Annotated in this window: 43 protein-coding genes (1 of these 43 running past the window's edge); 23 read left to right on the forward strand and 20 right to left on the reverse strand. The window is 46.7% G+C overall.

Features of this window, described 5'->3' with window-relative positions:
* Both SFV55_RS09810 and SFV55_RS09815 read right to left on the reverse strand, forming a co-directional pair.
* Window positions 1–652, reverse strand: a 652-nt coding sequence (locus SFV55_RS09810; RefSeq protein WP_320029317.1) for an ABC transporter ATP-binding protein, incomplete at its 3' end; no start/stop codon positions are given.
* Window positions 653–715: 63 nt separating this feature from the next.
* Window positions 716–1,888, reverse strand: coding sequence for a ribonuclease D (locus SFV55_RS09815; RefSeq protein WP_320029318.1), 1,173 nt, complete (start codon window positions 1,886–1,888; stop codon window positions 716–718).
* A 120-nt stretch (window positions 1,889–2,008) separates the two neighbouring features.
* Here SFV55_RS09815 and SFV55_RS09820 point away from each other — a divergent pair, with 120 nt between their 5' ends.
* The 3 genes from SFV55_RS09820 (at window position 2,009) to SFV55_RS09830 (ending at window position 4,762) form a co-directional block, all read left to right on the forward strand.
* Window positions 2,009–2,569, forward strand: coding sequence for an RNA polymerase sigma factor (locus SFV55_RS09820; RefSeq protein ID WP_320029319.1), 561 nt, complete (start codon window positions 2,009–2,011; stop codon window positions 2,567–2,569).
* A gap of 126 nt (window positions 2,570–2,695) precedes the next feature.
* Window positions 2,696–3,205: a hypothetical protein gene (locus SFV55_RS09825; RefSeq protein WP_320029320.1), complete on the forward strand. Its 510-nt coding sequence runs from the start codon at window positions 2,696–2,698 to the stop codon at window positions 3,203–3,205.
* Window positions 3,206–3,247: 42 nt separating this feature from the next.
* Window positions 3,248–4,762 carry an arylsulfatase gene (locus SFV55_RS09830; protein WP_320029321.1) on the forward strand — a complete coding sequence of 505 codons (1,515 nt, stop codon included), beginning with the start codon at window positions 3,248–3,250 and terminating at the stop codon, window positions 4,760–4,762.
* A 116-nt stretch (window positions 4,763–4,878) separates the two neighbouring features.
* On the opposite strand, the gene SFV55_RS09835 is transcribed toward SFV55_RS09830, so the two are convergent.
* Window positions 4,879–6,213: a dihydroorotase gene (locus SFV55_RS09835; RefSeq protein ID WP_320029322.1), complete on the reverse strand. Its 1,335-nt coding sequence runs from the start codon at window positions 6,211–6,213 to the stop codon at window positions 4,879–4,881.
* A gap of 199 nt (window positions 6,214–6,412) precedes the next feature.
* Here SFV55_RS09835 and SFV55_RS09840 point away from each other — a divergent pair, with 199 nt between their 5' ends.
* The gene (locus SFV55_RS09840) at window positions 6,413–7,570 is read left to right on the forward strand and encodes a 5-(carboxyamino)imidazole ribonucleotide synthase (protein WP_320029323.1); all 1,158 of its coding nucleotides are present in this window, start codon (window positions 6,413–6,415) and stop codon (window positions 7,568–7,570) included.
* 109 nt (window positions 7,571–7,679) lie between these two features.
* Here SFV55_RS09840 and SFV55_RS09845 read toward each other — a convergent pair whose 3' ends face one another.
* From SFV55_RS09845 to SFV55_RS09865, 5 genes are all read right to left on the reverse strand, one after another.
* Window positions 7,680–10,082 carry a penicillin acylase family protein gene (locus SFV55_RS09845; protein WP_320029324.1) on the reverse strand — a complete coding sequence of 801 codons (2,403 nt, stop codon included), beginning with the start codon at window positions 10,080–10,082 and terminating at the stop codon, window positions 7,680–7,682.
* 82 nt (window positions 10,083–10,164) lie between these two features.
* Window positions 10,165–10,593 (reverse strand): hypothetical protein, encoded by a 429-nt coding sequence (locus tag SFV55_RS09850; protein WP_320029325.1) that lies wholly within the window; start codon window positions 10,591–10,593, stop codon window positions 10,165–10,167.
* Between the two features lie 11 nt (window positions 10,594–10,604).
* Complete coding sequence (locus SFV55_RS09855; protein ID WP_320029326.1) at window positions 10,605–11,228, reverse strand: metallophosphatase domain-containing protein; 624 nt, start codon at window positions 11,226–11,228, stop codon at window positions 10,605–10,607.
* Window positions 11,229–11,234: 6 nt separating this feature from the next.
* Window positions 11,235–12,254 (reverse strand): acyl-CoA reductase, encoded by a 1,020-nt coding sequence (locus SFV55_RS09860; RefSeq protein WP_320029327.1) that lies wholly within the window; start codon window positions 12,252–12,254, stop codon window positions 11,235–11,237.
* Window positions 12,255–12,456: 202 nt separating this feature from the next.
* On the reverse strand, window positions 12,457–13,557 hold the full coding sequence (locus SFV55_RS09865) for an RluA family pseudouridine synthase (protein WP_320029328.1): 1,101 nt from the start codon (window positions 13,555–13,557) through the stop codon (window positions 12,457–12,459).
* Window positions 13,558–13,725: 168 nt separating this feature from the next.
* Here SFV55_RS09865 and SFV55_RS09870 point away from each other — a divergent pair, with 168 nt between their 5' ends.
* Window positions 13,726–14,571: a C1 family peptidase gene (locus SFV55_RS09870; protein WP_320029329.1), complete on the forward strand. Its 846-nt coding sequence runs from the start codon at window positions 13,726–13,728 to the stop codon at window positions 14,569–14,571.
* A 291-nt stretch (window positions 14,572–14,862) separates the two neighbouring features.
* Window positions 14,863–17,217: a T9SS type A sorting domain-containing protein gene (locus tag SFV55_RS09875; protein ID WP_320029330.1), complete on the forward strand. Its 2,355-nt coding sequence runs from the start codon at window positions 14,863–14,865 to the stop codon at window positions 17,215–17,217.
* Here SFV55_RS09875 and SFV55_RS09880 read toward each other — a convergent pair.
* Complete coding sequence (locus tag SFV55_RS09880; RefSeq protein WP_320029331.1) at window positions 17,207–18,328, reverse strand: AraC family transcriptional regulator; 1,122 nt, start codon at window positions 18,326–18,328, stop codon at window positions 17,207–17,209. The two genes, SFV55_RS09875 and SFV55_RS09880, sit on opposite strands and share 11 nt — an antisense overlap.
* Before the next feature lie 70 nt (window positions 18,329–18,398).
* Window positions 18,399–19,550 carry a serine hydrolase domain-containing protein gene (locus tag SFV55_RS09885; protein WP_320029332.1) on the reverse strand — a complete coding sequence of 384 codons (1,152 nt, stop codon included), beginning with the start codon at window positions 19,548–19,550 and terminating at the stop codon, window positions 18,399–18,401.
* A 118-nt stretch (window positions 19,551–19,668) separates the two neighbouring features.
* On the opposite strand from SFV55_RS09885, the gene SFV55_RS09890 reads away from it, so the two are divergent.
* The gene (locus tag SFV55_RS09890; RefSeq protein ID WP_320029333.1) at window positions 19,669–21,636 is read left to right on the forward strand and encodes a glycoside hydrolase family 97 protein; all 1,968 of its coding nucleotides are present in this window, start codon (window positions 19,669–19,671) and stop codon (window positions 21,634–21,636) included.
* A gap of 14 nt (window positions 21,637–21,650) precedes the next feature.
* Here SFV55_RS09890 and SFV55_RS09895 read toward each other — a convergent pair whose 3' ends face one another.
* The 3 genes from SFV55_RS09895 to SFV55_RS09905 all read right to left on the reverse strand — a co-directional run bounded on the left by SFV55_RS09895 (window position 21,651) and on the right by SFV55_RS09905 (window position 26,721).
* The gene (locus SFV55_RS09895; protein WP_320029334.1) at window positions 21,651–22,961 is read right to left on the reverse strand and encodes a hypothetical protein; all 1,311 of its coding nucleotides are present in this window, start codon (window positions 22,959–22,961) and stop codon (window positions 21,651–21,653) included.
* A gap of 116 nt (window positions 22,962–23,077) precedes the next feature.
* The gene (locus tag SFV55_RS09900; RefSeq protein WP_320029335.1) at window positions 23,078–26,113 is read right to left on the reverse strand and encodes an aminotransferase class III-fold pyridoxal phosphate-dependent enzyme; all 3,036 of its coding nucleotides are present in this window, start codon (window positions 26,111–26,113) and stop codon (window positions 23,078–23,080) included.
* Between the two features lie 23 nt (window positions 26,114–26,136).
* Window positions 26,137–26,721 (reverse strand): 3'-5' exonuclease, encoded by a 585-nt coding sequence (locus tag SFV55_RS09905; protein WP_320029336.1) that lies wholly within the window; start codon window positions 26,719–26,721, stop codon window positions 26,137–26,139.
* Window positions 26,722–27,125: 404 nt separating this feature from the next.
* Between SFV55_RS09905 and recQ the strand changes: the two genes are divergently transcribed.
* The 9 genes from recQ to SFV55_RS09950 all read left to right on the forward strand — a co-directional run bounded on the left by recQ (window position 27,126) and on the right by SFV55_RS09950 (window position 37,165).
* The gene (gene recQ, locus SFV55_RS09910) at window positions 27,126–28,949 is read left to right on the forward strand and encodes a DNA helicase RecQ (RefSeq protein ID WP_320029337.1); all 1,824 of its coding nucleotides are present in this window, start codon (window positions 27,126–27,128) and stop codon (window positions 28,947–28,949) included.
* A 130-nt stretch (window positions 28,950–29,079) separates the two neighbouring features.
* Window positions 29,080–30,474: an exonuclease domain-containing protein gene (locus tag SFV55_RS09915; RefSeq protein ID WP_320029338.1), complete on the forward strand. Its 1,395-nt coding sequence runs from the start codon at window positions 29,080–29,082 to the stop codon at window positions 30,472–30,474.
* A 136-nt stretch (window positions 30,475–30,610) separates the two neighbouring features.
* The gene (locus SFV55_RS09920) at window positions 30,611–31,393 is read left to right on the forward strand and encodes a polysaccharide deacetylase family protein (protein WP_320029339.1); all 783 of its coding nucleotides are present in this window, start codon (window positions 30,611–30,613) and stop codon (window positions 31,391–31,393) included.
* Window positions 31,394–31,513: 120 nt separating this feature from the next.
* A complete protein-coding gene (locus tag SFV55_RS09925; RefSeq protein ID WP_320029340.1) occupies window positions 31,514–31,948 on the forward strand; it encodes a DUF1573 domain-containing protein in 435 nt (144 codons plus the stop codon).
* Between the two features lie 421 nt (window positions 31,949–32,369).
* Window positions 32,370–34,811: a penicillin acylase family protein gene (locus SFV55_RS09930; protein ID WP_320029341.1), complete on the forward strand. Its 2,442-nt coding sequence runs from the start codon at window positions 32,370–32,372 to the stop codon at window positions 34,809–34,811.
* 32 nt (window positions 34,812–34,843) lie between these two features.
* A complete protein-coding gene (locus tag SFV55_RS09935; RefSeq protein ID WP_320029342.1) occupies window positions 34,844–35,194 on the forward strand; it encodes a hypothetical protein in 351 nt (116 codons plus the stop codon).
* A gap of 179 nt (window positions 35,195–35,373) precedes the next feature.
* The gene (locus SFV55_RS09940) at window positions 35,374–35,745 is read left to right on the forward strand and encodes a 2TM domain-containing protein (RefSeq protein WP_320029343.1); all 372 of its coding nucleotides are present in this window, start codon (window positions 35,374–35,376) and stop codon (window positions 35,743–35,745) included.
* Between the two features lie 110 nt (window positions 35,746–35,855).
* A complete protein-coding gene (locus SFV55_RS09945) occupies window positions 35,856–36,266 on the forward strand; it encodes a 2TM domain-containing protein (protein ID WP_320029344.1) in 411 nt (136 codons plus the stop codon).
* Between the two features lie 236 nt (window positions 36,267–36,502).
* Entirely contained in the window at window positions 36,503–37,165 is a 663-nt protein-coding gene (locus SFV55_RS09950) for a polyprenol monophosphomannose synthase (protein WP_413776701.1), read from the forward strand.
* Between the two features lie 116 nt (window positions 37,166–37,281).
* Here the strand turns inward: SFV55_RS09950 and dnaK are convergent, their stop codons facing one another.
* The 6 genes from dnaK to SFV55_RS09980 all read right to left on the reverse strand — a co-directional run bounded on the left by dnaK (window position 37,282) and on the right by SFV55_RS09980 (window position 45,354).
* On the reverse strand, window positions 37,282–39,198 hold the full coding sequence (dnaK, locus tag SFV55_RS09955; RefSeq protein WP_320029346.1) for a molecular chaperone DnaK: 1,917 nt from the start codon (window positions 39,196–39,198) through the stop codon (window positions 37,282–37,284).
* Window positions 39,199–39,494: 296 nt separating this feature from the next.
* Window positions 39,495–40,715 (reverse strand): pyridoxal phosphate-dependent aminotransferase, encoded by a 1,221-nt coding sequence (locus SFV55_RS09960; RefSeq protein WP_320029347.1) that lies wholly within the window; start codon window positions 40,713–40,715, stop codon window positions 39,495–39,497.
* A 188-nt stretch (window positions 40,716–40,903) separates the two neighbouring features.
* On the reverse strand, window positions 40,904–41,134 hold the full coding sequence (locus SFV55_RS09965) for a hypothetical protein (RefSeq protein ID WP_320029348.1): 231 nt from the start codon (window positions 41,132–41,134) through the stop codon (window positions 40,904–40,906).
* A gap of 2 nt (window positions 41,135–41,136) precedes the next feature.
* On the reverse strand, window positions 41,137–41,964 hold the full coding sequence (locus SFV55_RS09970) for a helix-turn-helix transcriptional regulator (RefSeq protein ID WP_320029349.1): 828 nt from the start codon (window positions 41,962–41,964) through the stop codon (window positions 41,137–41,139).
* A gap of 214 nt (window positions 41,965–42,178) precedes the next feature.
* Window positions 42,179–43,735: a CotH kinase family protein gene (locus SFV55_RS09975; RefSeq protein WP_320029350.1), complete on the reverse strand. Its 1,557-nt coding sequence runs from the start codon at window positions 43,733–43,735 to the stop codon at window positions 42,179–42,181.
* Window positions 43,736–43,737: 2 nt separating this feature from the next.
* Entirely contained in the window at window positions 43,738–45,354 is a 1,617-nt protein-coding gene (locus SFV55_RS09980) for a CotH kinase family protein (RefSeq protein ID WP_320029351.1), read from the reverse strand.
* Between the two features lie 260 nt (window positions 45,355–45,614).
* Here SFV55_RS09980 and SFV55_RS09985 point away from each other — a divergent pair, with 260 nt between their 5' ends.
* The 5 genes from SFV55_RS09985 to SFV55_RS10005 all read left to right on the forward strand — a co-directional run bounded on the left by SFV55_RS09985 (window position 45,615) and on the right by SFV55_RS10005 (window position 54,245).
* The gene (locus tag SFV55_RS09985; RefSeq protein ID WP_320029352.1) at window positions 45,615–46,559 is read left to right on the forward strand and encodes a formylglycine-generating enzyme family protein; all 945 of its coding nucleotides are present in this window, start codon (window positions 45,615–45,617) and stop codon (window positions 46,557–46,559) included.
* Between the two features lie 129 nt (window positions 46,560–46,688).
* Window positions 46,689–48,020, forward strand: a complete 1,332-nt coding sequence (locus SFV55_RS09990) for a Gfo/Idh/MocA family oxidoreductase (RefSeq protein WP_320029353.1) — start codon at window positions 46,689–46,691, stop codon at window positions 48,018–48,020.
* A 94-nt stretch (window positions 48,021–48,114) separates the two neighbouring features.
* Complete coding sequence (locus SFV55_RS09995; protein ID WP_320029354.1) at window positions 48,115–51,324, forward strand: AAA family ATPase; 3,210 nt, start codon at window positions 48,115–48,117, stop codon at window positions 51,322–51,324.
* Window positions 51,325–51,403: 79 nt separating this feature from the next.
* Window positions 51,404–53,938, forward strand: coding sequence for a DUF5686 and carboxypeptidase-like regulatory domain-containing protein (locus tag SFV55_RS10000; RefSeq protein ID WP_320029355.1), 2,535 nt, complete (start codon window positions 51,404–51,406; stop codon window positions 53,936–53,938).
* 52 nt (window positions 53,939–53,990) lie between these two features.
* Complete coding sequence (locus tag SFV55_RS10005; protein ID WP_320029356.1) at window positions 53,991–54,245, forward strand: hypothetical protein; 255 nt, start codon at window positions 53,991–53,993, stop codon at window positions 54,243–54,245.
* Window positions 54,246–54,250: 5 nt separating this feature from the next.
* Here the strand turns inward: SFV55_RS10005 and SFV55_RS10010 are convergent, their stop codons facing one another.
* Entirely contained in the window at window positions 54,251–55,267 is a 1,017-nt protein-coding gene (locus tag SFV55_RS10010) for a WYL domain-containing protein (RefSeq protein ID WP_320029357.1), read from the reverse strand.
* Between the two features lie 198 nt (window positions 55,268–55,465).
* Here SFV55_RS10010 and SFV55_RS10015 point away from each other — a divergent pair, with 198 nt between their 5' ends.
* On the forward strand, window positions 55,466–56,995 hold the full coding sequence (locus SFV55_RS10015; protein ID WP_320029358.1) for a TROVE domain-containing protein: 1,530 nt from the start codon (window positions 55,466–55,468) through the stop codon (window positions 56,993–56,995).
* A 607-nt stretch (window positions 56,996–57,602) separates the two neighbouring features.
* Window positions 57,603–57,671, forward strand: partial view of an HD domain-containing protein gene (locus SFV55_RS10020; protein WP_320029359.1) — the 5' portion only. It continues 495 nt past the right edge of the window; the window shows 69 of its 564 coding nt (coding positions 1–69); the start codon lies at window positions 57,603–57,605; its stop codon lies off the right edge, out of view.

The following is a 57,671-nucleotide window of genomic DNA, read 5'->3' on the forward strand; positions in this document are numbered from 1 at the left end:
GGCTCAAATCGTGAGAAATAAACAGGATAGCCGTATTGAATTCCTGCTGCAATTCGCGCATGAGCAGGATGATTTCCTTTTGTACCGTGGCATCCAGCGCAGTGGTGGGCTCATCCGCCAATAATAAGCTCGGGTTACAACACATGGCCATGGCAATCATGACCCGCTGCTTTTGACCCCCTGAAATTTCGTGGGGATAGGAGCGGTAAATACGTTCGGGGTCCTGAATTTTTACTTTGCCCAGCCATTCCAAACTTCGCTGACGCGCTTGCTGGGCGTTGAGGCCCAAATGAAGGCGCAGTACTTCATCAATTTGTTGGCCACAGCGTTGCAGGGGGTTCAAGGAGGTCATTGGCTCCTGAAAAATCATCCCAATCGCCTTACCACGAATCTGCTGCCAATCTTTAGCCTGGCAGTTTTGCAGTTGAAAGCTTTGTTCTTCAGTTGGTTGAAAGTGCAATTGTTGGACGCTAAGTTGGGCTTCGGTCGGTAGGAGGCCAAGTAAAGCTAGAGCAGTCATCGATTTCCCGGAGCCTGACTCACCAACAATGGCCAGGGTTTTTCCTTTTGGCAGTGCAAAAGAAAGGTCATCCACCACGGCGTTGGGGCCAAAGCGAATGGTCAGGTTTTGCACTTCCAATAAGTTCTTCATAAGGGTTTTAAATTGAACCACCTCAGGCATCTTCGGTCACCTTAGATACACACCCAATAAGTCTTAATTATCCGCAAGCCGCAATTCAATCACGTCCGGTTTGATGTCAATATGTAAGTTATCCGGTTGACTCAGCCAACGAATGAAGGTGTCCCCGAACAATTCCTTACGCCAGCCTTGAGTAAAAACCTCTTCGGCGAAGCCCGGGTCATTTTTGATTTTTTTAAACCAGTTGCGGGGCAAAGCCAGGGCATGAGAAATCCCTTTTTGCATACACTGATGGCGAATGATGAGGTATAAAAATTCGGTCAGGATTTCTTCGTTGGGGTTTTCTTCATCCTCGGTGGGCACCTGGCGCAGCAGAAACTTTTCGTCTTCGCTGATTTCCCGGATGTACAATTCATTCATCACTGGCCACAAATCGCCAGCAAATTTATCGGGAATGCGCCGGTTTTCGCGCAAACCGGCCCGTCCAGAACGCATACTGCGCACAATTTGGCTCATGAATTTACTAGGCAGCACCATTTCTTTGGAGTAGTTTTTTTCCTCTGCCGTTTTGCGCCGCCATTCGAACAAACGCAACAAAAACAGGCGTTCCCTCTTGTTCAAGGATTTCATCAAATCGCTGTTCAGCGCTTCGTGGTGGGGATCTCTGGCGTAATAAGCTTCCCGTTCCAGCGTCCGAAATTCTTCCTCTGCCCAATGTAAACGCTGATGCTTGTTAAGATCAGCTTCCTGTTTTTTCCACAAATCATACAGCGGTTCAATATCCTGAATAGCGTATTTGAGTTGATTCTGGTTAAAAGGCCGGGCTTCCCAATCCGCTACAGTAAAACTTTTATTGAGGTTGATCTTTAGTTCGGTTTCTACCAGTTTTTTAAACGCCAGGGGGTAGCGATACCCCAAAAAACCAGCCGCAATTTGAGTATCGAAGGTGTTTTTAGGAATGGTACCATGGGTGGCGTACAATAAGCGATAGTCGTTTTCACCTGCGTGAGTGATTTTGACAATTTTGGGATCCTCGATCATTTTCAAAAATGGACCCAAGTTTTTGAGTGGGAAAGGGTCTATTAAAAACAAACCGTGCTCCGTTGCCACCTGAATAAGGCACAAACGAGTGGTAAATCTTTTTTCCCCAACGAATTCCGAGTCAAAACACATCCACTCAATATTCGCGTTGATCTGACCAAAGTGTTCTAGTCCTTCCTTTGTAGTGATTAATTCAAATGCTTGCATCGACTTGTTTTTAGGGGCTCATCTTCCGCAAATATATCGATTCGAATTGGAATATTTTCCCAAAAAAGTTGTAACCTAGCAAAAGTAAAACCACGTCTAAAGATTTTGCAAACGCATTACATGGAAGAAGACCTACTTTTGGTTCAGCGCGTACTGAGGGGAGAACAGGCTGCTTTCCGCCAACTGGTGGAACAATACCAAAACTATGTCTTTACCATTGCTATGCGGGTGTTGAACTCCCGGGAAGAAGCGGAAGAAGTAGCCCAGGATGTATTTTTGAAGGTGTACAAGATGCTGGGCAGTTATCGGCAGGAATCCAAATTTAGTTCCTGGCTCTATGCCATTACTTACCGAACGGCGATTGACAATGCCCGCAAGAAAAAATTACCTTTGCAAAGCATTGAGTCCGGAAGTACAGCATTCCAGGCACCAGATGTAAATAGCAAGAGTCCGGCAGAGCTAACCCAGGACAATGACCTCAGGAATCAGGTACAGTCGGTCATCAACCGGCTAAAACCCAGTGATGCCAACATCATTACGCTGTATTACCTGCATGAACAATCGGTACAAGAAATTGCCGAAATTACGGGTTTGAGTGTGACCAATGTCAAAACAAAATTGTTTCGTTTAAGAGAGCAGTTGCGCCAGGAATTGACGGCCAGCGCTTTGGATCAACACTAAAGGGCGATAAAAAATAAGTGTTTCAATTTGTCAAAGGATTAGATAAGTAAACGGTTCATTTTAAGTTTCTTATCTAATCCTTTGACTCAGAAAAAATGAATACTTATTTTTGCCCGCTACTAAGATATGGAAAATGCACAGTCCATTTTAATCTGGAAATACCTCGATGGGGAGTGTACTCTTCAGGAAAAAGAACAAGTTCAGCAATTGCTGATTCAAGATGCCACCTTTGCCGAGGAAATGGAGCTTGCCAAAAGTTTGCAGGAAACCCTCAGAACCATGGAGCCGGAACAACCCTCCATGCGTTTTAGTGCCAACGTCAGTGAAAAATTGCCGAGTTTGTATCGCCCCGTTCACATTTCTACGGATATCCTCCCCAAAGGTTTGGTGCGCTTGTTTGGCAGTTTGGTGGGCACCGTTGCCGTTCTGTGTTTAGGGCTGTTTTTTGCAGGCCAGGGCGTGCTGGGGCAACCCGCTGTGATTGCTCAACGGGAAATCAATTTTATGGGTCATTACACTTTGAATTTAGGCGTTTTTTCCAATCCCATGGTCTTCAGTGCTTTTTTGGTTTCACTGGCAGTGTTGAGTTATTTCTTGATGGATTTTGCCTTCAAAAAATGGATTTTGAAAAAATAGAGACCATTAATAAGATGTTGCTATCTTGGAATCATTCTTACAATGAAGTTCTCAAGCAACATGATTGTCAAAAAAACTGGTCTCTTCCTCCTCTTTGCGTTGCCACTTTTGTTGGCCTATCGCCCTTCCACTCCGCTGGACTCCAAGCCCCAAAAGCCCAATATCATCTACATTTTTGCCGACGACCTCGGGTACGGCGAACTTGGGGTGTACGGTCAGGAAAAAATCAAAACACCTCACCTTGATCAATTGGCTGGTGAAGGTATCCGCTTTACCCAGCATTATTCCAGTGCACCGGTTTGTGCCCCTTCGCGCTGCATGTTGCTGACAGGCAAGCATCCAGGGCATTCTTACATCCGGGGCAATTATGAGTTGGGCGAATTCAGTGATGACATGGAAGGTGGCCAGATGCCCCTACCCGAAGGAACGGTAACCATCGGGCATATGCTCCAAAAAAACGGTTACCGTACCGGGATCATTGGCAAATGGGGGCTAGGGATGCACAATACCACCGGGAACCCCAACTTGCAAGGCTTTGATTATAGTTACGGATATCTCTGCCAAAAGCAGGCACACAACTACTACCCTACCCACCTGTGGGAAAACGGAAAATGGGACACTTTGAACAATCCGCCCATTTCGGTGCACCAACGTTTGTCAAGCACAACTCCTTTCGAATATTTCATTGGCAAAGAATATGTAGTGGACAACATGACGGCGAAGGCCTTGAAATTCATTGAGCAGGGCAAAAGCCAGCCATTTTTTCTGTACCTGGCCTTTCCTCTACCCCATTTGTCCTTGCAGGTGCCCGAAAAAGCGCTCACGCCTTACCTTGGCAAGTTTGCAGAGCAGCCCTATACAGGAGACAAAGGTTATGCCGCTCAGCGTTACCCCCTTTCGGCTTATGCAGGTATGATCTCCTACCTGGATGAACAGGTGGGCATTATCATAGCGGCCCTCAAAGCTCAGGGGCTGGATGAAAATACCCTGGTGATGTTTTCAAGTGACAATGGTGCCACTTTTGATGTAGGCGGGGTAAACGCGCCTTTTTTCAACTCAGTCCAAGGGCTGCGGGGACTAAAAATGGATGTATACGAAGGTGGAATCCGGGTGCCTTTTATCGCTCGTTGGAAAGGAAAAATTCAAGCTGGGCAAGTGAGCGACCACCTTTCGGTGCAATACGATTTGATGGCCACCCTCGCGGATTTGCTCAAACTTGAAGCGCCCAAAAATGACGGTATTTCCTATTTGCCTACGCTTTTGGGTAAAAAGGACTTGCAAAAGCAACATCCCTTTTTGTATTGGGAGTACCCTGAAAAAGGTGGGCAAATCGCAGTGCGAATCGGCAATTGGAAAGGGGTAAAAACGCAGATGAAAACCAATCCCGCCGCCAAGTGGGAATTGTATGACTTGAGTAGCGATCGGAGTGAGCAGAAGAATCGCGCCGAGGAGCTCCCACAACGGGTAAGTGATTTGGATAAGGTGGTGGCGCGGGAGCATGTGCCTTCGCACATTAAGGATTGGGAGTTCGTAAGTCCCAAGTTCAAACGCAACTAAAGTGCCTCTTAGGTGCCTTAAGTTTCTTAGGTGGTGAAAAAAGAAAAAGCCTTGCGAAGCAAGGTATTAGTTTCACCACCTAAGAAACTTAAGGCACCTAAGAGGCACATCAGTGATTAGGCGTTGAAGGTCAGGCGTTCGCCTTTCTTGTCTTCAAAAAACTGCCCATGCTGGTAAGCCAGGTGTCCACTCACTACCGTAGCCTCCACCTGCCCTTTAAAGGTATGCCCCTCAAACGGTGACCAGGCACATTTGTAGTGAAGATTGTCCTTTTGCACCGTCCATTCCTTGTTCAAATCCAGCAAAACCACATCCGCCCAGGCGCCCTCATCCAGGTAACCCCGCTGCTGTACATTGAAACATTGCGCCGGGGTGTGACACATTTTTTCCACAATTTTTTCCAGACTGATCAAGCCCTGATGGTAAAATTCCAGCATCACATTCAGGGTATGTTGCACCAATGGTACGCCAGATGGGGCCTGAAAATAGGAATTTTGCTTCTCAGTCCAGGTATGTGGAGCATGATCGGTGGCAATGATGTCGAGACGGTCGTCCAATAAAGCCGCAAGTAAAGCTTCCCGATGCCGTTTTTCTTTTACCGCCGGGTTGCACTTGATTTGGGTGCCAAATGTCACGTAATCGTCGGCACTAAAATAAAGGTGGTGTACACAAACCTCCGAGGTAACCCGCTTTTCGGCCAATGGAATGTCATTGCGGAACAAGGCCAATTCCTCCGCGGTGGAAATGTGCAGAATATGCAAACGAGTGTTGTATTTTTTAGCCAAATCAACTGCCATGCTCGAAGACTTCCAACAAGCCTCTACATCCCGGATGATGGGGTGCATGGCAATGGGTACTTCCTCGCCATAACGTTCGCGCATTTTTGCCTCATTGGCTCGGACGGTATGTTCGTCCTCACAATGAGTCGCAATCAACATGGGAACCTGAGAAAAAAGTGCCTCCAGGGTTTGGGAGTCATCTACCAACATATTGCCCGTGCTGGAGCCCATAAACACCTTGATTCCACACACATTTTTGGGATTGGTTTTGAGGACTTCTTCTAGGTTGTCGTTGGAAGCGCCCATAAAGAAGGAATAATTAGCCAGCGATTTTTGGGCAGCGATTTGGTATTTTTCTTCCAGCAATTCCTGGGTCAAAGTGGGAGGTTTGACGTTGGGCATCTCCATAAAAGAGGTAACTCCACCCGCTACTGCTGCTCGGGGTTCGGTGTACAAGTCGGCTTTATGGGTCAAACCAGGTTCCCGAAAATGTACCTGGTCATCGATGATGCCCGGCATCAGAAACTTGCCCTCTGCGACAATTTCGCGCGCACCAGCGGCTTCAATCACGCCGCCAACTTTGCTGATTTTACCATTTTCTACCAATAAATCTCCACTGATGATCTGCCCACGATTGACGACTTGGGCGTTTTTAAACAGAATTCTGGCCATGTGTGTACAGTTGTGGGAGCGAAATAAACCGATTTTGGGCAAATCGTGCGGATAATTTCAGGAAAAATGAGGTATTTCGCGGAAAAAGTTGAGGAGTTGAAAAGTTGAGGAGTTGAGTTCCCGGTCGCTGAGCGGAGTCGAAGGTCGTGGGAACTCAACTCCTCAACTTCTCAATCTCCCTCAACCCCAAGATACAACTATGAAAGAAATCCTCTCCCCCACCTTCAAAGTGGGTATACTCGGCGGCGGCCAACTCGGCAAAATGTTGGGCCAGGCAGCCTCCAACTGGCATTTGCCACTGTATTTTTTGGATGAGTCGCGAGATTTTCCGGCGGGGATTGTCGCTGCTGAATTTATAGAAGGCAACTTCAAAAATTACGAAGATGTGCTCGCCTTCGGCCAGGGTAAAGACGTGCTGACCATTGAAATTGAGCATGTCAATACTGCAGCGTTGGAGTTGTTGCAAGCCCAAGGGGTAAGTGTACATCCCCATCCAGAAGCATTGGACTTGATCAAGGACAAGGGATTACAAAAGTTATTTTATCAGGAGCACCAATTGCCCAGTTCCCATTTTGAATTGTTTGAGGATGAACACGCGGTGCGCCACGCCGTACATTCAGGTCGGTGGCAGTATCCTTTTGTACAAAAATCTCGTACCGCAGGTTACGATGGCAAGGGTGTAGCGGTGATAAAAAACGAGTCGGACTTGCAGCATAAGTTATTGCAGGGTTCCTGTTTGCTCGAAACCCTGGTCGACATCCAAAAAGAGCTGGCCGTGATTGTGGCACGCAATCCCAGTGGTGAAATCGCCGCTTTCCCGGTGGTAGAAATGGATTTTAATCCCGAAGCCAATTTGGTGGAATTCCTGATCTGCCCGGCCCGGATTGACCCGGCCATTGAGCAAGCGGCCATCGAACTCTCCAAAAAAGTCATCGAAACCTTCGGGATTTGTGGCTTGCTGGCAGTCGAATTGTTTCTCACCAAAGACAATCAAATTTTGATCAACGAAGTGGCGCCCCGCCCCCACAACAGTGGCCACCATACCATTGATAGTTGTTACACTTCCCAATTTGAGCAGCATTTGCGTGGCATCCTCAATCTGCCACTGGGCAGTACGGCTATGAAATGCCCTTCGGTGATGGTCAATTTGTTGGGGGCCGAAGGATTCAGCGGGCCAACGCGGTATGTGGGCCTGGAGGGTTGTTTGGCTTTGCCGGGAGTCAAGTTGCATTTTTATGGCAAAAGCACGACTAAACCTTTCCGCAAAATGGGGCATGCTACGGTGCTGGCGGAGAGTATTGAGGAGGCGGTAAGGGTGGCTAAGCTGGTGCAGGAGAGGTTGAGTATACAGTGTTAAATTTTTCACCACCTAAGAAACCTAAGGCACTAAAGATACACCTAAGACGATTAGGTGGAAAACTGAGTTGTCCCTTTAGTGCCTTAGGTTTCTTAGTTGGTGAAAAAAATCAAGGTACCAATTTCAACTTATTGAACTGCACCGACTCAATCTTCCCCTTCGAATAAAACAGTGGAAAGTACTGATCGTTCGCCCACATCTCGAACAAATTGCGGTAATGCGGATGATCAGGATTACCCGATTGCCCCGGCGTATTCGTCGCCAAGCAATAATCCCAATTCCCGGTATCTACCACCAATCGAAAACTAGCTCCATGAGTCTGGTTGAAATTTCCCGAAGTAGCTCCAACTGTTTGGGAGCTTCCACCTCTGGATAGTGGGCCATGATCCAGTTTTTTGCGCAATTCCGGAGCGGCAGCACTACTCAAAGGATGGCGGATTAGCACATGTTTGTATTGCTCTTGTCCGTATTTCCATTGACTGCGCCCTTGCCCGGCCAGGCGAGTCTCCAAATTGCGCACGGCAGCCCCGAGGGCTTTGGTCAGAAAAGTATTCCGATCTTGTACTGGGTTCTTTCCAAATTTTCCGTCAGGCAGCATCAAAAACTCCAATGTGCGATAAACAGGCATTGTCACCAGGGTGCGGGCCTTCTCCGGCAGAAGCATTTTTTCCAATTGGCTGCGCAATTCCCTTTCCCAGGCATCGTACAGCGTTGCCGCGATGGAATTTTTTTCCAACTTAAAATCCCATTGCAACAATTGTTGGCGCGCCCATTCTGAGCTGGTATCCGCACAAGGCAAATTGCGCAACAAAGGCACCAGATTCCGCGCAGGAATGGACAAATAATCCGTTTGCAGGTTCATAAAATCCTGTAAGGTATGCCTCCGCCCTGTACCCAACACCTCCGCACAACGATCGCCCCGATAAGGATCAGACCACTTATACCCTATCGCTTCCCAATGCTGATAACCATTGGGGGTGACATTTTCATTGGCGGTAGCCCAAAATCCCTGTTCAGGATTCAACACATTGGGGCGTTCTAAAATCGGCAAATAGCCATCCCATTCGTAGCGCCCATCCCCAGGTACCGGCACCAAACCGCTGTGCTGCCGACGAATTGGGGAAATGCCCACCGCCTGCCAGCCAATATTGCCAGCCCGATCGGCCCAAATCATGTTTTCAGCAGGAATATGACTGAATCGACATGCCTGTCGAAATTCTTCCCAATTTTTGGCCTGGCCCATGCGCAAACTGGCCAAATACGGCGCGCCTCCTACCTCCAGCCAGGCGCAACGAACAGCACAAGCCGTTTTAAGGTTCCGATCTTCGTGAACCACGGGGCCGTGATGGGTGTATTTGTGTTCCACAATCACGGGAGCGCGGCCCTTGACCCGGATGGTGTCTTTAATGATGCGCATGCTCCGCCACTCGGTCCCAACTTTGTACAAGTTGGGATTGTTGGGGTGGGTTTCGTATACGTATAAATCTTCGGCATCGGTTGCATAAATGGTGAGTCCCCAGGCTCCGTATTCATTGTGGCCGATCGATACGCCGGGAATCACTGGCTCACCTCCCCCAATCACATTCCAGCCTGGTCCCACCAGGTGTGTCATGTAGCGCAAGGAAGGTGTAGAAATGGCCCGGTGGGGGTCATTTGCCAACATGGGGAAACCACTTTGGGTCAATTTGCCACTGACAATCCAGTTGTTGCTACCCACATTGGCGCTGCGATCAGCCTGAGCCGTTAGGTATTCCTGAGTTTCGAGGGCCGCCAGATTGGCGTAATTCTGTGGGTTGGGGTTGCGAATTGCCCCGATTAAATCTTCGGGTTTGAACCTGAGGGGTTCCCGGAAAGCTTTGTACAAGTGGAGAACATCCTGCTGGAAAAGTGCCACCGGGATTTTGGGGTCAAGGTGCAAATCGGGTTCCTTGGGGTGAAACCACTGTAGTTCTTTCAATTTGTCAGCACCAAGAAGGGCAATAGCCCGGGCATTGTTTAATTCATCACTGACATTTTCCAACAACCCCTGGTGGCGGGAGATGACGATTTCGGGTGTCCATAAGCCCGGTTTGATGCCCAGTAGCTTGAACTCCAGAGGCAACAAGTCCGGTTTGGCCTGGGTTTGTGCAATCCAGGCATTTACTCCTGCCACAAATGCAGTGATGATTTGTTTTCCCCGGGGGTGGTAATGGGCCATTTCCTGCTCCATATCCCCTCGAAAGCGGAAGAGCCGGGCACCCCGGTCGCGGTCTAGTTCACGTTCGCCCAAAATTTCAGCGACAGTTCCTGTGGCTTGCCTGCGCCAGATTTCAAACTGAAACGTACGGTCGCGGGCAGCATAAAAACCCTGGGCAAAGAATAAATCATGCTCGGTTAGGGCATAAATATGGGGAACACCCCATTGATCCGTGATGATTTCCACGGCCTGGTCCAGTTGAGGAAGTTTGAGTTGTTCCTGGGCCTGAATGTTGGTAAGGGCTAAAAGAAGGAGGAGAAAAATGCTGTGTTTCATGTGGCTAACTTTGAGTACTAATCCTCGGTAAGTATAGCCAAAAAAGCAGAAAAATCAAGTAAAACAGGCTTAAAGCAAGTGATTATTTTTTCTTACCATGACCATTTCCTGGATGTACAGCTTTGGTTGGATGTACTTTGACCGGAGCGGAGGCGTCGGCCACCGCATACTTTGGTCTAAAACGGATTTGGTGTTCGCTATTGTAAATTTGTGGGTTGTCGATGTCAATGTCCAATTCAAATTTGGAGGCATTGAGCAGGTTGATATTGCCCAACCGAGCAGGTAAATCCACTGTAACGGTCCATTTGCCTGCCTGAAAATGGATGTAAACCCTCTTTTCGATGTCAAAATAAAAGTTGTACTCGGGGAAATACACATGCCTGGTTTTGGCGCGAAAGCCATGTGCGGGTGCCCAAGGTGGTGGCCCCTGGCCATTACTTTTGCTTTGAGCAGCTATTTCAGTACTCAAAACCAGGCTTACAAGGGCACATAGGAGTAGTTTATAGATCATATGTTTACTTTTTATACATCAAAAACGACAGGATCGTGTGCTATGGTGTACCGCAGGTCCAAAATACTTGCATTGATGTATAAGGTTTCACCGACCTGCCGAGTTCCATAAGCTTCGTGAATGTGCCCACACAAATGCACTTTAGGGGCAATCCGCTGAATAACCGGGAGCAAGTCTTCGCAACCGACCAACGCACCACTCACTATTCGGTCATGGATGCCATAAACTGGCCCATGAGTAATGACGATGTCGCTGTTGGCAGGAATCAGTTCCCAGTGTTTTCGGATATCAGCACCTCTTTGGCGGTTAAAGGCCCAGTCGTAAAACCAGGGTTGAATGGGGGAACCCCAGATTTTGATGCCTTCAACTTCCACTCCGGAATCGTTCAGGTAAATCAGGTTATCGGGAATCAAGGCCTGAATTTCTGAGGCTGAGGCATTTTCAAAAAAGAAATCGTGATTGCCCGCAATGAATATTTTGTAGGCATAGTCAAGGCCGGAAAACCAATCCAAAAATCGTTCCACTTCGGCCTTCAGGCCCCGTGAAGACACATCGCCAGCGTGCAAAATGACATCACCCGGCGGCAGGTCAAATTGGTGTTTGCCATGGGTATCGGAAATAGCTACAAAACGCATTCTGATCTAATTTAAGCTGAGCAAAAAGGCCATACTATCTACTCCATCAGGATAATCCCAAAGGGAAGGCTCCTGCGATTTACCAAACGCGAAAGTTTTGGCTTTTAACACATTGGGCTGGGCAATAATGCATTGAATGGCTTCCGCCTGGCGCTCCAATTCGATTTCTACAGCCTCTAGCGAATCGTAATATTCGTAATGCAGGGAAGCAATCCGTGAATGTAGGGAAGCTTCTTCGATCATCAAAATGCAACCGTTGGCCTGGTATTGCACTTTATTGAGGATGTACAGCGCAAAATTGTAGTCAAAATTGTTCTTGTACTTCTGGTGCAAAATGATGTCGCGGTATTCGTGCAAAGCCTCCAAAAGGGGAACAAAATCATACCCTCTGGGCAAATACAACTTAGCAACGTTGCGGCAGCCCAAACCAAAGTAACGAAAGACATCATGCCCCAATTCATGCAACTCATCTGTACTTTCGTTGCCTGTCAATACGGCAACCCCATTGCGGTTTTTGCGGATGATGTTGGGGTATTTGCCAAAATAGGATTCAAAATAACGCGCAGAATTGTTGCTGCCTGTGGCAATCACGGCATCCATTTCCAGAAGTCGTTCGGTGATTTCAAAATACGCCGTGGTAGCTGGGTCTATTTTTTCCAGCAATTTCAACAAATATGGCAGGAGGTAAGGATCTTTTTCCGACAGCTTAATTTTGGCCTTGTGCCCAGCAACAAACACACACAATACATCATGGAAACCTACCAAGGGTAAATTGCCCGCCATAACCAGCCCTACAGTTTTCATGGTGGTTTCGGCGGGGATAGTATAGCTGCTCAGCCATTCTTCCAGCGCAGCAGCAGCTAAAAATTGTTCAGCAATGGCAGCAATAGCCCGCTCCTGGTTTTCTGTGGTGAACCAGGGGTTGTGGTGCGAGGTACGATGGATGACGGCTTTGAGGTAGTCGTCTTCACCGCGTAGGTGTTCACCGAATTGAATTGCTGCCTGTATACGTTGTGAAAGCGTCATCTTTTTTGGATTCTTTCGGCCTCCCACGGATTCATCCGTGGGAGGCCACACAACAAAACCAACCCACGAATTTATTCGTGGGAGCTTAGTCGTGGGGACATATCTGAGGATGATCCTCTTGTGTCTGTCTATATCTTTTTTCCCACGAATGAATTCGTGGGCTCGTTTCTGTGTGCCTCCCCACGGCTAAAGCCATGGGTTGCTAAAGCTGACTCATGTTCCCTTTTGCCGAAGATTTTCGGCCCTCCAGATACACCCGCCAATGCTCCAGGGCTCCTTTAAAATCGTCGGGCAGCTCGGATTCAAAGTGCATAAATTTATTGGTGCGCGGATGAACGAATCCCAATGACTTGGCATGCAAGGCATGGCGAGGCAAAAGGTCGAACATGTGGTCCACAAAAGTTTTGTATTTGCTAAAGACGGTGCCTTTCAATATCTCGTCGCCTCCATACTTTTCGTCATTGAACAAGGTGTGCCCGAGGTATTTCATGTGCACCCGGATTTGATGCGTACGGCCAGTTTCAAGCGTACACTTGATCAAACTCACGTAATACAAACGTTCGAGTACTTCGTAATGGGTAACCGCCCACTTGCCCTGGTCGCCTTCCGGAAACACCGTAAAATCCTTGCGGAAGCGAGGGTGACGCCCCACATGGGCGTTGATGGTACCCCGATCCTCTTCCGGCTCACCCCAAACCAGCGCGTAATAAGTCCGCTCAATGGTATGGTAAAAAAATTGCTTGGCCAAATGACTAAGCGCAAATTCATTCTTGGCCACCACCAAAAGGCCGGAAGTATTTTTGTCGATGCGGTGGACCAGGCCTACCCGTTCCTGGAAATTACCTGTCGACAATTGATTCGGATCGAGTTTGAGGTGATATGCCAGTGCATTGACGAGGGTGCCCCGAAAGTGCCCAACCCCAGGATGCACTACCAGGCCCGGGGGTTTATTGACCACCAATAAGTCCTCGTCCTCATATATCACTGAAAGGGGAATATTCTGTGGTACAATGCGGTATTTATCGGTGGTAGATTTGGGCAAAATCAAGGTAATTTTTTGCCCGGGTTTGATCTTGAAATTAGGTTTAATTTCCTGGTCATTGACCAATACAGAACCGGTTTTGATGGCATTTTGCACCCGATTGCGGGACACATCCCCGATTCGATCCATCACAAACTTGTCTATCCGCAAAGGTGATTGCTTTGCATCAACCTCAATAATCCGATGCTCGTAAAATTCGTCGGTGAGGCTGTCGGAATACTGATGATTATTGTCTTCTGGTTCAATTCGTTCCTGCTCCATTACTCCGACTCTTGAATATTTAAAAGGCAAAGGTACATTTAAGTAAGCACACCTACAAACTCAAGTGGGGAGATTACATTTTCATTTTACACATAGATATTTATTTTTTCCTCAATCGTTACAAACCAAAACGAAGTAAATCGACGTTATTTCCACAAAATGAGTTTTATGAACCAAATAAAAATCAGCCTGGCACTTGGATTGGGCTTATTGATAGTCAACAATTTACAAGCGCAAAATCCCACCCCGCAACAAAATCAGGATATTAACCTGCGCAGCACGCAAGCAGCGGCGTTTGGGGTTCAGGACCAAAGATTAATCGATATGATGATGCCCTTCGTAAAGGGAGTAGGGCGCAACATCACCAGCCTGGATAACTTGCGCGAACAAAGTGTAAAACCCTTTATGATGCCCGTTAGGGAGATCGAACAGGTAGGTACCGAAATGAGTTACACGCTGGCCGCATGCCTGGAATTCTACTACAATCAGGACAATAACTACAAAATCAACCTCAGCCCGGACTTCATTACCCTCAATCTGCTGGGGCAAAACCGAGGGCTACAATTTAAAGACGCCTTTCAGTTTTTATCACAAAACGGAACCGTAGATTCAGCCATTTTGCCCTATGGCTCACAAAAACTGACCAATGCAGTGTACAATGCCAGCAAGTTTCGCATCACCAATTACCTGCACATTTTCACGCCATTGACCAAGTCGCTGCAAAAAATCTTTGAAATCCGGAAAGCATTGGTAAGAGGAAATCCGGTCATTGTAGAGTTCAACGCTGATCCAAGTCTGCTTCAGGCCAATGGCAAAGACATCTGGATGCCAACCGGTGTACCTTCACAAGTGTACCCGATGGCAGTGGTGAGTTTTAATGAGGACAAACGGATGATCGAACTGATGAGTCCCTGGGGTAGCGACTGGGGTCGTGCGGGATACATCTGGATTTCTTACGATCATTTTGGACAATTGGCTCAAAACGGTTTTGTGGTATTGCCCATCGGGCAGTAATTTACTACTTGCGTTTTCAAGCAAAAAAGCCAGGGTGCACAGTCGGCCACCTGGCTTTTTTGTTTGAAAATTTAACACACAAAATACGAGTTTATTTGAAAAAGCAATTTACTTTTACACATACAAAGTCTTGCCCATCAATTGGTCTGAATTAGAATTTATACACATCATAATTCCATTTAAATGCTGACCCGACCCATGTCCCGGCTGTTGCTCTGCCTTGTGGCTTTTTTGATTTCCATGATTTGCTTAAAAGCCCAGAATGATTGCAATTGTAGCCAATTCCCCGTTTTGCAAGTAAAATCAAAATGCTACTTTGTCCTGAGCAAAGCAGACTTGGGTATTTCCAAATGCACAGATTCTTACATTGTAGTTCAGGATGGAAAAACCAAAAACCGGGATACCATTGACGCACCCGGCACATTTGATTACAACCTTTATTCCAAAGATGGCCGTTTATTGTGCATCGGCAAAGTAACCGCGGTGGGGGCTTATGGACCACAATTGGATTCGGTACAATTTTCGAAGGACACCTTACCTTTTACGATAAATTTCGAAAAATTATACTGCCAATCGATTGGTTTATTAGGTACAAATGCCTCTCCAAAATCCTGCTACACATTTCGCTATACTGCCGATGGCAAACTGGTCGAAACTGACTTCATTGCAGATACTGTTCCCAACCTCGGGCTTCCTTTTTTTAGCATGGGTTGTCATGCACTTACTCCCTGTGGAATCACAGCCAGAATTGATGATCGAATTGAATACCCCGATTGTAAAACCAGCCTGCAATCTGGTCTATTTGCAAACATCAAAAGAACCTGGTTGGCCAGAGCTTGTATCAACCAGCCAGAAACCCCCTTTGCCACTCAGTACATACCCATTCGCCGACCAACTAAAAAAGACCTGCAATGGAGTATTCCCATTTTTAAAACCAAAGAATTGACGGTGCAATACGGCGATTGTACTTTGGATAAAAGCCAAATTCCCCTTGAATCCATCATCCCGGTGGTAGGAAAGGAACAGGCCAAAATGAATGGCCAGGTTTTGGGTTTGCAGTATAGTTACGCGCTGAGTGAAAAAATCGATACAGTTTGCAACAAAACCGGGCTGAAATTGCGTAGAACCTACCTCATTTATGATGAATGTAAAGATCAGGTGATCGATACCTTTGTGGCAAATTTCATCCCAGGAGCATCTACGAAAGAATCGATCGTGGCAAATGATGCCGTAGTCAGGGTCAATTTGCCAAAGGATGTTTGTTCACTAAAAATTCCCAATCGAATCGACACCATAAAAAAGCTGCTGAACTTGACCATCAACCCAAATTGTCCCATTTCATTCATCAATTGGAGGGTGGTAGTACTCAGTGCACCCGGACAAAGGCCTTTTTCCAACCCCATCGAAGTTAAGCCCGACAACGACTCCTTGCGCATCTTTGCAGGAAAGTACAAGATTTACTTCGCGATGCTGGACAGTTGTCAAAATTTGTATACCAAAACGATTGATTTTTCGGTGAAAGAGCCTGGAACGCTAAATGTGACCTGTCCCGCTCCCTTTGGCATCAATTTGATTCCTGTTGGAGGGGTCTACGAACGGAGAAACCTTTCTGGCAAAACGGATCGACAGGCTTGTGGGTTGATTGGTGGTTTGCGCAGAATCGTTTCGCCAGACTGTGTAAATAATTACCTTCTGACCGACTACAATTCTGACCGAGATCTTGATATTTTGGAACACTTTGAATTGATCAAAACGGGCCCATTTGCTGGCCAGTACTACACCCCCTGGTCCGATTTTCTGATTGCATTCAGCTGCGACAACAACAAAAGGGTTTATTACGAGTCGCGCCTTGTTTCTGGAAGTGGTAAGGAAGGCATATGTTCCAGTTATTTTGATGTAGGTGCTCCGACCAATTTATCCGCAAAAATCGAAGTGGACAAGGTAGTGGCCAAGCCTGGAAGAAGCACCTGTGTCCCTATTCGGGTAAGTGGGTTTAACGAAATGATCGCCGTACAATTTAATGTAAAATTTGATCCAGCAGCCCTTTCCTTCGATTCGATTCATTTGCCCCCTCATGGTATTAATGTTTTGCATTCCAAACCTGGCAAAACCACTGACCACATCATTTTTTCCTGGGTTTACAATGGTACCAAGACTGCTTCTTTAAACAATCAAGCCATTTTGCTGGAAGTGTGTTTTAGCCCTAAAGTACTGGGCAGCAGCAAAATCTGGGTCGACACTACAGCTACCCTGGAGTGGATTGACCGGACGGAAGGCAATTACAACATCAAAACCCAGGTGGGCGAATTCCAGGTACTCAAGCCGGGTGACTACCAAAGTCCCATTCGGGAAATCCAAAATTCCAGCCCCTTAGATGTTCAAACTGACAAACAAAAAATCCCCGACATCAAGGTATTCCCCAACCCAAGCCAGGATAAAGTCTTTATCAGTTTGCCCGCATCCTGGACTCCAGAAGGCAAAATTGTGTTGAAAGACTTGCAGGGACGGGTGCTTAAACGTCAGGAAATAAACACATCACTCACTACATTCGGCTTGGGAGATCAAGTTCCAAATGGGGTCCATCTGTTGGAAGTACAAAGCCAAAATCAAGTTTGGACGCAAAGTCTGGTTGTCCTTAAGCCATAGTTTTACTCTTCCGAAACTCCACAGGCGACATTCCCACCAACTGTTTAAAAGTGGTATTGAATGTCGTCTTGGAGTTGAAGCCCGCCTCAAATCCAATTGCCAGAATGGTAAGGTGTTCCATTTTGGGGTCACTCAACAACTTTTTACTTTCTTCGATGCGGTAGTTATTGATGAATTGGTAAAAATTGCGCTCAAAACCCTGGTTGATCAGGTGAGAAAGCTCGTGCGTGCTACACCCCATCAGTTTAGCCAGTTTGGGCAAACTAAGTTCAGAATCGAGGTGGGGTTTTTCTCTTTCCATTAAACTCAGAAGTTGCTTCCTTTGCGCCTCGTCCACACTTGAAGCGCCTGAATGGGCCAAAGGTTGTTCCTGAATAATTGCTTCGATCTCCACCAATTCTTGCGGAGCAAAAGGATAAATCTCTTTTTGTTGAATGGCATAAAACCCCAAATAAAAGGAACCCAACCAATAAATCAAGCTCATTCTTCCATCTAAAAAATTGGTATAAAAGATGATTTCAATCCCCCAAAAAAGCAGCAACAAGGCAACACCTTTCAAAAAATAATTAAACCACTGTAAATCCGTGCCATCCTGAGTGGAACTCACTTTTTTCAAGTTTTGTTGGTGCTGTAAAATGCGCCGGTAACTCAAAACCATATACACCACACATTGCACAAAAATCAGGGCAAAAACAACCATTTCAACGGGTTCTAAAACCGTTTCTTTTTCTTTCAATACTTTAAGAAAGGCCAATTTTTCTGCTTTAGACTCCAAAAAAGCAGGGATGCTCAACAGTAAAATCAGGTAAGCGGGAATAAAATGCCATAAACTTTGCCAGTAAAACCGACGGCTGGGTTGTACAAAATGAAAAGCAGCCCAATAAAAAGCAGGTGCAATGCCAAACAAAAAAGGATCAAAGACATTGTAAAAGTGTGGGTACTGGAAATAAGTTCCGGAAATAATCAAGGCATCATCGAGTTGCAAAAATCCTACAAAAATAACGAAGGCCGCCAACCAGCGATTGGCCAACCTATTGGTAGTTCGTCCCTTTACAAGCAATACAAAGGCCAAATAAAAAAAACTACTCGCACTGATGGCATTGATGAGCATAATGTTTCCTGGTCAAATGAGTTTCAAAAATAAAACCCATTTGACCAGGATGTTTATTTCCAAGATAGATTTAACGCAGCAATAACAACAGGTCATTGTTCAAGGCTGTGCGTGCCTCTGATTCAACTTTGCTACCACCATTATAGCTGTTGTAACAAACGACGAGCACCAGCTTTTTCTCTTTGTCCAGAATCAGACTACAATTGAACCCCCCAGTTCCACCATCGTGAAACAACAAAGTACCGGTTTTATCCGCCGTTTTTAACAGGTGCCAACCTAGACCTACTTCGACCATATCCGTCAAATTTTTGGCATTTTTTAGGGTAGACACCTGAGCAGTGCTCATGGCCTGACCGAGTGGGGTATTGGGTGGATTGAGACAAGCTGCACCATATTTGAGCAAATCGCTAGTGGTAGACCGTAGCACACCAGCACCATCAAGAGCTCCCAGGCTTTCCCAAAAGTCTACTTTTTTACCACCCCGGTGGCCATCGGCCATGCGGTTTTTTTCCTCGGAACTCAGTTGAGCTTTGGTCTCAAAAAGGCCCAATGGTTCACACATTTTTATGCGCAGGTAATCGCCATAATTCATTTTGTTTTCCCTCGCCAAAATGGTCCCAGCCAAACCCAAGGCAGTATTGGAATACTCGTAAGTGGTGCCAGGGGTAGCGTTCAGTTTTCCTTTTTCCAAATAATCGAACAACTTGGCTTCGCTGTATCGGGCCAATTCCTTGGCATCGTCGTTCAACAACAAATTCAGATTGCTGGGAAAATAGGCTAGTCCTGAAGAGTGGTTCAGGATTTGTTTAAAATTGACACTTACTCCGTCCTTGCTCAGGGTCGGAATCGAACTGGGTAAAAAAGGCTGTATTGGACTCTCCAAACTCAGTCCTTTTTCGTTCAGCCATTGCACCATCGCTGCTGCCGTAAAGGTTTTAGTGATGGAGCCAATTTCAAAAAAGGTATGGGCATCCGGGACTTGTTTGCCCCCTTTTTTGATTTCCCCATAGCCATAGATGCTGCTTTCCCCGTTTTTCCAAAACCCCACCGTCATACCCACGGTATTGAGGGCGTTGCGGTGCTTTTGGACCAAGGCGTCAAGGTCTTTGTCCAATTGACTGACCAGTGGATTGTTGCTCAACTCAGCGGGAGCAATGGGGTCTTTGGTGCAGCCCAAGATCGCCCCAGCGACCAATAGGCTCATTACAATTGCATTCTTCATGTCGGATGTATTTTCTTACAAAGGAAGTGCCCAAGCCGGGTTTGAACGTTCGGATGGATAGAAGCGAACGTTAAGGAAAAGCAAAAAACTGTACCTTGGAAAGTAAAAACTTTAAGGAATGCGCTTTTTAATCTTTTTTCTACTGATCCAGCCACTTTTTGCTCAAAAACCAATCTCCCTGTACTCTCCCAATGGGGATATTTACTTTGAATTGCACTCTGATTCGGGTAGTCTGTTTTATTCCCTTAGGTTTCAAAAGCAGCCAATTATTGAGAGGGCCAGTTTAAATTTGCATTTCCAGGATTTTGATTTGGACCACAATGTTCGGATTGGAAAATTTAGGCACCAGCCCATCCATGAAAATTATGAATTGGTGGTGGGAAAAAACCGCTTGATCCAAGCTGAAGGGCGTGAATTGCAATTGGAATTGTTTACGAAATCAAAGCCAGTCCGTCAAATCAACTTCATCGTGCGGGCCTACAATGATGGAGTAGCCTTTCGGTATAGCTTTCCCAAACAAAAGAATTGGCAGGAATATACTTTGCTCGATGAAAAAAGTCATTTCAAGTTACCTGGCAACCCAAAAGTACATGCCCTTTTGTTGCCCAGTTACACCACTTCACACGAAGGACATTATACCAGTACTGATCTCCAAGGGCTGGAAGTGAATAAGCTGATTGATATGCCCTGTTTGTTTCAGTTTTCGGAACAGGCCTATCTCGCCATTTCAGAAGCTGCCCTGCGCGACTATGCCGGGATGTATTTAAAAAAGGATGCAGATGGGAATTTATCCAGTGCCTTGTCGCCCTTACCTGGGCAAACAGCCATCAAGGTAAAAGCAAAACTCCCTCACCAAACACCCTGGCGCGTCTTATTTATTGGCTCAAAAATCAACACAATCCTGGAATCCAACCTGCTTACACACCTCAATGAGCCTTGCGCCATCGTGGATGTTTCCTGGATCAAACCAGGCAAAGCCACCTGGACCTGGTGGAATGGAGACGTGATCAAAGGAGTGAATTTTCCGGTTGGTCAAAATTTTGCCAGCCACCAATACTACATCGATTGGTGCCTGGCCAACCAAATCGAATACCACTCCATCATTGAGCATGGCAACCGTTCCTGGTATTACACCGAAGGTGAAGGTTTTGATCCTCCACCGCCCGGGGCCGATGTAACCCGCCCCCTGGACAGTTTGGAAATGGATCGCCTAGCAGCCTATTCCCGCAGCAAGGGGGTGGGCTTACGGGTGTGGGTGCATTGGAAACCACTCTCTGAAAAACTGGAAGAAGCCTTTGCTCTTTACCAAAAATGGAACATCAAAGGTTTGATGGTCGATTTTATGGATCGCGATGACCAGGAAATGGTCAATTGGGTGGAAAAGGTGCTCAAAACGGCCGCCAAATATCAACTTCATGTCCAGTTTCACGGTGCGTATAAACCCACAGGTTTGCACCGCACCTATCCCAACGAGTTCACCAAAGAGGGTGCACTCAACCTGGAAGGCCTGAAATGGAGCAATACCTGTGACCCCGAGCACAACCTGATGATCCCTTTCACCCGACTGATTGCAGGAGCAACGGATTACCACGCTGGAGGGTTCAGGGCAGTTCCTAGGGAGCAGTTTAAAGCCAATTTCATCGAACCCAATGTTTTAGGCACTCGTGGACATCATTTGGCTTTGTACGTGGTTTTTGAAAGTTATTTGCACCTGGTTTCAGATTATCCACAAGCCTACCAGGATCAGCCGGGATTCGAGTTCATCCAACAGGTGCCTACCTCATGGGATGAAACCCGCATTCTGAGTGGGCAGGTGGGGGATTACATCGTAAGTGCCCGACGGAAAGGCGATCAATGGTACCTGGGGGCGATGACCGATTGGAGTGCCCGGGAGTTAAACCTCAAGCTTGATTTTTTAAGCCCTGGCAAAAAATACCTCGCTACCCTCTTCAGCGATGCCGCAGATGCAGATTCCAATCCCAATCATTTGGAAAAAACCACCATTGAACTTGGGGCGGGTTCCACCATCCAACTCAAACTGGCTAAAGGAGGGGGAGAAGCCATCATTTTCACCCCCTTGAAATGATTGGTTGGGGCGATTTATTTCTCAAATTCCACAATGTGCTCCGAACGGTAAGCCCCCAAATCGGAATATTTAAAAAACAAACGCGCCCTTTTGCCCAGTCGCAAACAGGTGTTTTTGCTGGCAATGTCTTCTGGCGTATTCATGGGTTGTAAAGATGGGTACCATAAAATATGCCCTGGGCGTTTGAGCAACAATTTGGGTTTGCTCCAATTTTGGGAATTGTCCCCTTTGCCCAAATCAGGATTGGTATTGAAGGAAATGTATAATTCATCCCCCTCCCAGGAAGGGCCTTCTACCTTGCCCATCAGCATCACCCAACAATTCAGATAAGTATTCCAACTCACCGATGGGCCCCAGTGGAATTGGCCCTTGGGTGAAGAAGCTGGTCCACCACCTGCATCGCGTGGAATTTGCAAGGATGCAACCGGCGCTCCGATGCCATTGTAAGGTCGGGTAAAAGCTTGGCCATCCCAACGTTTGGCTTTGCCTACCGGGTTATCCAGGTCACTCAATTTGATGCGGGCCACACTGATGCATTGTCCACTCCATTCTGTAGCAGGGTCGTAGGCGGTGGAATCGTATACCCCTGGAAAGCCGTATTCGCCATAAAACAAATACAAATAATCGCCACTGGCGACCGCCGAAGGGTCCCCTACTCCACCCGCAAAAGTATTGGAGGTATTGAAGGGTTTGAGAATCATGCGGGGCTGCAAGTCTTCGAGGAACAAACCTCGGTTGTCCCAACTACGCCCTCCATCCAGGGATTTCATGATGCCGATTCGGCAAACCGCCGCAGGCGAGGTTGGACCGGTGAGGCCACGCGGCCAACGGTAGTTGATGTAGCCTTCACCCGTAGCGGAATCGTAGGGCAGGGTTTGTGGGTAATTTTCGTTGTGGTACACTGCATAAAGGGTGCGACCGCTGGGGTCTTTGGCATCCTGGTACACGGTTTCAAACCAGGCGGCTCCGTGGAGCCCAGGGGTGCCAATGGGCACATTTTTGGGCATCCGTGGCTCGGTAAAGTCTTCTTTTTTGCTTCTAAAGGCCTCATCGGCGTTGCGGCCATTGGCAAATTTCAGGTCGCGGGCATCGCCCCAAAGGGGGTCTTCGCCGTATTTGCCGGGAAAAATGCGGAAAGTATCACCAATCCACGCTTCCGCCATGTTGCAATCCACAAAGGAATTGAAATAAAAGGTGTCGGCGGGCAGGAGTTTGAACTGGGGCTCGGTGGCAGTTTCTTTGGGTACGGGAATACAGCTTTCAGCCAAAAAAAGGCTCAGCAGTAGCAACATGGCTGCTTGGAGGAAGAGGGTAAACTTGCGCATGGTGTAGGTTTTAGAAAACTTATGAATGTGGTAAGCGGCACTTCGACTACGCTCAGCGACCGCGTGCGTTGCGTCTAATGTACAAAATTGGGCTTAATGCGGCGCTTCCCACTATTCTATTTTTGTGCCCCATCCTCTCCCATCACCCGTTCAAAAGTCGCCAGCAAAAAATCGGCCTGCGCCTTTCCGAAAACCATTGGCGGCTTAATTTTCAGCACATTGTGGTCCGGCCCATCGGTACTCATCAATATACCCAGGTTGCGCATACGGTTGGCAATGTAACTCGTTGCAGCAGCAGCAGGCATTTTAGCCACCGGATCGCTGACCAGCTCAATGCCCAGAAAAAGGCCGCTCCCCCGCACATCCCCAATCAGCGGGAAACGGGTGCTCAAATTAGCCAGACCTTCTTTCAGGTAGTTCCCAGTTTGGCGTGCATTTTCCTGCAATCCTTCCTCCTTGATGACCTTTAGTACTTCCAGGCCGATGGCACAGGATACCGGATTACCCCCAAAAGTGTTGAAATACTCCATACCATTGGCAAAAGCATCGGCTACCTCCCGGGTACACAGCACCACCCCCAGAGGGTGGCCATTGCCGATGGGTTTGCCAATTGTCACAATATCTGGCACCACCCCTTGCGCCTCAAAGGCCCAAAAGTAGTCTCCAGGCCTGCCACATCCGGTTTGAACTTCATCCGCGATACAAACACCTCCCGCAGCGCGTACCTGGGCATACACCTGGGCGAGGTAGCCAGGGGGCAGCGGGATTTGACCACCACAACTCACGATGGTTTCGGCCAAAAAAGCGGCTGGTTTGCGGCCATGGCTTTGCAAATCCCGAATAACTTGTCCAACATGCCCAGCGTATTGACTGGCGCTTTCAGCGGTGTTGCCTCGGTACAAACCCCGATAGGTATCCGGCAGCGGTACAATGTGTACATCTTTTGAGGCGCCCTTGCCACCCGGCCCGTCAAATTTGTAGGAACTCACTGCTACACAAGCATTGGTGTTGCCGTGGTAACCTACTTGCAGGGCGATAATGTCATTTTGCCCGGAGTAATTTTTGGCCAAACGCAAAGCCAATTCGTTGGCCTCACTCCCGCTGTTGACAAAAAAAGCGACTTCAAGTAGCGGTGGGGCAGTAGCCAAAAGTGCTTCCGCAAACTGGGTGATCAGCGGATGAAGGTAGCGGGTATTGGTGTTGAGAACCGCCATTTGGCGTTGCCCCGCGCGTACTACCCGGGGGTGCTCGTGCCCCAGGTGTGCAACATTGTTGACGGTATCCAGGTATCTTCTCCCGGTATGGTCGTACAAATAGACCCCTACCCCGCGCTGCATGTAGAGTGGTTGGGTGTAGGAAATGCTCAGGTTGGAGGAAAGTAGTTTTTTGCGCTGACCCAGGATGTCTTCAATCGAAAATGCTGCGGCGGGTGGAGAGGGTTGACCAGCAATCAAGAACCAGGGGTCAGGACAGATGCCCGTCCAGACTGCCCTCTGGTTTGGAAAAGCTACCCCTGGAAAGTCTCCTTTTTTATCCAGCATATCCAACATTACTTGGAAATGCAGGTGGGGCGACCAATTGCCGTTTTCGGGCATGGGGCCCATCCAGCAGAATTGTTCGCCCTTGGCAATAGATTTACCCACATACAAGCCCTCCAAAGATGTTCGGCTCAAATGCCCGTAAAGGGTATAAAAATGCAAGTCGGAAGTCACATGATGTTCCAGAATAATAGCAGGGCCATAGTCCCGATCGGCTGCATTGTCCTGAAAACTGTGCACAACTCCAGCTATGGGAGCATAAACTGGAGTACCCGCAGGCATAAACACATCCAGGCCAATGTGTACACTGCGCCATTCGGGGCCTTCATTGCCTTGCACTTCGTAAGCATCGGTCGTGTAAAAAGGACGGACCTCATTGTATCGACCAATGGAGACTTCGGCATTAGCGGCCCTCATGGTGGCGACAATCTGCTGATGCAACAACTCGGCATCGGCAATATCCGCGTAATTGCCCAAATCCAGACTGCCCACACTACAATCCAGCCATAGCGTGTTTTGATCACGCAGGTCGTTTGCCACTAATGAAGTAAAGGCCCCTGCATTTTTTTGTGCCCAGACTTTAAATTGCTCCATTTTAGGATGTGCTGGCCAGCCACAAACTTCCCGAACAGTGTAATGCACCAACGCAGGGGGAATTTGGCGCAGTTTTGCCAACAAATCCCAGGCAGGGCGATCGCTGATTTGTAAATATTCATTTTCCGGATTGGCCAACAAGTTTTGAGCCGAACAGACCACACTAATCAACAAACGGGCGATGATCAGGGTAAACAAAACCTCTGCTTCTCGTTCCTGCAAGGGGAAATATTGGTGATAACCCCGTGTCATTTGTCGAATTACCGCCAAAGGGTCGGGTTTATCCATAGCTGCATATGCGATGGCAATGGCCAGTTCATTGAGGGTATGGGTAAAAGTTGCATCACCAAAGTCAATCACCCCGGGCACTTCAGGATGGAGTGGGTCAAAGCTGAGCAGGATATTGTAATCGTTGGCATCGTTGTAACACACACTTTGACGCAACTGAGGCAATAGGGGCAAAGCTTTTTGTTCAAAAAAACCCAGCGCCCATTCGGCCAGTATTTTTTTATTTGGGTCTTGGATAGCGTTCAGGTGCTCTTTGGTCCAGGCGGCTTGGGAAGGGTCCCATTTGATCCATCGGTGGGCCGCAGGGTGGTCAAAATCGGCGAGTGCTGCGCTGAGTTTGCCACACAAGGCGCCTACTTTTTCCAGCAACTCGGGGGTATGAGGTTTCGCTTCTGCAAAACAACGCCCTTCTACCCAACTCAAGGCGCGCAGGTAGCGCAACTCGCCTCCAGGGAAATGATGATGGACTATCGTTTCACCTTGTATACTTTTTAGGGGTACTGGGATCTCCAACCCTAATTCCGCCGCTTGCAGGTGTTCCATCATGGCATTTTGGAATTCCAATTCTGGCACATTGCTTTGGGCCTGGGCAATTTTGAAGCAGCATTTTTCTCCATTACTGCTTTCAATCAGGTAGTTCAAGTCTACTTCTCCACTGAGTTGTTTGATTTGGCCTTGCAGCTGGAAATAGTGGGAAGCGAGTTCCTGGGCTTCGGTGATGGATACGAACATGTTATGGAAGCTTCTTTTTTGAGCTAAATGACGCCTAGTCTGCGCAGTTCCCAATAACAACGCGCAGTAGCTTGAATGTCCACCAGGGCATCGTGAGCACCCTTGAGTTCTTGTTTGAAGAGTTTGTAATGCAGTTCTTCGAGCTTGGGCCACTTGTAGCCACCCCTCGGACTATTGGCGGGTAGGGCACAATGATAGATGACTTCAGGGCTGGTCATGGTGCAAAATTTGCGCAAAGGCAACAAAGGGTCTTGCTGGATTTTGCGGTAGTACTCCGCACCAACAATGGCGTGATCGAAATTGACATTGTGGGCTACTAACAAGGAAGTCCGCTCTAGCAGCAATTTGAATTCGTCCAGGACCATACCTAGGTTTTGTCCTTCCGCTAAGGCTCTTTCGGTACTGATGCGGTGAATTTTGACCGAAGCGGCTGGTATGGTGTAGCCCTCAGGTTTGATGATGTAACTGCGTTCCTCCAACAATGCACCTTCCTCATCGTACAACAAACAAGCCAATTGCACCATACGCGGCCAGTTGCTGACTTGTTTGATGGGTGCACTCCAGTTGAGGGGCAAGCCGGTGGTTTCAGTATCGAGAAATAAGATCATTGGTTGAATATTTGGGGACGACAATGTACACATTTTTTGAATTGTGGTAGGGGCAACGGCAAGGGTTGCCCCTACCACATCTTTATGGGGTTTCAAGTTCCGTAATTACCCTTATCTTTGAGCCATTGAAAATATTTGGTTATATTTTATTTCGTGGATGGTCCAGGTTAAAGCCCTTTTACAAGATCATCTACTTCCTTACATGTAAAACCCTGTTAAATAAAATACAATACCTCCATAGAGCCCTCATATCCTGCCCGGAATTATCGAGGGCTCTCCTTTTTTGCGCCCTAAGTAAAGACCCTTTCAGCGCCTGTGAAATTTCTCAGGCGCTGTTAGTTTTCTGCCTCTTTATTTCATTTCCGTTCCTTATGTTTGTACACAAAATCTGTTGAGGCAAGCGCATGAATTTAGACAAAGCAAAACTCGCCCTCAAGCGATACTTCGGTTATGATCAATTTCGACCTTTGCAGGCTGATATTATTAAGTCAATCTTTTCTGGAAAAGATGCCTTGGTGCTGATGCCAACCGGAGGGGGGAAATCGGTTTGTTTTCAGATCCCGGCAGTAACCCTTCCCGGCACCTGTATTGTAGTTTCGCCTTTGATCTCTCTGATGAAAGACCAGGTTGAGGGGTTGCGGGCCAACGGTATTGCTGCGGCTTTCATCAACAGTGCCATCGATTCTCGGGAGCAATTGCGCGTGGAGGAGTCTTTTTATGCCGGTGAATTGGATCTGTTGTATGTTTCACCGGAAAAACTGGTTTCCGGCAATTTTGTATCTATCCTCAAGCGGGGCAAAATCAACCTTTTTGCCATCGACGAAGCGCATTGTATCTCGGCCTGGGGGCATGATTTCCGCCCGGAATACACCCAAATGGGCATGCTCAAACAGCATTTTCCCAAGGTTCCGGTGGTGGCCCTTACCGCTACGGCCGACAAGCTGACCCGCAAAGACATCGTTGATCAGCTCAAACTGGAAGAACCCGGAATCTTCATTGCCTCTTTTGATCGCCCCAATTTGAGCCTGGAAGTTCGCCCTGGGCAGCAACGCCTGCAACAAATCGAAGATTTTGTGCGCAAACATCCCAAACAAGCGGGCATTATTTACACCCTCAGCCGGAAAGCAGCGGAGGACATCGCCGAAAAATTGAAACAAAAAGGCTTCAAAGCTGAAGCTTATCACGCAGGTTTGTCACCCGATCGTCGATCCAAAATCCAGGATCATTTCATCAATGACAATCTATTGATCATCTGCGCTACGGTGGCTTTTGGCATGGGCATCGACAAATCAAATGTGCGTTGGGTGATTCACTACAATTTGCCCAAAAACCTGGAAGGCTACTACCAGGAAATTGGTCGTGCTGGCCGAGATGGTGCCAAGGCTGACACCTTGTTGTTTTACAGTTTTGCCGATGTAAGTATGCTGCGCGACATCATCCAAAACGGGGAAAATGCCACTCAAAATGAAATTCAGCTGGTGAAACTGGAACGGATGCAACAATACGCCGAATCCCTGGCCTGTCGTCGGCGCATCCTCCTGGCTTACTTTAGCGAAAACCTAAGTGAAAACTGTGGCAATTGTGACATTTGCCGCAATCCACCCCAATCGATTGATGGTACCGTGATTGCCCAAAAGGCGCTATCCGCCGTTTACCGCCTCAATGAACAGGTACCCATGGGTATGCTCATCGATGTGTTGCGAGGCTCAGGGCGTCGGGAAATCAAACAATTGGGGTATGACAGCATCAAAACCTACGGAGCTGGTCGCGACTTTTCACAATGGGATTGGCAACATTACATTATGCAACTGATTAACCTGGGCTACCTGGAAGTCGCCTACGATGCGGCCAATGTACTGCGACTGACGTCAGCCAGCCAGGAGGTTTTGTTTAAAAATCGCAGTGTAGAGCTCTTCAAACCAACCAGTTACAAAGAGCGGCAGGAAGAAGAAAAAGCCAGCTCCAAAATTAAAGTGCCCACTCAGCTCAAAAAAGAGCGGTTGCGCGACGAACTTTTTGAATACCTGCGCCAAATTCGTAAAGAAATTGCTCAAAAAGAGGGAATCCCACCCTACCTCATATTTTCAGATGCTACCCTGGAAGAAATGGCCTTCCATAAACCCCAAACTGAGGACGATATGCTGGCCGTTTCGGGTGTAGGTGAAAAAAAACTGGTACAATTTGGTTACCGATTCATCAAAGCTATCCGGAATTATGAAAAAAATTAAAACGGGGCTAAAAAATTATTTCTTTACCAAAAGGAACAATTTTTTTAAAAAACTTCATTTCAACTCATTATTTTTGAGACTTGCAGCCTCCTGATGAACCAACTTTCAAAAAGTAGATGCGCGAAAGAGAATGAAAAAAAAATATGCCATTATTGATGTAGAAACAACCGGAGGAAAAGCATCGCGTGATCGCATTACCGAAATTGCCATAGTACTGCACGATGGCCATCAAATTATCGATAGTTGGGAAAGCCTGATCAACCCCGAAACCCCTATTCCCTGGAACATCACGGTATTGACTGGCATCAATGACCAGATGGTGGAAAACGCTCCCCGTTTTTTTGAAGTTGCCCGCAAAATTGTAGAAATGACGGAGGGGGCCATTTTTGTTGCCCACAATGCCCGCTTTGATTACAGCTTTATTGGAGAAGAATTCAAACGTTTGGGCTATACCTATACGCGGCGGCAATTGTGTACGCTGCGCCTGGCCCGTCAAACTATTCCCGGCCTCCATGCCTACGGTTTGGATGCGCTTTCCCGTCATTTTAACATCCAGAACCATGCCCGGCACCGGGCTATGGGCGATGTGCAAGCTACCATCAAGGTGCTTGAATACATTTTGCAACATGAGGACAATCGGGAAAAAGCCGATCTGCTGATCAATCTGGGCATCAAAGAATCCATGCTGCCCAACAACCTTAATTTAGAAACCATTCATGCCCTTCCTGAAGCTTGTGGGGTGTATTATTTCCACAATGAGGCCAATGAAGTGGTCTATGTCGGCAAAAGCATCAACATCCAAAAACGCATTGCCGAACATTTTGCTGATAAAACGGATAAAGCTCAGAAGCTACAGGAACAGGTACACGACATCAGCTACGAGATTACCGGAAGTGAATTGATAGCTCTCCTGCACGAGTCATTTGAAATCAAACGCCTGCTGCCAGGAATCAACCGGGCTCAACGCACCCGCAAATTCCCTTACGTGGTGCACAGTTATTACAATGCTGATGGATACCTATGCTTTGGGGTAGCCGAAACAGCCGCCAAAACCCGCCGTAAACTGGAGATTCTCGCAGAATTCCACAAAGTTTCTTCCGCCAAAGGCCGCATGAGCAGTGCCCGCCAAAAATTTGAATTGTGCGAAAAACTCTTCAATTTTAATACCAATGCTACCGGACCTTGTTTTCATTACCACATCCAACAATGTGCAGGAGCCTGTTTACAAAAAGAACCCCCTGAGGAGTACAATGAGCGAGCATTGCGGGCCAAGGAATACCTCTGCCAAATTTTTGAACACAATTTTTTCATCATTGATCAAGGACGGGAAGAAGAAGAATGTGCAATTGTACTGGTGGAAAATGGCCATTTAAGGGGTTATGGTTACCTGGAGCGCGAGGCAGTTGTGCAAGACCCAGAAACCCTGCGCAATGCAGTCAAACCTGTTTCCGGCAATGCCGAAACGAATCGGATCATTGCACGTTTTTTGAGTGACAATCCGCAGGTGGAAACCCTTAAATTTTGACCTAAAAAATACCTGGGGGGAGCCAAATGCCAAGATCTAAATTTGGGTTCTAGGTGCAGCCTTGGTGTCCTTTGTGAAAATTAGGTCTCATTGGTTTTTTGAGTTTCACCACAAACTAAAACAAACAAAACACAATATGAAGAAATTTTGCCTTACCCTTGCGTTGCTCGTACTTGCAATGCAAGCCTTCGCTCAGTTAAACCAACCATGGAAGGGCAAAAAATGCAGCGTAGTCATCACCTACGACGATGCCATCGATCAACATCTGGACAATGCCCTGCCTTTGTTGGACTCCCTTGGCCTCAAAGCCACTTTTTATGTCACTGCCTTTTCTTCCTCGGTTCAAACCAGGCTGAATGAGTGGAAAAAGCTGGCCACCAAAGGCCATGAATTGGGGAATCACACCCTTTACCATCCTTGCATTGGAGGTCCGGGCCGCGAATGGGTCAAAGCAGAAAACGACCTGCGCAACTACAGCGTGCAACGCATGCTCAACGAAGTCCGCATGACCAATCTGTTTTTACAAGCCCTGGATGGCAAAACCAAAAGGACCTTTGCCTTCACTTGTGGAGACATGAAAATTGGGGATTCTTCTTTCATCAAACCACTCAAAAATGATTTTATAGCCGCCCGCGCAGTCCGCAATGAAATGCACAAGGTAAACGAAATTGACCTCTACAACGTGGACTGTTATATGGTCAATGGCCATACCGGTGACCAAATGATCGAATGGGTCAAAAAGGCCATGAATACCCATTCATTGCTGGTCTTGTTGTTTCACGGAGTAGGTGGTGGCAATTCCCTTGATGTATCCATCCCAGCCCATCGAAGCTTGTTGCGGTTTTTGAAGCAAAACGAAAAAGACATTTGGATTGCTCCAATGGTCGAGGTTGCTGAACACATCAAGGGTTTGCAGTAAACTACTGTCGTGTTAATGCCATTAACATTTCATTTAAAATTTTACAAGAGCCATTGCGTTTTGTTCTCGTAAATCGAACTAAATTTGTGTAAGATTTTAAAAAACCAAAATCATAAAGTGATGAAGAAATTGTTCTTTGTAGCCGTACTGCTGATGGGTGCCGTTTTTGCTGTACAAGCACAAGATGCTGGTAAAGCGCCTAAGATGGTATTTGAAGCAGAAACCATCGATTATGGCAAGGTCAAAGAAGGTGGCGAACCTTATCGCGTCTTCAAATTTAAAAACGTAGGTGATGCTGAGCTGATCATCACTTCTGCTCGTGGTAGCTGCGGTTGTACGGTTCCTACTTACACTGAAAAGCCAATCAAGCCAGGTGAAAGTGGTGAAATCAAAGTACGTTACGATACGAAGCGCGTTGGTCCATTTACCAAAAACGTAACGGTAACTACCAACGAAAAAGAAAATACCCACCTGTTGACCATCAAGGGTGAAGTCCTGAAAGCTGAAGAGCAGCAAGGCGTTCCAACCAAAACTGGCGGTGTGTTCAACAACTAATTGAGTCTAATTTTTTTCAGCAAATTTTCTTTGGTGAAAAAAAACGCTCAAAAGCCTTGCACTTTTCGAAGTGTAAGGCTTTTTTTGTGTGCCGAATCAGGGGTTTTATCAGGTAGAGCCGTTGCATGCAACGGCTCTACCTGATAAAACAAAAAAACCCTTGCTGAACCACTCCAGCAAGGGCCTCTAACCCAAACAAATAAACACAAAAACTACTTTAAGATTCAACAAAGTTACAGTACTTTTTTCAAGCAATCAAATATTTTATCAAAATTTTATTCCGCAAAAGTAAATTTTGAAAAACAGCATTCCTACTTTAGTAAAATAGCTTCTGTTTCCTACTCTTAATGAATTCTTTATTACCTTGCAATCCTCGTATACGGAAGTTCAAACTTTACTTTTACCTGTAATCGATAAAGCCATGCGTTTTTTGACTTTGGGTATACTTACCTTATTTAGTGTAGGTTTACTCTGGGTGCTGGATACCCACAATCCCTTTGGTAGTCCTGTACCAGCAATGGGGCGTTTGCTCAATCCGGTCACTGGCTTTTGGGCCAACGCCGAACCTCAAGGGGATTTCTCCAATCAAAAATTGTTGCTTTCCGGCTTAAATAAGCCTGTCGACCTGGTTTTTGATGAGCGTCAGGTGCCGCACATTTTTGCCACCAATACCGAAGATGTGTTTTTTGCACAGGGCTACATCACAGCCTACAATCGCTTATGGCAAATGGACATGTCGACCCGCAAGGTCAGTGGCCGTTTGGCAGAAGTGGTAGGTGAACGAGCCCTGTCCTCCGATCTGTTGCAGCGCCGCAAAGGGATTGTCAAAGCAGCTGAAGCCATGCTCAAAGCCTGGGAAAAATCTCCTGAAGACAGCAAAGCGCTCCACGCTTATGTAGCCGGGGTCAATGCTTATATCAGTGCCCTCAAACCCGCCCAATACCCCCTGGAATACAAGTTAATGGGATTTAAGCCGGAGCCCTGGTCTGCTTTGCGTTCGGTTTTGTTCATCAAAGCCATGGCCGAAGACCTCTGCGCCCGCAATGAGGACCTCGCAGCCACCAATACCCGCACCATTTTGGGTGAAGAAGCTTTCCGGGATTTGTTTCCTGAGTACAACCCTAAACAATCCCCGATCATTCCCAGCGAGGTGAAATGGAATTTTGCCCCGGTACAGCCCCTGCCTAAGGTTGAAATGGCTGAAAGCATCCTCAGTGGTTTGTTTCCCGATCAAAACATTCCCCAACCCTTCGAAGGCATTGGTAGCAACAACTGGGCCGTTGGGCCACAAAAAACCCTAAACGGCAACCCCATTTTGTGTAATGATCCTCACCTTGGTCTGACCCTACCCTCCATATGGTTTGAAATCCAAATGCAATGCCCGGATTTTAATGCTTACGGCGTTTCTTTGCCCGGTTTGCCCGGCATTGCGATTGGGTTCAACGAAAACATTGCCTGGGGAGAAACCAATGTTGGCCAGGATGTACTGGATTGGTACGCCATCAAGTGGGCTGACAAGGACAAACAAAGTTATCATTTTGACGGTGGTACCCGGCAATTGGAAACCAGAGAAGAAATCATCCAGGTAAAAGGCCGCAAAGACCCCGTCAAAATTCAGGTAAAATATACCCATTGGGGGCCGCTGGTTTTTGGCGATTCCACCAACTCGCCCTATTATAGCCTGGCCATGCACTGGTTGCCTTCTGAAAATCCCGGCAAAAGGGACCATTACGAGTTGGCCAGTTTTATTCGGTTGATGAAAGCGAAAAATTACGCCGATTACGATGCCGCTTTGACTGGCTACGATGCCCCGGCCCAAAACTTCGTTTTTGCTGCCCGTGACGGCGACATTGCTTTAAAAGTCAATGGAAAATTCCCCATCAAACGCAAAGAACAAGGACGGTTCATCCAGGATGGCTCCTTGTCCAACAATGCCTGGCAGGGGTACATTCCGCGTGAACAAATTCCCCAGGTACACAATCCTAGCCGGGGATTTGTAGCTTCCGCCAATCAACATTCCACCGACGAAACCTATCCTTACTATTACAATGGTGGATTTGACGATTACCGCGGCCGCTTCATCAACCGCAGCCTAGAAGCCATGGACAGCATTACGGTGAAAGACTTGATGGCCTTACAAAACAATCCACATAGTTTGCAGGCTGAAGAAGCGCTTCCCTTGCTCCTCAAATTATTGCCCCGCGATCAACTCAAGGATCGTGAAAAAGCTGTGCTCAAAAAACTGGAAAAATGGGGTGGAAACTATCAGTACCAAAAAACAGAACCCGCCATTTTTCAAGCCTGGTTTGACAGTACTTATGTAATGAGTTTTGATGAAATCATTCGCTGGCGTGATTCGGTGGAGGTATTGAGTGTAGAAAGTTGGCGCTTTTTAGATTTGTTGGATAAGACCCCAAATCATGCCATTTTTGACTGGCAAAAAACCAAGAAGGCCGAAACCGCTGCCGATTTGGTGCTAAGTGCTTTTCAAAAGGTATGCAAGGATTTGAACAAAACACCGGCAAGAACCTGGGGTAGTCTCAATAACGCTTCTGTCAATCACTTGGCACGGATTCCAGCCTTTTCGCGGACCAATCTGCCCATCAGTGGCCATGCCCAGGCTCCCAACGCCATTCGCAATGGCCATGGCCCTTCTTGGCGCATGGTGGTTGAATTGGGCAAAGACGGTGTAAAAGCTTGGGGCGTTTACCCAGGCGGTTCATCTGGCAATCCAGGTAGTCCTTTTTATGACCATATGGTTGACCAGTGGGCCAAGGGGGAGTACAATGAATTGTTTTTCATGCGCAATGCGCAGGACAAGCGCAAAGCACAGAAAAGTGTATGGTCTTTTAATCCTAAGTAGTCGGGCAAACGCCTATTCAAAATGCAATCATCATGATCAAAAATATTCTTGCAAATTTGGCTCTGGCCCTGGCCTATGTAGTGCTGCCTTTGTTCCTGCCCTGGTGGAGCGTGGCCATTGTGGCCTTTGTTTTTGGGTATTTGGCAAGCAACGGCCTCCGAGCATTTTCACAAGCCAGTAGCGTTCTGGCTTTGATATGGGGGATGTGGGTACAAATGCAAAACGCACCCAACGGAGGATTGCTGGCCGGAAAAATCGGTGACCTATTTGGTGGCATCAGCGCAGTTCAATTGGTACTCATTACCGCTGCACTGGGAGGCTTGATTGGGGGGCTGTTTGGGTATTTGGGCTACTCGTTCAAACAAGTGACTCGCCCGGCATAGGTACAAAACAAAATCAGCGGAAAATTGATTTTTTTCTCAGTATGAATCAACTTTTAAGTTAAACCAACCAGTTGAAGCTGATTAACCGATCTTTCCAAGAAACTCGTCTATAAAAATTGCTCCACGCCAGAAATGAAGAGATTTTTGAAGAAAATCAATTCAGCATTAAATCAAAAGCTATGTGTGGACAATCACGCTATAAAAATCGTTATAAGGAACAATCCGAGTTTTTCAACCGGGGGCCAATCAATAAACGAGAGTGGCGCGAGTTTCAACGGTACAAACGCAGGCAAGAAAGCCCGGAGGCCAAGTTTTACAAACACCTGACCTGGTACATTGCCATCATGGGTTTCTTTTTGTACAAAAACCATGGCAATATATTTGGCTTTTTTCCCATCGCTTTTTTCTGGGGAATTGGGGTAGCCATGCATTATTTCGCTGTGTTTGGCTGGCCTAATGAACAAAAGCCAGACCTCCAGGAGCAGGATGATGACATAGAGAACGAACCAGAAGACAAAGGCCCGAATTGGTCGGACAAGGATCTGGTTTAATGCCTTATTTTGGAATTAGATTTCAACTTATCTGTGTAGATTTGCCTTGTGTTTGGTTGAGTGGTGGCTTTACCATTCCTCTACCTCATTACTTGCGAACCGGAGAATCCATGGGAAGAAATCGTAAAAACAAAGAGCCGCTAACGGCATATGAAATTGCCAAAAAACGGGTCGAAGAAAAAAAGAAGTTTTATCAACATCTCTCGACTTATGTGGTGATGAGCATCTTTTTTTACATGATCAATTATTTAAGCAACCCTGGTCATTGGTGGTTCTATTGGCCAATGTTGGGCTGGGGTGTAGGTCTTGCTTTTCATTATGTAAATCTTTTTGGCATCCCCGGCATTGTCGAGGAAATGTCTCCTGAATGGGAAGAAAAACAAATCCAGGCTGAACTTCGCCGCCTGGAGAAAAAAGGCATGGATATTTCACCTCCTGCCCCTAAGGAAGAGCCGCCGTTGGAACTTAAGGAAATCGAAAAGCGCAGGCGCGAAACCTGGGACGATAATGAACTAGTCTAAATGAATGACGAATTTTTCGAATGACGAATGACGAATTTAGGGGCAGCCTAAAATTCGTCATTCGTCATTCGAAAAATTCGTCATTCATTTTTTAGTTTATATTTGCTTCACTTTTTGAACCTAAATTCATTCATTTAGCGTTCCATCAAGAACATTGTTCATCACCCAAATCCAAGGTTTTGTCAGATAGTCTGGTTATTATCCCTACCTATAATGAGCTGGAAAACATTGAGCGCATGCTCAATACCGTATTTTCATTGCCTCGTGCTTTTCACGTTTTGATTGTTGATGATGGCTCGCCAGACGGTACCGGGCAGGTTGTCAAAGATTTACAACAAGTGTATCATGGCCAATTGCATTTGCTGGAACGCAGTGGTAAACTGGGACTGGGAACGGCTTACATTGCAGGGTTCAAGTGGGGTTTGAAGCAGGGGTATGAATTCATTTTTGAAATGGACGCAGATTTTTCCCATAATCCCCAAGACTTGCCTCGGTTATATGAGGCCTGTGCCCAAAAAGGCGCAGACCTGGCTGTGGGTTCGCGTTATGCTCGGGGAGGCAAGGTCAGCAACTGGTCCTGGGATCGCATCGTGTTGTCTTATGGCGCTTCCATGTATGTGCGCTTGATGACTTGGATGCCCGTGAAAGACCCAACCGCTGGTTTTATTTGTTACCGACGAAAAGTATTGGAAAGTATTGATTTGGACAATATCCGCTTTGTAGGGTATGCCTTCCAAATCGAGATGAAATATGCTGCCTACCTTCTGGCCTTTAAAATTACAGAAGTACCCATTACGTTTGTAGATCGGGTAGCAGGCGTGTCAAAAATGTCGGCCAACATTATCCAAGAAGCAATCGTAGGCGTGTTTCAAATGCGTTGGCAAAAACGGCACCCGTAGGGGCAATCCTTGCGGTTACTCATTGGAAATTTCCCAAAAAAAATGGCAATCACATGGATTGCCATTTCAAATTTCATTGCGTAAAAGGGCACCAGCCAGGGGTGCCCCTACGAGTATTATTTCTTATCTACTTCTTCGTATTCAACATCGGTCACATCGTCAGCACCAGACTTGCTGCTGGAACCACCTGCTTCATTGGCATTTGGTGCATTGTCATCTACCCCTGCTTCATTGGCAGCCTGGTACAAATCCTGGCTAGCGGCCTGCCATGCATTGTTCAGTTTCTGAGAAGCATTGTCGATGGCATCCAAATCCTGAGCTTTGTGGGCTTCATTCAGTTCGCTAAGGGCTGACTCAATGGCAGCTTTTTTATCAGCCGGAATCTTATCACCGTATTCTTTGAGCTGCTTTTCGGTGTTGAAGATCAACCCATCAGCTTGATTCAACTTCTCAGCACGTTCACGAGCCTTGCGGTCAGTGTCTGCATTGGCAGCTGCTTCAGCGCGCATCCGGTCGATTTCTTTCTGATCAAGACCAGTTGAAGCTTCGATCCGAACACTTTGCTCTTTGCCGGTGCCTTTATCCCGTGCAGTTACACTCAAGATACCGTTGGCATCAATGTCGAAGATCACCTCAATTTGAGGTACACCACGTGGAGCGGGAGGAATGTCTCCGAGGATGAATCGACCAACCGTACGGTTGTCTTTTGCCATCGGACGTTCACCTTGCAGTACATGGATTTCTACACTGGGTTGATTATCCGATGCAGTAGAGTACACTTTCGATTTTTTGGTAGGAATCGTAGTGTTGGCCTCGATGACTACATCGTACATGTTACCCATGGTTTCGATACCCAAAGAAAGTGGCGTTACGTCGAGCAGAAGAACGTCTTTCACATCACCACTCAATACACCCCCTTGGATAGAAGCGCCAATGGCTACCACCTCATCCGGGTTAACCCCTTTGTTTGGTTTTTTACCAAAGAAATCTTCAACTGCCTGCTGAATGCGAGGGATACGGGTAGAACCACCCACCAGGATCACCTCGTCGATGTCGTTTTTGGACAAACCTGCATCCTGCAAGGCCTTGCGGCATGGATCCAGAGATCGTTGTACCAAACCATCGATCATCTTTTCGAACTGTGCGCGGGTCAACTTGGTGGTCAAGTGTTTGGGCACGCCATCTACTGCGGTGATGTATGGCAAGGTGATGTCCGTTTCGGTGGACGAAGACAAATCGATTTTTGCTTTTTCAGCCGCGTCTTTCAAACGTTGCAGGGCCATCGGGTCCTTGCGCAAGTCGATGTTTTCTTGCTGCTTGAACAATTCAGCCAACCAATCGATGATTACACCGTCGAAGTCGTCCCCACCCAGGTGAGTATCACCATTGGTAGATTTCACCTCGAACAAACCTTCGCCCATTTCCAGGATAGAGATATCGAAGGTACCACCACCCAAGTCGTATACAGCGATGGTCATGTCTTTGTTACGCTTGTCGAGGCCATAAGCCAATGCAGCTGCAGTAGGCTCATTGATGATCCTGCTGATTTTGAGGCCAGCGATTTCACCAGCTTCTTTGGTGGCTTGACGTTGCGAGTCGTTGAAGTAAGCTGGAACGGTTACTACCGCTTCGGTTACTTCCTGGCCGAGGTAATCCTCAGCTACTTTTTTCATTTTCTGCAGTACCATTGCAGAAATTTCCTGGGGCGTATACATACGGCCATCGATGTCAACACGCAGAGTGTCGTTGTCACCCTTGGCAACTGTGTAAGCAACGCGGCTCATTTCACCTTGTACTTCCGAAGCGCGACGACCCATGAAGCGCTTGATGGAAGCAATTGTGCGCTTAGGGTTCGTAATGGCCTGGCGTTTGGCAGGGTCACCAATTTTACGTTCTCCGTTGTCCTGGAAACCAACAACGGATGGCGTAGTCCGCCGACCTTCATCGTTCGGAATTACCACCGGTTCGTTCCCTTCCATTACCGCCACACAAGAGTTAGTGGTACCAAGGTCAATTCCGATAATTTTTCCCATGTTATTGTACTTTATGATTTTTATGAAGAGCCTTTTCGCACGTTGTGGCATCCAATCCGGCCCTGAAATTCTTGTTTACGGTTTTTTGTTAGCAAGGGATGTGCCAAAAGAGGGCTGGCAGAAGAGGAACTGACATTTGGGCAGGTGACAGTAAGATAAGAAAAGTTTTTCGGACAAAATGGTGATCTAAATTTGAGTTATAGGCCAAATTGACATACTAAATCGATAAAGTGCAATCAAAAAAGGCTGCTGAAATCCAAGAAATCAGCAGCCCCCGCTTAAAAAAAAGATGGATGTTATCCTATCACCGCCATGTCCCGTACTTTTTTGTAGGGATATACAGCCAGCGCTTGCTCCAAACAATCCATTGCAGCATTCAAGGCAGTGGTATTGAGTACGTAAGCTATTCTTACCTCATCAACTCCTAAGCCAGGAGTTGCATAAAATGCTTCACCTGGGGCCAGCATCACAGTAGCCCCATTGTATTCAAACTCTTCCAACATCCATTGGCAGAAATGATCAGCATTTTCTACCGGGAATTTGGCAAAACAATAGAATGCGCCTCCTGGTTTGTAGGATACCACACCTGACATTTTGGTCAAGCGTTCGTACACCAAATCCCGGCGGCGGTGGTATTCTTCACGGACATTGTCCATGTATTCATCATCCAGCTCACAGAGGAACTCCGACAACCATTGTCCAAATGCGGGTGGGCTCAGACGCAGTTTGCCGTAATTGCTCACTGCCACCATCACATCCGGATTACGGGTGATGATTGTACCAATCCGTGCGCCACAAGCACTGAATTTTTTGGAAATTGAATCCAGTACGATTACATTGTCTTCGAGTCCTTCCAGGCGTAAAACCGAAAAGAACTCTTGTCCATCGTAGCAAAAATCGCGGTAGACTTCATCTACAATCAAGTACAGATCGTATTGTTTGACCAACAGTGCCAGTTGTTCGAGCAGTTCACGAGGATAAAAAGCCCCCGTAGGATTACTAGGATTATTCAGGAAAATGGCGCGGGTACGACTGTTGATAACCCGTTCAAAATCCTGGATCTGAGGCATTGCAAACCCCGTTTCAATGGTACTTGTCACTGGGCGAACCACCACATCGGCAATCTGGGCAAAACCATTGTAATTGGCATAAAAAGGCTCTGGGATAATGACCTCATCTCCTTTGTCAAAACAGGAAAAAAACAACAACTGATTGCCTTCGGAAGCGCCGGTAGTCACCATAACTTCGTCTTTGCTGATGTGGACGTCAAATTTTTTCATTGCCGCCGCAAATGCCGCTCGGGTGCTCGCCCAACCTTCCGTTGGGCTATATTCCAGTACCTTAATATCCACCTCACGCAAACGCGCCATCGCCGCTTCAGGAGTAGCGATATCGGGTTGGCCAATGTTGAGGTGATACACGTGCCGCCCTTTGGCCTTGGCACGTTCCGCAGAGCCTGCTAGCTTGCGGATGGGTGATAACGGGACATTATTTGCCCGCTGTGAAATATTCGGCATTGCTTGTTAGTTTGCTAGCAATTGATTAAGAAAGCTGAGGAGTTGAGTACTGGAGTGATCGGCGCTTCGGCTAAGCTCAGCGACCGATCACTCCAGTACTCAACTCCTCAACTGTTTGGTGAGTTATCTGGTTAGGGCGGGAAATTTAGGGCATTTTTACAACTAGGCAGGAATAATTCCAGATTAATTTACGACGGCAAAATTCGAAAATCAGCAATTTCGATTGGCGTTCCCCACATTCCTCCTGACATAAAATCGCTTACTTTGTGGGCATCAACCTCTACAAGTAAGCCATCTTTCATGAGCTCAAAGGGCATATTGACGGGAAGCCAATCCCTCCCCTTGTCGTCTATGATCCCCCAAATCCCACCCTCTAACTCGAGGTAGACCACCTTACCTTTGATTTTTTTCTTTCTCATTTTTACGGATTTACTAGTTTTTCAATGGTTTTGTGCAAGTTTTGAATCATCAGATGTTGCTCACCAATCATTTGGCGAAGCACTTTGACATCCTCATGCACCGGAAACTGATGGTGGTGCCGAGCTGGCAAAAATGGACTGATGTGAGTATGCACTTGCCAAACTTCCTGGATATCAGATACATGCACATTGAATGCCTCGTAAAAAGAATTGTCAGAGTATAGGGTCAGGTGTTTGTTGTTTTTTAAATCATTGTGTACCCGGTTGACCAACAGTGACTCCTTGGAAACCACTACATAAACGTGCTGATTTTTAATACTTTGTTCCCATTGGCTTGGTTCAATGAATGTACATACAACTTTATCTCCTTCAAAAAAAGTAGGAACCATGTGGTCTCCACTGATGTCGAAAGAACGTTGAGGGCCATTATTACTCGAAGAGGGCAGTGAATAGGACGGCAAGGATTGAATAAAAACAGGATTTCCAATTTCTTGTGCGTACTCCGGTTGGGCCGAGCAGGGTATGTGTAAAATACGTTCGTCGTTTTGCTGATCGGTGACAATGGTGAGGATGCGTAATTCTTTGTCCTCCCCCGGTTTTAAAAACATTTCGCCTTCTCCAGTATACAAAAAGATCGGGTTTACCTGATAAATTTCAACCGCCTTGCGCAACAATTCAATGGTTACATCTCGCCGCCCCTTTAGAATTTCACTTAAACTTTGAGGCAAATAGTCTAGTGATTGTGCAAATTGCCGACTGGAACGCACTCGATTTTCTTGCTTAAGCTGATGATGGCACTGAATAAAGCGCTGAGTAACAATACTATTCATCGGGGGCGGTTTAGCAGCGATTTGAGCAAAAACACTGATCTAAACAAATGTAGGGAATTGGGTTTAGATTGGCTAGGTTTTTTGGGTGAAAATCTACAGCGCCTTGACGAAGGACAAAACAAGTACTGCTTGTTCCTGAACCGAAGGATTAGATAAAACTCGTAAAATGAAGCGTTTAATGGTCTAATCCTTCGGCAAAAGGAATGCTAATTTTTTATTGCACCTTGTACAATTCCATTCCAGCTTTTACAGGAGACACCGTAGCTGAGCGCTCACCTTCAGCCACAACATAATATTGAATTCCTGCCTCCAATTCCAGTTCATATACTCCCTCTGCTGTTTTATTGGCAAGTTGTTCTTTAAAGATGCCAACGTTACCTTTGCGCCAGAAAACCCAAACTTGCAGGGCACCTGTTGCCTGAATATTTATTTTGACTTTATTGGCAGTTTTTAGGTGTTGAACCTTAGTGACAACAGCCTCTTCCACAAAAAGATATGGCACAGCCTTGAGCGCGTCCCGGCGACCATCCATCAGGGGTTGAATGCCCGGCACCGACTCGCCACTTGCATCGAATGATTCGGTCAATGAATTGGCAAAAGCTTTTTCAGGATACAACTTGTATTTGTCCTCTTTAAGGTGTGGGTCAATAAAGGTTTGCCACTCTTTCGCCCGTTGTAAGTACAGGCCATTTTCCAGGTAATCCCGATAAATGGTACGGCAGTGGGCCAGATACATTTTGCGGTAAAGATTGCTGGCCAGCAATTTTGTAACCAAAGGGCGTTTTGCATTCGACTCCTTGTAGTGCACAAACAAATGCAGGTTTTTCATTTCATCATTGCTTAACCTTTTTGCACCATTCATCAGACGGAAGCCTCCAAAAGCTAGGTTTAAATCCCAAATTATCGGATGAAAGCCCCCCAGAGAATCCATGTAGAGGTAATAATTCTGAGAAAAAGCGCCGATGTAGCTGTCCAAATTAAGCATCACGTTGTTGAAGGCCAATAACCACAATGCCTGATCCACATCCATCATCTGGGGGATTTCAGTTGGTTTGTCTTGCAAAGTACGGGTCAGTTTGATCAAATCTTGTGCAGCCCGGGGTGAACTGTACTCATACAAGTAGCGGTAGCACAGTGTATCCTCCCCCAAATAATTGAGTGAACATTTGTCACCTTCGGGGCATTTGGGTGGCTTTGCCATAGTCCAGTTGGGGTCCGCCTTTATCGTAGACCCATCATGGTCACCAAAAAAGCGGTCTAAAAAAGGTCCATCTATAGACTCCGCATTGGTGTATACCCCCAACAATTCATCATTTACATATACCTTGGCAAAATTGGCCTTGGGTGCTGGCATATAGTTGCGGGCAATTTCATAGGCCAAAACCTCGCGTACCATACTGGGATCGCGAAAACCATTAGACAATTTCAAGGTTGTGTATCCGCCGGGCAATTTTTTCAAGCGATCGGTATGGTTCACCTTGATGTTGAGTGGCAATTTGACTTGTCCACTCTTACGTACATTGGCATAAGAACTATTGCCCTTGTAGCGCACCCCAACACCTGGGTATTTTACCCCGTTGAGCACCATATCGGCCACCAAACGCTCTTCCTGTTTCTCATCCTTCAGTGAATCCATGGTTTGCTTCCATTTTGGATTTTTGAAGTAGAGTTTGATCTCGACCAATTTTTTGGGGTCGTAAATATCCTGAGCTTGGCTATAAAAGGGTACCAGTATCCACAACAGCGCAAGCAGCGTTAGTTTACACCTCATATTTATTTGTTGATTTCTTCCAAAGTAGCGGCATGCCGCTCGAACATATAGCGTTCGGGTGAATAAGCAATGGCTTTTACATTTTCAGCTTGAATGTAGTATTCGATACGATTTCCTCCCGCTTTCAGACTTACCCCATAGATGGAATCTCCCGTCTTCTCATCATGATGCTGACCATCGTCAAACATCATTGCCGATTTGAATGCTTCTCTGGGGCCGAAACGGTAATACACGGTAACCTTATTGGCAAACTCTCCGATTTTAGCATTGATCTGAAAATCTTCCATGGTATTTGCAGCATATTTATCGCGGTGTCTGGCCTTGACTTCAGAGATCATTGGGGGTAGCACGGCCAAAGCAGGGTGGCGTTTGAGGAAACGCACCCTTTCATTCATTAATTCCACAATACCTGGCACCTGGATGGTACGGCCTATGGTGGCAATCAAACTGCGTTCAAAATCCATACCTGAATAGGCTTTATTGGGATCATTGAGCAGGGAAGGTTTGATCAGTTCCTGCCACTGTTTGGCCTTGGTCTCATAAGCCCCGGTCAGCAATTCAGCAAAGAGGATAGAGCGCAGGTGGGCCAGGTATACCTTGGTGTAGTATGGGTTGGTCAACAACTTATTGACCAATGGCTTAAGCGGGTTATCTGCATTGAGCATGGGGTCCATTTGTTGCAATTGCAAAAGGTTCAAGTCTGAACCTCGCCCCGTGTATTTGTACGATCCAAAAGTAAAATTGTAGTCACCAATCAGTGGAGTAAAGCGGCCATCGGCGTCCCGGTACAAATAGTAGCCTGTGCTTTTTCCACCGGTATAACTATATAAATTGACCAAGACGTTGTTGAAGGCCAGCATCCACAGCGTGCGGTCCACATCCAGAATGGATTCAATTTGAGCAGGTGATTGATTGAGCACCCGGGACAATTCGGCCAAATCCCGCAGACCACTACCTTGCAGTACCACAAAGTTGTCAGCATAACAAGATTCTGATTTCTCCAATTGTAAGGTGCCAAAACCACCATTTAGGCATCCTGATTTGATAAGGGAGTCCTTACGGATTGCTGGACAGTAATAAAAACTTCCTGCACTGGATCCAAAATGCCGTTCAAAGAATGGCGCCTCAAATGGTTCCAGGTTCACCATTAGGCCATAATATTGACCATTTACAGTAACATTCGCATAATTTGCCTTCGGTGCAGGCATAAATTTGCGGGCAATATCCGTAGCCAATACCTCGCGCACCATACTTGGATCCCGCAGTGCACTGGACAATCGAATGGTACGGTAGCCTTGTAACTGTTGATTGGCTGAAGCATAATCCAACTGAATGTGCAGGTTATTGCGTTGGTTTCCAGGCTGGAAGCCTCCACTTTCTCGAATGCGTACTCCCACGCGCCCAAGCGAAGCCCCATTTACTTTCAAATCAGCCGCCAGCATTTTATCGCCATTAAAACGGAGTGAATCCAGCAAGAAGCGCCAGTTGTCAGCTCTGAAAGTGAGGTTGATTTCCTGTATGGATTGTGGATCAAAAAAATCCTTGTTGCTATTGGGTTGTGCATTCAAATGAGTGAGTATACCCAGCAAAATCCAGATAAAGGTAAAGGTTCTGTTCATGATGGCTAAGAGATCAAATTCCTTGCAATATTAGCAAAATAAATTTATGAAGCGCGAAATCAGCATTTCTATCGCATTAACGTGAAAAAACTGGAAAGTTGTTAAGCAAGTGGCATTGTTTTTTAACTAAATGCCAAAAATAGCTGGTAGCTAATGGTACTATTTTCCATTTTTTGTCCGTTTTTAGCAGCCAGATATCCAGACTTTCTAAATATAAAGTCTACACTTTCTGTTCTCTGCAAATTCTATCCTACGCTACCATGAAAAATTATTTCCTTTTTTTGGCCTACCTCGGTCTGTTCCAAGCTTTACAAGCCCAAACTGTGGGTGAGATCAGCAAAGTCACCATTCCTGGTGGCAAGGCCGAGTTCAGCTTGAGTTACATTCCAGCTGGCCAGCTCTCTATTCAGTCAAGCGAAGGCAAAAGCCTGGACATCAAGTTGGATGCCTTCTGGATGGGCACTCGGGAAGTCACCTACGATGAGTTTATCCAATTTCAATTCCGCAGAAATGACAACAACAGCAGCAATTGGAAAGATGGCAAATACAGCGCCGATGCAATTACCCGCCCTACCCCCCAGTATATGGATTACACCTGGGGAATGGGTACAATCGGCGGGGTTCCTGCTGTGGCAATGACCCAACAAGGTGCCCTGCGCTATTGCCAGTGGTTGTACCAAAAAACAGGTCAGTTTTATCGCTTGCCCACCGAAGCAGAATGGGAATATGCTTGCCGAGCTGGTGCAAAAGGGCCCCTTCCGGAAGGTGTTACCCCAGACAACCTTGGCGATTATGCATGGCATTACGACAATAGTACCGAAAAATACCACCCAACTGGCCAAAAGAAGGCCAACGCCTGGGGTCTTTTTGATATGTTGGGCAATGTAGCGGAATGGACTGCCGATGCTTATGTGGATGACTATTTTGGCGAAAGCAGCAAAAACCCCGTGAACCCCTGGTATAAGCCAAACGCCAAATACCCACACACCATCAGAGGGGGCTCCTTTGACGACAATCCTGAAGACTGCTCTTGCTCCAAAAGGGTAAAATCCTTAGCCAGCTTGCAAAAACGGGACCCACAAATTCCCAGAAGCCGCTGGTGGAATACCGATTCCTCTTGGCTGGGTTTCCGACTGGTACGTCCGGTCAAACAACCTACTGCGGCTGAGGTAGAAGCCTATTTTAAAGAAGCAATTGTAGATTAGTTGAAAGGTATCCGAGTGGTTTTGAGGAGCCTGATGGTACCAATGGTCGACTTTCTCTAATTCTCACCACTGCAACACCTCAATTTTTCCTATTTTTACTAAAATTATAAACATCAATCGCTATACAGCATGAGCACAAAAAACAAAAAGACGGGTTTCGATCGCCGCCGTTTCGTAAGGACTTCGGCCGCCGTTACTGGAGGATTGCTCCTCGTACCTGAATTACTCAGCGCCAAGGCTTTCAACAGTGTTGATGATGCCATTAAAGTTGGCGTGATTGGCTGTGGTGGCCGAGGCACCGGGGCCGCAGTACAAGCCCTCTCCACTACCCAAAACGTAAAAATCGTTGCGATGGGCGACGCTTTTGCCGATCGCCTGGAAAACAGCTACAAGCAGATCGAAAAAGCAATGGCAGCAAAACAAAAAGTGGACAGACTGGATGTGCCCAAAGAGCACCGCTTTGTCGGTTTTGACGCCTATAAGAAGGTTATTCCTCTGTGCGACGTGGTGATTTTGGCCAGCCCTCCGGGTTTCCGCCCCGATCACTTTACTGCAGCAGTAGCAGCAGGCAAACAAATCTTTATGGAAAAACCAGTAGCCACAGATGCTGTTGGTGTTCGTAAAGTGTTGGAAGCAGCAGAAATTGCCAAACAGAAAAAGCTCAATGTGGTCGTTGGTTTGCAGCGCCACTACGAAAATGTTTACCAGCAGTGGGTTGAAAAACTGCACGAAGGCGCCATTGGTGACATCACCATGAGCAGCGTGTATTGGAACAACGAAGGGGTTTGGGTGAAAAAACGCGAAGAGAAACAAACCGAAATGGAGTACCAAATGCGCAACTGGTACTACTTCAACTGGCTTTGTGGCGACCATATCGTAGAGCAGCACATCCACAACCTGGATGTAGGCAACTGGGTAAAAAAGGCATATCCGGTAAGAGCTTCCGGAATGGGTGGCCGCCAGGTTCGCACAGGCAAAGAATACGGTGAGATTTTTGACCACCACTTTGTAGAGTACGAATATGCGGATGGCTCGATGATGTACAGCCAGTGCCGCCACCAGCCAGGTACCCCCAGCAAAGTAACCGAGGCTTTTGTAGGTACTAAAGGGAAAGCACCAAAACCCGGGATCATCCAGGATCATTCTGGAAAAACCATCATGCGCATCAGCGGCAAAGATGATCCAGATCCCTACCAGGTTGAGCACGATGTTTTGTTTGCAGCCATTGCCAAAGGTGAATACAAATTTGCCGATGCCGAAAATGGCGCCAAAGCAACCATGACTGCGATCCTGGGCCGGATGGCAACCTATTCTGGCCAGGTTGTTGAATGGGATAAAGCATTGAATTCCAATATCAGTTTGTTCCCTGAAAAATTGGCCTGGGATGCCTTACCAAAGGTATTACCTGACAAAGATGGATTTTATCCCATTGCTATGCCGGGCAAATCTGTGGTGATTTAATCATTGTGCACGGGTGACCGTAAGGGCGACCCTTACGGTCGCCCTTAACAACATCGGGCGACCGCAAGGGTCGCCCCTACATTTACCCCATTTTATGCCGCTTCCAATCTCCATCCCATTTTTCGCCTTTCGCCTCAATTTCAGCAACAACATCAGCTTGCTGAATCCCATGACCGATGCTCAGGCCATTCGTTTGGGCAAAACCTTGAGCGAAGTAGCTGAAGAATACCAGCATGCCTTGCAGGAGCAGTTGTACAATCGTACACCCCTCCTGCCTTTGATGGACTTGTTAAGGCCCAGCACCTATTATGCAGCAAGCCTGGACCTTGATTTTCCCGCTGGATCAACTGGCCCAGGTAGCCCAGCTTTCAGCCTTAGTTTTGATTATTTTTTCCAACAACAAGAACATGCCTGGCGAGCCATTTTACCCGCCCTGGGGCTGGAGACCTCAACCACTCAATCCGAAGATTTAGAAGAAAACCTGCGGGAACTGGTACGCATCGATTTTAGGCGGCATGAACGTTTGTTTTCCGTACAAGACATCATTTCTACCATTTGGTACAAAAGTGTAGAGTTGATTCAAAAAGAAATCAACCTCGAAGCATTAGACCCCGGTGAAAAACGCCCAACCAAAGAATTGGGTCAATTTGTGTGGCTCGACAAAGTGGCCAATAAACTCAATATCACCCGCCAAGAAAGTTATGGGTGCGAAAAAGAACTCAACCAGGTTTTACGGATTTTAAAAGGTGGATATCCCAATAATTTACTACTGGTAGGTCCCTCCGGAGTAGGCAAAACTGCCCTGATTTGGGAGGCTGCCCGCCAATTGGAGTTGCAAAGCCCGGGAGAATTACACATTTGGGAAACAACAGCTTCCACCTTGATCAAGGAATTGTCCCAAGACCGCGGATGGGAATTCAACCTTTCTGAATTGCTCAAAGAGATTGCCAATACCCCCCATGTGATCTACTTGCGCAACTTGATGGATCTCTTTGAAGTTGGTCAATATGAAGGCAACGATTCCAGCATGGCCGACTTTTTGATCCCTTACCTGAGTCAGGGGCACATTCGAATGATCGCTGAATGTAGCGGTGAACAGTTTGCCCGCATTGAGCTAAACTCACCGGGCTACCCTGCTTATTTCCAGATTTTGCAAATGCAGGAACCTAGGGGTGAACACATGGACCAGATCATCCTGGACAAAGTAAAAGCCCTGTCGGAGCAAGCCAACGTACTCATTGCGGAGGAGGCGGTAAGTGAAGTGATTCGATTGCACCGCCGCTTCATGCCCTATGCGGGTATGCCAGGCAAACCAATCCGTTTTTTGGAAGGCATGGCCCTACGACTAACCAAACCCCAAGGAGTGGCGGATGATTTTGCCATCATTGATCGCAATGAGGTGATCCGCTATTTTTGTGCAGAAAGTGGCATGCCAGCAATGATCGTAGATCCAGCTATCCCTCTGATACCAAACGAAGTACGTAGTTTTTTTAACCAGCAGGTTTTTGGCCAAAACATGGCTGTAGACGCGGTAATTGACGCTATGGTCGCCATCAAAACCGCACTGGCTCGCACCGACAAACCCATTGCTACCTTCTTGTTTGCAGGGCCAACCGGGGTGGGCAAAACCGAATTGGCCAAGGTGCTCACCACTTTTATGTTCGGAGACAAAGACCGGATGGTGCGTTTCGACATGAGTGAATACGGCAACCCGAGTGCCTTGTTGCGTTTGGCCGGAGCTGGTAATGTGGAAGGTTTATTGACCTCAGCAATCCGCAAACAGCCTTTTTCGGTATTGCTTTTTGACGAAATAGAAAAGGCGCATTCCAACTTTTTCGATCTCCTGTTGCAACTGCTGGGTGAAGGCCGCCTCACTGACAATCGAGGGCGAGTAGCTGATTTTTGCAGTGCCATCATCATCATGACCACCAACCTGGGGGCTGATTCCACCCGTCCTAAACTGGGCTTTGGCCATGCCAATCGCTCTGCCCAAGAGTTGTATCAGGAAGCCATTCGCCGGTATTTCCGGCCAGAGTTGGTCAACCGCATCGATCAAATCATTGCTTTTCAATCTTTGGATAAAGACCTTATCCGGGCCATTGTTTCTAGGGAACTGGAGCTGTTCAAAAATCGGGATGGTATCCGTTATCGAAAATTGGAATTAAACATTCAGGAAAATGCCCTTGAAAAACTAGCCGAAGAGGGCTTCCATCCCAAATACGGTGGCCGCCAGTTGCAGCGGGCAATCCGGGAGCTGATTGCGCTGCCTTTGGCCAACCAGTTGAACTTACACGACCCTACTGACAAACTAAAGGTGTTGGTTAAAAGCAGCAAAGGCAAGGTCAGGGTAGAGGTAGAGCCCGAACCTACCCCGCTGGAAGAGCTGCTCGATGAGTTCAACCTTCAGGATGCAGCCGATCAGGTTTCAGCATTGCGGGCTTCCGCCATTGCTTTTAAAGAAAGTCATTTGTACACCTTGTTGTTGCAGGAATACGATGATTTGGAAGAAGAAAGTAAAGAAAAAGAAGGCAAGGACCCAGCTTATTCTGCCCAGGCTGAAATGCGCAAAATGCAATTGATCGAGATTCGGGATAAAGTGGAAGGCCTGGTGGGTGAAGTGGAGGGTTTGGAGCAACGTTTGTGTCTTGCAGTATTGGGAGAAAGTTCCAGTGAAGAAGAATTGGAACAAGTGGACCAATGGGAAGAAAAGTTTTTCCGCCTCAAAATAGAGATTTATCAACAGGCCAACCCTTCCGCCAATACTGCCTACCTGAGTATTTATGGCGAAGCCTTCGAAAAAATGCGCCCAATCTATACTGTGCTTTGCGCCGAAAAAAACTTCGAGGTAGCTTACACCGAAGTTTGGTTTCGGGAATCCTTGTATTTTAGTCTGAATGAAGAGGGTAAAACGGCCGAGCAGTACCTTTTTGTCGAACAAGAAGATTTAGCTCAATTCACCCCTGAGTACAATGACCGCTTGATTGGCTTAATCCTTAAAATCAATGGCCCGGCAGTGCAATTGTTTTTTAGCGGCGAAGAAGGAGTCCAAAAATGGCACAACCTTCAACGCAAAGAGCAATTTATTGGTGAGGTAAAAGTGAGCGAACAAAAAAATACGCCTCCACGCGGGGTACATTTGAAAAATCACTTCAATCGTTTGCCCATCCGCCGCACCTTGGAATTCCCACAGGTTAAAGACAATGTTTGGCGGGTTAACCGACAAATTGCCGAAGATCAATACATCAGTTATCTGCTTTTTCAACTCGAACAGCAATTTAAATTGAATTTGGACAACCAATTTTGAGCTTTTTGCGTCTTAAATTCGTATTTGTTTTAGCGCAACCCCAGAACACCCTATTTGAATTGGATCTAAAAAAATTGCAATGAGATTGGAGTTGAATATGATTGTGTGGAGAAAGTATGTCCACGTTTTTGGTACCCTGTTGATGTTTTTGTTTGTACTCAGCAATTTGGCTGGGCAAAATAAAACCTATGTTGGCAAAATCCAGGATGCTAAAAGCCTGGAAGCCTTGGCATTTGTCAGCGTCGGCATTAAAGGCAATAGCCAGGGCACCACCACTGACCTCGATGGGAATTTCTCCATCACCGCATCCAGCACAGCCATTCTGGTCATCAGTTATGTGGGTTATAGCACCAAAGAAGTTCCATTAAAAGATGCGGGTTCTTTTTTGTTGATCTCACTAAGTGAAGATGTGCTCAGTTTGCCCGAAGTTACCATCCGCCCTAAAGAAAATCCTGCCTGGGGCATCATCCGCAAAGTATTGGCGAATCGTCCGCAAAACAATCCCGAAGAATACAAAACCTACCAGTACACCTCCTACAACAAATCTTCCTTTACTGTTGCGGATTTTCGACAGTTTAAAGAATCGCTCAAAAAAGACAAAAAAGACAAAAGTGAAAAACCTAAACAACGTTCGCCGGAAGCCATTCGTCGGGACTCCATCATCAGCGATGCACTCCTGAATAAAATGTACCTCTGGGTGAAGGAGTCGGTCGTAGAAGTATTCCACAAAGAACCAACCCAGGATAAAGAGCGCATCATCGCCAGCAAATCCTCCTTGCCTGGTGACTTTTCCATGGGTTTTGCAGCCAGTGATTTCCAACCTTTTGGTTTTTACAAAGAAGTAATGTCCTTGACGCTGGCCAGTTTGAACTTCGTCAACCCCATCAGCGATGGCACCTTCAATCGCTACGATTTTCAGATTCAGGATACCATCTATCAGGGGCAAGACAGCACTTTTGTCATTTTTTACCAACCTTATAAAGGAAAAAATTTTGATGGTTTGCGTGGAGTTTTGCACATCAACTCCAATGGTTATGCCATGGAAAATGTGATTGCCAGCCCTGCGGATACCAGTCTCAATATCCAGTTTAGAGTACAGCAACAGTACAAATTCAATGGTAAATTTTGGTTTCCTGAAATCTTGCAAACCGAGCTTAACATGCCCGTGGGTAATGAGGGCAGTACCTTTGAATTACAAATCCGCAACCGCACCCAGGTCAAAAACCCAAGGGTGAATGAAGATATTCCGGCAAGCGTGTTCAATTATGCCACCCGGGAGCAGGAAGTTGACGCCAAACGCCTGAGTGAAGAAGAATGGAATGCGCTTCGTCTGGATACCCTCAGCGAACGAGAGCAAAATTCCTATTCCATGTGGGATTCTATCCCGGAATTGAAGGGACCACGCAATTTGTTCAGAACCTTGGGCAATACCGCCAAGGCCTATTACACCGGAATGCTGCCGATTGGCCAATTTGAAATCCCGCTGCGGGATGTGATCGGGCTAAATGGCTATGAGGGATACCGGCTCGGTTTGGCACTGCGCAGCAATTTTAAAGGTTGGTCCTGGTTGCAATTGCGGGGCTACGTGGCCTATGGACTCAAAGACGAAGCCTGGAAATATGGGCTACGCACAGAGCTGCTGTTGAGCCAAAACAAGGATTTGCGCATGCGTTTGTCCTACCGCCGAGATGTCAATGAGCCGGGCTCATTCAACATTCTTTCGGACCAAACCCCACTTCTCGGCCGCATTGTGCCCCGCAACTGGATCCGCAACCGCATGGACAGCATCGAATCCTTCCGCGCCGAGCTATTCTACCGCCCCAGCGCCCACTTGCAGCTCAACCCTTACTGGCGACGCGAAAGTCGGCAAACCACTTATCCTTATTCTTTTGTACAGGATGAAAGTGTATCCAAAGGCACTTTTCAAATGCAGGAAGTAGGCTTTAACCTGCGTTTTGCCCCCAAGGAATGGTTGCACAAAGACGGCATCACCGAAACGATTTATTATTTTACTTATCCCGTTTTCGACTTTCAGGTGGCACAAGGCAGAATTACAGGAGTGTCCGACCCGATCAATTATACGCGTTTAATCCTGAGTATGGAAGGCCAAAATACCTCCAAGGCTTTAGGCCGCACGGTGTACCGCATCATGGGTGGTATGATGCTCGGCAATGTCCCCTACCCTTACCTGTTCAACGCACCAGGGGTACGGCGGGATGCTGGCTCCCCCATTTTTAGCTACCACGTTTTTCAAACGATGGGCCTATACGAGTTTGCTGGTGATCGTTTTGCGTACCTCTTCTTTGAACACAACTTTGGTAAACTTCTGCTCAAAATCAAGTCCAAATACAGCCAACCGGAAATTGCCCTTGCCCAAAACATCGCCTGGGGGAATTTGATGAATCCTGAAGCGCATCAGGAACTTGACTTCAAAACCCTGGACAAAGGTTTTTATGAAACGGGCGTTTATTTGCGGAATTTGTTGTTGATCCCTATTCTAAAAGCGGCCAAGTTCAGTGCAGGAGTGGGCGCTTTTTACCGTTGGGGGCCGTATAGTTTGGAAAATGAGCGGCGCAATTTTGCTTATCAGGTGAATTTTTACTTCACCTTATAAACAAGTATCTGTATTTTGGGCAAAATATTCATTTACCCATTAACCCATCACCATGGCCAAACCCATCGAAGAACAAACTACTGCGGAATTGGAAAAAATGGCAAAAACCTACAAAACCATTTCAGGAATCTACATTGGTTTTTTCATTGTTTACATTGTGGCAATGCTTTATTCCGTATCCATTGGCAAAGTGAATACAGTTCTGATTGTGGTCATGGTGGCACTGATCACTACCTCCTTGCCCGTAAATATGATGCGGACCAAAATCAGCAATGAATTGAAGCGAAGAGAACAAGCCCCACAATAATTCATTCACTTTTCCTGATACAAAGCCCGAGCCAATTCCAAACGCTTGCTGATTCTTTTGCGCAGCAAGCGAGGTTCCAATACTTCGAGGTCTTGCGCAAAGCCCAAAAACTCCCGCTCCAACTCCAGGTTGTGAACCACTTCAATAGCAAAAACCGCACTACCGTCTTTGAGCTGCTCCAACAATTGTTGTGAGTGGTGGAAAGGTTTAGTCAACACATAGGGAGCTTGATCCTTACTGACCCTAAACTTGACCAACATCCGCTCCTGCCCACTCGTTTTGGACACCCCAATCGTGTCCTTTAGCCATTCTGCATCCAAATTTTGGTCCCAGCGAAAAGGGCTTTGATCATCAGTTTCAAAAGATTGAATCCGATCCAGGGCAAGAATCTGCGGTTTTTCTTGCTCATCCCGCAGGCCGATAACAAACCAACGGTTGCGGAATTCCTTCAAAAAGTGGGGATGAAGGGTGAAAACTTGCTCTCTTTTTGATCTAAAAGACTGATAAGTTAGGGTCAATGCCCGTTTTTCTATTATCGCAGCATACAAACCCTCCAAATGTTCCAATCCCTGGAGCAGTTCATTTTTTTCAAAATCGATCAAGGCTCGCTCCTGGGTTTTCCCCATTTGAATCTTGTGTTGCAGGCGATTGACCATGTCGTCTACCTCTCGGAAATGGGTGAAGCCTTTGAATTGCCGTAAAATGGTCACCACCTCGTTGAGCGTGCTCAGGTCTTGTTGGGTCAAAGGAATGTTGGCAATGCTATAGCTTGGGTCTTCGTAGGTATAGTATTTTTTGTCGACTACAATGATGGGGGCATTGTAACCCAGTTTTTCAGAACGCATCATTTGCAGGTCCAATTGAATGGAGCGCCGGCTGACGCCCTTGCGGATACCTTCGTATTCATACAAAGCTTCCGAGCAAGCTTCCTCAAGGTCTTCAAGAGTCCATTTTCGGTTGCGTCTGCGCAAACAAGCATCGATGGTTTTGTAACGAATCAAAGCATTGCGGTTTACAGGCATAATTATTTTTTATTCTAAACAATTAAAAATCAAATTAATAAAAAAATTTTCAAAAATATTTTTACAAAAATACAGCCTATTTTTTTACTGCGCAAAAAGATTGCGCAGTAGCCTTCCAACTTTGTGTCATTAAAAGCGAACAACGCTAAATGCTTGTTCAAGTAGTGAACCGATTCTTTTAATCCAAAGCCTTTTATCATGTTATTCAATCGCAAAACCAAAAATCAAAACCTGACCACCAACCACGAAGGGGCAAAGGCTTGGAAAATGAGTCCCGAGTTGGAATTGTACAGTGCCGTGGTGACTGCCGCTTTAAATGACCAGTTTTACGAAAAAACTGGAAAACGAATCGAGCGCCTCCGCGAATTGATTGCACAGGTCGACCCAGAGTTTGTGGCCAAATTGGCCGTGTATGCTCGCGAAAACATGTATTTGCGGAACGTTTCGCTCGTTTTGGTGGTTGAATTGGCCAAGCAATACGAGGGCTATGGTTTGAATTTGATAAGCAAAACGGTAGGTCGGGTTATACAGCGTGCCGATGAAATCACCGAATTGTTAGCCTATTATCAAATGGCCAATGAGCGCAGCGGTACCAAAAAACTGAACCGCTTGTCCAAGCAGGTGCAAAAAGGTTTGGCTAACGCATTCAACAAGTTTGATGCGTATCAATTTGGAAAATACAACCGCAACGGTGCTGAAGTCAAATTGCGCGATGCCTTGTTTTTGACCCACCCAAAAGCCAAAGACGAAGCGCAGCAATTGATCTTCAACCAAATCGCTAAAAACGAGTTGGCCGTACCTTATACCTGGGAAACCGAATTGTCAGCATTGGGTCAAACCCAATTCGCAAACGAAAAGCAAAAACAGGCTGCCTTCCGCCAAAAATGGGAAGAGCTGATCCAAAGTGGAAAAGTAGGTTATATGGCTTTATTGCGCAACTTGCGCAACATCATCGAAGCAGAGGTATCGGCGGAACATTTTGAACGGGTATGTTCAACTTTGTCCGACACCAATCAGGTGAGCAAAGCCAAACAATTGCCTTTCCGCTTCCTGGCTGCTTATCGCGAATTGTTGCAGGTAAAAAGCAAATACACCTCTTCAGCCTTGGCAGCTTTGGAAATGGCAGTAAAAGCCACCGTGGCGAACTTGCGGGGATTTGGAGCCGATGCCAGCGTGCTGATTGCTTGCGATGTATCCGGATCGATGCAGCAACCCATCTCAGCAAAAAGTAAAATCTTGTACTACGACATTGGTTTGATATTGGGGATGTTGTTGCAATCCAAGTGCCGTTATGTCCAAACGGGTATGTTCGGCGACTCCTGGAAAATCATCAACATGTCGACCAAAAACATCCTGGCCAATGTGCAGGAATTTTACCGACGTGAAGGTGAAGTGGGCTATTCCACCAATGGTTTTTTGGTGATTCGTGACTTGATCAAACGCCGTGAGGTGGTGGATAAAGTGATGATTTTCACTGATGTGCAAATGTGGTCAACCAGCCAGGATTGCCATATTGCCAAGGAATGGAGGCAATACCGTGAAACGGTAGCACCAGAGGCTAAATTGTACTTGTTTGATCTGGCCGGATTGGGAACAACGCCTATTGATATGCGACAAGATCAAGGGGTGTACCTGATCGCAGGTTGGTCCGATAAAATTTTCGATGTTTTGGCGGCTTTAGAGCGTGGTAAACAGGCCATCGAAGTCATCAATAACATTGAATTGTAAACTGTGATCCTACCAGGGGCAGGCAAAATGAAGTTTGCCTCTGGTAGCAAATAATTAACCCCCAGAAAAAATGAACTGTGCCGTAGAATAGAGATACTTCGTATCAAGGTCAAAACGCAGGTTCGAATCCTGTCCCATCTAGGTGGGTAGTCTAGTGGTTAGGACGTGGCGGTAAGGCTCTTTTCGTTTTTTGCCAGTTTATTTTTAACAAAGAAAAATAAAAGCATGTCGTAGTTCAGCGTTACTTCGCACTTAACAAAGACCAACGCTGACCGTTTGTTACTGCTTTACGGGCAACAAAAAACAAGCGCTCATTTTGCCAGAGGATTAGATAAGTAAATGTTTCATTTCAAGTGTCTTATCTAATCCTCTGGCTCAGAAAAAATGAGTGCTGTTTTTTGCCCCACAACTAAGATTTGAAAGTGCCGTAGAATAGAGTTACTTCGTTTCGGGACGATGGGGTTGCGGGTTCGAGTCCCGTCACGCTGACCAATATCCATTCATATCAGCGTGTAGCTCAAAAGGTAGAGCACATATGTACTCTTTTCGCTTTTTGCCTTTCAAATAATTATTAGAGTTGTATTTTACCCCAAATAATCCTAAAACCATGCAACAATCCAACTCCTGGAACCGCGACCTTTACGCCAAAGCCTGGCACTTCGTCACCCTCCAGCAC

This window comes from Haliscomenobacter sp. (assembly GCF_033763495.1).
GTDB lineage: Bacteria > Bacteroidota > Bacteroidia > Chitinophagales > Saprospiraceae > Haliscomenobacter.

What these genes read in the sequence shown, in the direction of transcription:
- SFV55_RS09815 (WP_320029318.1), bottom strand. Translation starts at nt 1,888, where the DNA reads ATGCAAGCATTTGAATTAATCACTACAAAGGAAGGACTAGAACACTTT.
- SFV55_RS09820 (WP_320029319.1), top strand. Translation starts at nt 2,009, where the DNA reads ATGGAAGAAGACCTACTTTTGGTTCAGCGCGTACTGAGGGGAGAACAG.
- SFV55_RS09825 (WP_320029320.1), top strand. Translation starts at nt 2,696, where the DNA reads ATGGAAAATGCACAGTCCATTTTAATCTGGAAATACCTCGATGGGGAG.
- SFV55_RS09830 (WP_320029321.1), top strand. Translation starts at nt 3,248, where the DNA reads ATGAAGTTCTCAAGCAACATGATTGTCAAAAAAACTGGTCTCTTCCTC.
- SFV55_RS09835 (WP_320029322.1), bottom strand. Translation starts at nt 6,213, where the DNA reads ATGGCCAGAATTCTGTTTAAAAACGCCCAAGTCGTCAATCGTGGGCAG.
- SFV55_RS09840 (WP_320029323.1), top strand. Translation starts at nt 6,413, where the DNA reads ATGAAAGAAATCCTCTCCCCCACCTTCAAAGTGGGTATACTCGGCGGC.
- SFV55_RS09845 (WP_320029324.1), bottom strand. Translation starts at nt 10,082, where the DNA reads ATGAAACACAGCATTTTTCTCCTCCTTCTTTTAGCCCTTACCAACATT.
- SFV55_RS09850 (WP_320029325.1), bottom strand. Translation starts at nt 10,593, where the DNA reads ATGATCTATAAACTACTCCTATGTGCCCTTGTAAGCCTGGTTTTGAGT.
- SFV55_RS09855 (WP_320029326.1), bottom strand. Translation starts at nt 11,228, where the DNA reads ATGCGTTTTGTAGCTATTTCCGATACCCATGGCAAACACCAATTTGAC.
- SFV55_RS09860 (WP_320029327.1), bottom strand. Translation starts at nt 12,254, where the DNA reads ATGACGCTTTCACAACGTATACAGGCAGCAATTCAATTCGGTGAACAC.
- SFV55_RS09865 (WP_320029328.1), bottom strand. Translation starts at nt 13,557, where the DNA reads ATGGAGCAGGAACGAATTGAACCAGAAGACAATAATCATCAGTATTCC.
- SFV55_RS09870 (WP_320029329.1), top strand. Translation starts at nt 13,726, where the DNA reads ATGAACCAAATAAAAATCAGCCTGGCACTTGGATTGGGCTTATTGATA.
- SFV55_RS09880 (WP_320029331.1), bottom strand. Translation starts at nt 18,328, where the DNA reads ATGCTCATCAATGCCATCAGTGCGAGTAGTTTTTTTTATTTGGCCTTT.
- SFV55_RS09885 (WP_320029332.1), bottom strand. Translation starts at nt 19,550, where the DNA reads ATGAAGAATGCAATTGTAATGAGCCTATTGGTCGCTGGGGCGATCTTG.
- SFV55_RS09890 (WP_320029333.1), top strand. Translation starts at nt 19,669, where the DNA reads ATGCGCTTTTTAATCTTTTTTCTACTGATCCAGCCACTTTTTGCTCAA.
- SFV55_RS09895 (WP_320029334.1), bottom strand. Translation starts at nt 22,961, where the DNA reads ATGCGCAAGTTTACCCTCTTCCTCCAAGCAGCCATGTTGCTACTGCTG.
- SFV55_RS09900 (WP_320029335.1), bottom strand. Translation starts at nt 26,113, where the DNA reads ATGTTCGTATCCATCACCGAAGCCCAGGAACTCGCTTCCCACTATTTC.
- SFV55_RS09905 (WP_320029336.1), bottom strand. Translation starts at nt 26,721, where the DNA reads ATGATCTTATTTCTCGATACTGAAACCACCGGCTTGCCCCTCAACTGG.
- recQ (WP_320029337.1), top strand. Translation starts at nt 27,126, where the DNA reads ATGAATTTAGACAAAGCAAAACTCGCCCTCAAGCGATACTTCGGTTAT.
- SFV55_RS09915 (WP_320029338.1), top strand. Translation starts at nt 29,080, where the DNA reads ATGAAAAAAAAATATGCCATTATTGATGTAGAAACAACCGGAGGAAAA.
- SFV55_RS09920 (WP_320029339.1), top strand. Translation starts at nt 30,611, where the DNA reads ATGAAGAAATTTTGCCTTACCCTTGCGTTGCTCGTACTTGCAATGCAA.
- SFV55_RS09925 (WP_320029340.1), top strand. Translation starts at nt 31,514, where the DNA reads ATGAAGAAATTGTTCTTTGTAGCCGTACTGCTGATGGGTGCCGTTTTT.
- SFV55_RS09930 (WP_320029341.1), top strand. Translation starts at nt 32,370, where the DNA reads ATGCGTTTTTTGACTTTGGGTATACTTACCTTATTTAGTGTAGGTTTA.
- SFV55_RS09935 (WP_320029342.1), top strand. Translation starts at nt 34,844, where the DNA reads ATGATCAAAAATATTCTTGCAAATTTGGCTCTGGCCCTGGCCTATGTA.
- SFV55_RS09940 (WP_320029343.1), top strand. Translation starts at nt 35,374, where the DNA reads ATGTGTGGACAATCACGCTATAAAAATCGTTATAAGGAACAATCCGAG.
- SFV55_RS09945 (WP_320029344.1), top strand. Translation starts at nt 35,856, where the DNA reads ATGGGAAGAAATCGTAAAAACAAAGAGCCGCTAACGGCATATGAAATT.
- SFV55_RS09950 (WP_413776701.1), top strand. Translation starts at nt 36,503, where the DNA reads ATGCTCAATACCGTATTTTCATTGCCTCGTGCTTTTCACGTTTTGATT.
- dnaK (WP_320029346.1), bottom strand. Translation starts at nt 39,198, where the DNA reads ATGGGAAAAATTATCGGAATTGACCTTGGTACCACTAACTCTTGTGTG.
- SFV55_RS09960 (WP_320029347.1), bottom strand. Translation starts at nt 40,715, where the DNA reads ATGCCGAATATTTCACAGCGGGCAAATAATGTCCCGTTATCACCCATC.
- SFV55_RS09965 (WP_320029348.1), bottom strand. Translation starts at nt 41,134, where the DNA reads ATGAGAAAGAAAAAAATCAAAGGTAAGGTGGTCTACCTCGAGTTAGAG.
- SFV55_RS09970 (WP_320029349.1), bottom strand. Translation starts at nt 41,964, where the DNA reads ATGAATAGTATTGTTACTCAGCGCTTTATTCAGTGCCATCATCAGCTT.
- SFV55_RS09975 (WP_320029350.1), bottom strand. Translation starts at nt 43,735, where the DNA reads ATGAGGTGTAAACTAACGCTGCTTGCGCTGTTGTGGATACTGGTACCC.
- SFV55_RS09980 (WP_320029351.1), bottom strand. Translation starts at nt 45,354, where the DNA reads ATGAACAGAACCTTTACCTTTATCTGGATTTTGCTGGGTATACTCACT.
- SFV55_RS09985 (WP_320029352.1), top strand. Translation starts at nt 45,615, where the DNA reads ATGAAAAATTATTTCCTTTTTTTGGCCTACCTCGGTCTGTTCCAAGCT.
- SFV55_RS09990 (WP_320029353.1), top strand. Translation starts at nt 46,689, where the DNA reads ATGAGCACAAAAAACAAAAAGACGGGTTTCGATCGCCGCCGTTTCGTA.
- SFV55_RS09995 (WP_320029354.1), top strand. Translation starts at nt 48,115, where the DNA reads ATGCCGCTTCCAATCTCCATCCCATTTTTCGCCTTTCGCCTCAATTTC.
- SFV55_RS10000 (WP_320029355.1), top strand. Translation starts at nt 51,404, where the DNA reads ATGAGATTGGAGTTGAATATGATTGTGTGGAGAAAGTATGTCCACGTT.
- SFV55_RS10005 (WP_320029356.1), top strand. Translation starts at nt 53,991, where the DNA reads ATGGCCAAACCCATCGAAGAACAAACTACTGCGGAATTGGAAAAAATG.
- SFV55_RS10010 (WP_320029357.1), bottom strand. Translation starts at nt 55,267, where the DNA reads ATGCCTGTAAACCGCAATGCTTTGATTCGTTACAAAACCATCGATGCT.
- SFV55_RS10015 (WP_320029358.1), top strand. Translation starts at nt 55,466, where the DNA reads ATGTTATTCAATCGCAAAACCAAAAATCAAAACCTGACCACCAACCAC.